The sequence below is a fragment of the Blautia sp. MSK.18.38 genome (assembly GCF_024460535.1).
Lineage (GTDB): Bacteria > Bacillota > Clostridia > Lachnospirales > Lachnospiraceae > Blautia_A > Blautia_A fusiformis.
This window is the reverse complement of the sequence record NZ_JANFYP010000027.1, coordinates 1-45,050: the sequence shown is the minus strand read 5'-3', so window position 1 is coordinate 45,050 and position 45,050 is coordinate 1. Positions and strand designations below refer to the sequence as shown.

Sequence of the window (45,050 nt, the reverse complement as noted above, 5' to 3'; positions counted from 1 at the left end):
TTTATGAAATTCGCAGTGTAGTTTTGTGCAATTTTTCAAATTTGCTCATTTATAGCTAGAAATATAAATTTATTTATAAGCTCATAAAAAGCAGCTTATACATTTGTTGTTATGTTCTCTCAGAAATGGGAGAACAATTACTTTTTTACAGTTCTCTTCTTCGAAGTATAGTGATTACTTTTGCTTTCACATTCTCTATGGAGATGGGGCCGAATTCACGGCTGTCTTTTGCATGGGTTCGGTAGTCTCCCAGAATAAATACACTGCCTTCCGGAACTGTGTAGGGATATGTGATCCCTTCCTTTGCATATGTAGGAAATGCAATTTCTCCTGTCTGGGCTGTTCCGTTTACAAGAAGCGTTCCTGTGTCATCCATTGTGATCACGTCGGTTTCGCATCCCAGGATACGCCCTACATGAGTTTTGCCGCCGGCTTCATACACGACAACATCTTCTTTTTCAAGATTCTGTTCCAGCCGATAACCGATAAGAAGATCTCCGGCTTCCACTGCCGGGAACATTTCATTATCCGGTGCCTGGCCTATAAGAAAGACCTGTGTAAACAGCAGCCAGCCAACGGCCACGATCAACACGACCCGCCACAAAAGGCGGATGTAGCCTTCCTTTATTTCTGTAGAATATCTTCTTTTCCGGATTGTCTGAGAACAGGTTTGATCTTTTTCAGCACGCATCACCTCCGCACCTCTTCTCTGGAACTATATCCTGTGAACAGATCAGACATTTGTATCCTGTCCGGTAGTCCCTCTTTCAGCAAGTTCCTTATATTTGCGAATCATGGCATCACAGCTTTTCTGATGGTCAGCGATCAGTGCATCGTACCGTGCACGTTCTGCACTTAAGGATGTTTCATAAATCTGATTCAGCTCTTCCAGCTTTTTCCAGAGATGAATTTCATCCACTCCGCCAAACAGCACTTTCCGAAACCTGACCGTCCGGAACCACTCCTTCAGCTTTTCGTGCTCATGATTTAACGCCTCTGTTTGTGGAAACCGCTCTGCTCCAGCATTGCGGCTTCCTTTCTTCCCTGACTGTTTCTTCTTCATCATAACCGCCTTCAATTCCAACGCTTCCTGCGCCTGAATAACAGCACACCTGCTCCGGCAGCTACGATACCTAACGCCAGAATGTATGGTGTTGTATTGAGATCCAGCCCAGTGTCCGGGATTGCGTCTTTGTTGTTGGTAAAGGTAACTTCGTGAGAAACATCATTATCCCTTCTTGAAATAGATGTTATTTTCGCCTCTCTATTATTCGAAACAGAAGGGTTATCGTCTATTGTATAGGAAGGCGTATATCTATCGTTGCTATAATAATCATCTTCTGTGATCGTTACGGTTGCTCCAACTGGAACCTGTGTCAGTCTTGTTGTCTGCTTATCTGACAGTGTAATTGTCGTTGAACCTGTATACTGTGTCTCACCGATTTTAAATGGAAGATTAGTATTTCCATTTACTACAGAAATTATAAAGTTGAACTTTTTACTCTTATCTCCCATATTTCCAGTTACATTTTTTTTGATATCTACTGACGTATAAAGCGGTGCGTAGTGAGCATAAAAATTTACGGTACCATCTGCTAATTCTGTTTCATTTGGAGAATATGGCCACTTTTCATTTGAAATTTTTGAGTTGTTATCATTCCCGTTGGGATCTTTTTCCGGATACCAGCCATCCAGAATATACGTTATTCCATCAATTTCTCGAGTGGAACCAATTTGAACTATACTTGTCTTATTAACTGAACTATCCTTTTTATAATTTGCTGCATCAACTAATTTATAATCATTGCTTTCCGGTTCCTTCACCCAAAATTTAGCCGCAAAAACTTTTGAGCACTTAATGTTGATTGTACAGTCAATGTGATAATATTGATTTTCTGTAGTACTGTTATCCCGAGAGATTTTAAATGGTACTAAAGTAATTTCTGTTACATCATCTTCCGTTAAATCAGTTACTTGTAATTTCTCTCTTACATTCTTTTTATACGCCTCCCAAATAGAATCCAAAATGTAATTAAAATATGTTTTATTATCTACCTTTATTTCATTATCTGTTCTTCTAACTGTCCATGATGAACTCGTTGTCCCATCTGGCCATTTAGTAATATAATTACTCACATTACTTACAACATTTTTATTATTTTTCCAGGTTGCATTAGTTACATCGATTTCTCCCAATAGCTTACTCTGATCGGATTCCGGACTCCAATAATCTGTATCATTACTTCCCGGCACGCCATCCGGTGAAGACAAATAATAAATTGCTGCTTTCGTTTCCGTTGGTACTGTTGTTGGTTTTGGTGCCGTTGTTGGCCATAGCCATTTAGCCGACTGCACTTCCATCTCCACATCCTGGACCTCGTCTGCTGATGCATCTGCATCTTCCGCCGGTGTTGCAGCTGGTTCTTCGGGCTGTTCGGTGACTGTCGGCTCCTCCGGCTGTTCTGTCACGGTTGGATCTGCGGGCTGTTCGTTATCTTCGCCAGGCTCTACGGATGGCTCTTCCGGCTGCTCCGGATCATCAGATGGAGCTTCTATAACATCTGTCGGTTCCTCTGTATTTTCATCTCCGGTTGTCACCACAGGTTCTTCTAGTTGCGATCCATCCACCGACTGATCATTTTCCGCTTCTGCGGCTGTCAGCTCTTCTGCTTCCTCTGCGGATCCGGACTGTACTGTTTCAGTATTTTCATTGGCTGTTTCACTGCTAGCCTCTACCGCAAATGCTGAGATGGAAACACTGCAGATCATTGCGAACGCAATACAGACTGCGAGGATCTTCCTCCACAGACGGTGTTTTCCAGATGAATGATTATGTATCATACTTCAAACCTCCTTCTTGTATGCTATGGCAGTCAAAAACAGGCACTGCTCATTACATGTCCATGCCGGTATTTCTGCTCTTTCGCAGAGCACAATACTCTGTGAAAGATTCCCTGCGATCCGTGTAAATTCAACGGTTCTTTCTTCTCTGACGGCGGTTTTTGACGGTTTATTAAAAAACTCAGGCTCCCGGAAATTCTTTTTCCACGGTATCTGCGATCTTCAGTTTTTCCATATTTTTACGCTTCAGGTTCATAGATGAATGTACATAACATTCCAGTGTGATCCGTGTGCTGGAGTGCCCCAGGATCTCCGAAAGACTGCGGATCTCAAATCCGGCCTCCACACACCGTGTCGCAAAACTATGCCGCAAAGTATGGAAATGAACATTTTTCAGGTTACAATCTTTCGTATATTGCCTCATGCGATACTGCAGGGTTCTGGGTTCCAGGAAATACCCTGCTTTTCCGGTCAGAACATATGCTTCCAGATCATCTGCTCTCCATTTGTTACAGAGCTTTTCAATATCCTGGTTCATGGGAATCATCCTTACCGACCTTCCACTTTTAGGAACCCCGGTTATGATCCGGGTCCTTTCTTCACTTGCAGGATTGAGATTTTTCAGGCGCTGCATGGTATGACGTACAAAGATGACTTTGTTTTCCAGAGAAATATCTTCCCATTTCAAAGCACATACTTCTCCGATCCGCAATCCTGTCAACAATGCCAGCAAAACCCCAAATTTACACGGATCCATGTCCTGTAAAAGATATTCCGTAAACCTTTTCTGTTCTTCACAGGTCAGCACACGCATTTCTTTTCGATCCTGCCTGGGGTATACGATATCCACCGGTTTTGCCAGTGGATTCTGCTTTGTTGTATAATTCAGAATGGAATGCAGCACGGAAAGGATATCCCGCACTGTTTTTGGTGACAATCCTCTTTCATGGATAAGCCTGTAGCTGAATTGTTCTACAAGTATTTCTGAAACAGCCTCGGAAAAATACTGCCCGAGATCAGGCTTGATATATTTTTCCAGGATCGTTGTATATTTTACAAAAGTGGATGGTTTCACGCTGCTTCGTTTCAGATACAGCCATTCATTACAGTAATCTGCAAAGCGATTCCGTTTTCCTCTCACGGGCAGAAGCTGAGCATTCATCAGCGCATAGCGTGCCTGATTGACCTTATCTCTGGCTTCATGATATGTTTTTCCGTAACAATAGCCATAGTGTATCCTTCCGTTTATCCGATGCTCCTTGATATATCTGGCTTCCCATCGTCCATCTTTTCTTTTGTAAATGTTTTCTCCTTTTCTGCTCATTGATCTTTCCTCCTGCTATGCCGAATCTTATAGTCTGTTCACAAATAAGAGTTTTTATCCGCCGGTCTTTTATCCTCTGACGATGACACTGACGGCGAATAGTGTCCTTTTTCGGACACCACAATATTTGCGCCCTATATTATCCGTAAAATATGGCGAAAAACCACGATAAAAAAGCCGGTTTTCAGGAACTTGCACCTTGAATTTCCGAAAAATTTATGGTATTTTTATAGAAACAGAGTATTGTGCTCTGTGAAATTTACCAACTATAATCTAAATAAATAAGCCGTTTTTTAAGCAAAAAAACTCCCTCACATATCAGTTTTTTCTGATACATGAGGGAGTTTCTGATTTATGACTGATCTATGATCTATTTTGCTTTATAACGGTAAACGGTTTTTACTGCTGTGCTGTCTTTACCGGTTGTCCAATCACTTTCGGAGGTTGTGGTCTGAGTCTGGATTTTTTTGTTCTGGTACTGGTTCATACGGTACCAGGCCTGGCCTCTGGCTCCGTGGCTTCCGTAGGCGCCGTTACAGGTAGTTCCGCTGGAGCACCACACCCGGTTGCCGTTCCCGTTCCAGTTCAGCAGATAATAGGTAATGCTCGGGTCATCTCCATCTGCGCCGGAAGCAGCTACGGTTACCTGACTGGCTACCACACTGTCAAAATGTACATAAGAGCCCGTCTGCGCAAAGTTTACATTCTGTCCGGTATTCGGTCCACAGAAATGATAGTAATAATAGCCCACCAGCTGTCTGGAAGCAGATGTCTCCAGTGGTCTTACAGACTCATAAACACCACCATCGTTGACATAGCTGGAGGTTGTTTTCTGATAGGTGTGTTTATACTGGATCGTATATTTATCGGAAGTGATATTCTTTGGAAGCGTATCCACATAAACCCAGTTTTTAGGTTTCGCCTTGATCTTAAAGGTCTTTGTTACGGTTCCGCTGTAATTCCCCTTAAACTTCACCGTTACCTTATAAGTACCAACATTTTTTCTTCCACGGGAATATGACACCTTATAATTGCCGGAACTGATGGTTTTTTTATTCGCACCGGTTACTTTTACCTTCGGTGTTTTTACTTTTCCGTCATATGTATAGCTTGTGGCAGAAAGCTTTATTGTCTTCGGATAATAGATGGTTTTCTTTCCGGTCACTGCACCGCAGGAGCAAAGATACTGCACATATCCGTTCCTGGATGTAGTTGCTTTCTTCACCTGTTTTTTGTAGCTGTGTTTATGAGCTTTTCCGGTGATCTTAAAGGTTTTTATAACGGTTCCCGAGTAATTGCCTTTAAACCGAACTGTTACCCGATAAGTTCCAACATATTTTCTTCCGGCAGAATAGGTAACTGTATAGTTGTCTGCACTGATCACCCTGTTGTTGCTGTCTGTAACCTTTACCGTTGGCTTTTTTACTTTTCCATTATAAGTATAGCTTGTTCTGGAAAGCTGTATTTTTTTCGGATAATAGATGATCTGTTTATTCTGTATACTTCCGCAGCTGCACTGCTCCTGTGTATATCCGTTGGCAGTGGTGGTTGCCTTTACTGTTACTCTCTGATAGTTATGTGTATGTGTGACCGGAGCTGCCTGGACAGTGAAATTCACAGAATCCGAAAATGTATATGCATACTGTGCATGATTCACAGATGCCACCGCTACCCTGTAATTCCCCGCCGGCAATGTGCAGGACCAGCTTGTTCCATTCACTCCATACTGAAATTGCGTCGGATTGGATTCTCCTGCTTTATACACATATACATCATAATATCTGGCATAGCTTGTTGCATTCCAGGAAAACGTTGTGGTCTGATTCGCTTTTCCCGGATTCACGCTCACATATGGCTTGCCCGGTACACGAACGCCCGGATAGATAAAGCCAAGCAGCACCTTGTTAGAATCATAAGGGCGCCTTCCTCCGACTGCATTGGTCAGTGTATATCCATATGCAACTCCATGAGAGGATGTCTGATCTTTGTCCGTTCTTCCTCCCTCATCTACCGTAAATCTGTTGTTTCCAAGATTAGCTGTTACATAAGCAGCATGTCCGTAATAATCTCCGCTCCATACAGCAATAGAACCGGGAACAGGCTCATTTCCTACTGCATAGCCCTGATTGATAGCATTTTGCCACCAGCTTACCGCATTTCCCCACGAAGGCAATGCGATTCCCTGTCTGTCATACACGCACTGCCATGCAAAGCGTGTGCAGGGGATCTCGTATAAGCCATCTCGATCCACATCCTGTGTTGTAGGATAAGGATTACCTGCTGCTGTTACCGTTGCCACCGGTACCGCACTGAAAGCAGTTACTGCAGACAGCGCAAGGACCATTAATTTTTTCAGAAGCTTCTTTTTCATAGTGTTCTCCTTTCCTGCGGTTTCATCCTTCTTACCGGATGATCCTGATCTGGCACGCCTCCATGGCTTTCAGTGCATTCTCATGACTCTCCGGTGTTACACCTGCGCAGCATGTGGCATCAACACAGATCGGCACTTCCGGAAGGGATGCCTTGATCAGAAGGGCATTGGAGATCACACAGATATCTGTGCAAAGTCCCACAAGAGTAATGCTTCCGATTTCTTCATCCTCATTGAGTGCAACCAGTTCTCCCGCCAGATCGGTGGAGCCGAAGGTTTCTTTATCAATGGGTTCTGTTTTCCTTAAGGCGTCCAGCTCTTCCCGGATCTGCCATCCATCTGTGCCCCGGATACAGTGAGGAACCGGAAGGTTTTTCCCTTCCTGTGTCTCCAAATAATACGTTTCATGGGTATCCCTTGTGAAAAATACCTTTCCTTCAAAATTCCGGATCTTCTCCTCAACCTTCGGAACAATGGCAGCTGCCTCCTTCGTGCCAAGTGCACCGTCGATGAAATCATTTTGCATGTCTACTACAATGAGAATGTTCTGCATGTTTGTCACCCCTTGTTTCATAATTTATTTCTGTACGACAAGTTTATGATACTCTTATTGTGCATACTCTCACGGAAGATGTCAAGGTAAAGAAAAGTCTCTCAGACTTCAACGATCCATACATCCCACGCAGGAATGATCAGCTGTGACTCCGCTTTGATCGTCTCACCGGTAAGTACGTCTTCTCCATCACTGTATTTATACGCAACAGACTGCTCCTTTGCAGAATAATTCAGAAAATACCAGACAGTTTTTCCAAGATCATTCGTTCCTTCACGAACGATCACCGGATATCCGTAACCGGATAACTTTACCCCTGCATCGCCAAGAGCAGCTTTTATCACATTCTGAAGTGTGGCATTATCTGTCATGCATCCCAGATAGTATGCCATACCTTTTCCATACTGGTTTCTGGTTATTGCAGCATATCCTTTCCAGTTATAATGTTCATATTCTGCAAGCACCTCTGCGCCTTCCGGTTTGAGAAGTTCCATAAAAAACCGCCCTTTTCTTCCATGCCAAAACATGAGAAAAGGGCGGTTCCTGTTTCATTTTTTACAAAAACTGTTTTATTTACCTTCAGCAATGTCCTTAGTGATCTTCAGGAATTTATCGATATCATCTGTTCCATGGCAATGGAGCGGAGAAACACGAAGTGCACCCTCAAGACCAAGAGTCTCAACAATACGTTTGGAATACGGGCTGCTCTTTACACGCTCGAACAGAGTAACTCCATGCTCAAGATATCTTCTTGCACACTCTGCAAATTCAATACCCTCGATACCCATGGCAACGATCAGATCCTTATAAGTAAGATCCTCCATATCCACATAAACCTGAACCCCCGGAATATGACGAAGCCCCGGAACCTTATCGGTACCTTCCAGCATACGGTACAGAAGCGCTCTCTCCTGAAGATGAATGTGATTCATACCCTCAACAAAAAGCTCACGCTTATTATATTTCTGTGCGGAATCACCCAGGAAATGCTTACCGATACTGCAAACATAATCAATAACCGCCATCATAGCCGCAAAGTTAGCCGGAGCTGGAGTACCAAGAGCCCATACATTATCATCCTTGCAGGTCAGCTTGATATGCGGCATCACAGCAACACGGTCAGAAACATAAGCATAACCGCAGCCACGTACACCAAAGAACTTATACGGTGCAAAGTTGCAGACATCCACATCCCAGTCCTCAACATCGATCACTGCATGAGGAGCATGCTGAACTGCATCACTTACAATGTAGATATCCGGATTGATCTCTTTTGCACGACGTGCGATCTCCTTGATATCCATGATATTACCGGAAATATTGGAAGCAGCCATAATACTGAGAAGAACCGTATCCTTATCTACATACTTCATGATCTCATCCGGATCAAGGCCACCAGTCACCTTATTAGCCGGAACCTCACGAAACTCTCTGCCGGTCTTTTTACAGTAATACTCAACCGCATCATGAGCAGACGGATGCTCCAGAGCAGAAGTAACTGCGTTCTTACCCCAGTCAACACCTTCCATGATCGTACCAACCGCATGGAACATGGTCTGAGAAGCAGTCAGCTCAGTGATAAGTGCACCACTCTTTGCACCAAAAATAACCTCAAGGATCTCCTGCGTACCATTCTTCACATAATCCGCCAGATCAAAGCCCCTGCCGCGGGCACGCTCCGGACAATCCGGAAATTCCTCAATCGCAGCCTTAGCCTCAACAGCCTTCTTAAGTCTCAGAGAACCACCGGAGTTCTCAAAGAAAAGTCTCGCGCCATACTGTGGATCCTTATCTGCATAATAAAACTGAGACTTCAGCTTCTTCTGATATGTATCTGAAAACAAAACGCCATGATTAAATTCCATAATAATATCCTCTCCTTCATCACATAAGCCCCGGCAACCCGGACAGCCAGCTATTCATGAACACTCTTATTTCATACGACTGTGTTCAGTATATATCTCTCATCAGAAGATAGCATAACACATTTACAAATAGTTATAAAATGAATAATGTAACTGTATTATATTAACATTGTTTATATTTTAACACAGCGTAGCACTGATAGCTCATCCAACTCCCGAGCAGCCACACTACCCTACCGCCCTGAAAAGCCAGCCCGTGAGGCGTGTGCTGCCTGTCGCCGGACTCTGCAGGAGGGGAGCTGATTCTTGGCTGGCGGAAATCTGCGTTGTTTTACAAAAGTCCGCTGTCTGAGCGGCTGCAAGACGCGAGTTCGAACTTTTGTAAAACGCTTTTAGCAGATTCCCGGCAGCCTAGAAGCCAGCCCACGACGAAGCCCCGGCGGCAGGCAGCACACGCCTCACGGGCGTCCCTTTTCACCAAAAAAAGCCGAACCAGCCACATCCCGCAGCCAGTTCAGCTCAACCCATACAACTACAAACTCACTCACCATCAACCCAGGCAAGCAGCTTCCCGGTAAAAACCCTATTAAAGAAATGGATCACCGGTCCCAGCCCAAAAGCCGTCACCAGTGTACCAATACCCACAACACCACCAGTCAGATAACAGATCAGCGCACAAAGCACATCATTAGACATCCTGTGCCAGAAATAAGGAATCTTCGGCCATCTCTCTGTCATGATCAGCGAAAGACTATCATAAGGCGCAACCCCCTCATCCGGCATCTGATACATCGACAGTCCCAGACAGCAGATCACAACACCCACACACAGTGCCACCAAACGTACCGGCAGCGCCACAAGCTCCAATCCAAAAACACCAGTATAAATATTATAAAAGAAAGTAGTAATATAAGCCAGACAAACCGCATTCACAACCGTACCGATCCCCAGGAACCTTCTGCCAAAAGCAATCTCAATGATCAGCAGCACAATATTTACAATCAGCTGGAAATTACCATACGCCATACCAATCATATCCGCAACCGCCATATTCATTCCACTGAACGGATCCGTTCCAAGCCCGGCAAGCTTGAAAATTCCAATCCCCATACCTGCAAAAACATTTCCGATACACATGATCAGAACATGCTTCCAGTTAATGTTCTTCAAAAAATCCCCCATAAACCTTCTACCTCATCCTCTCTGAAAATATTGTCAGGCAGATATCCACGATCCACCTTCACTGCGCAAGATCCATACCAGATAATACCTTAATAACCAGCCTGCTGCAACGCTTATATTCTATCACACCCCCTCACCCCTGTAAAACACAAAAGCCCCAAGAAACAACAAAAAGCAACAAAAAAAGACATCCTGCAGACCACATTATATGATCTGCCGGACATCTCTCTTTTTCATATCACGCTGTTAATTCAATTTCACAATCACCAGTCAATCCCGAAGCTCTCATGGCAGAGCCTCGTTATTTCAGATATCCCGAAAAATTTTTCCAATATCCAATATTATTTAATGAACTTAACCTCAGGATAAATTGCCTGCTTGGCAGCCTCTTTACGCTCATTAAATACAACCTTGTTCTCCTCAAACAGGTTACGTCCCTGTGCATCGATAGATACGATCAGCGGCCCAAATTCTTTAACCTTGTTGCACCATAAAGTCTCAGGCATTCCAAGCTCATCCCAGTGATGCTCAGCAATCTTCTCAACCTCTGTAGCAGCTACAACTGCACAGCCGGCCGGGAAAACACAGTGGATCGCACCGAACTCTTTGCAGGCACGCTCCGTATTCGGGCCCATACCACCTTTACCAACGATCACTCTGACACCAGTAAGCTTGGTAAACTCATACTCGAATTTCTCCATACGCATAGAGGTTGTCGGTCCTACAGAAACCATTTCATAATCATCCTCTGTACCCTCGATCTTGCGAACGATCGGGCCGGCATGGAAAATAGCTTTGTTGCGGATATCATAAGGAAGCTCTCTTCCATACTCAACCAGACGACGGTGAGCAACGTCACGACAGGTCATCAGATCTCCGTCCAGCCATACAATATCACCGATTTTGATATCAGCCAGGTCTTCTGCGCTTACAGGTGTAATAAGAACTTTTTTATCTCCTCTGATTTCGATCATGATTTTTCCCTCCGTTTATATTATGCATTAAATTTCCATGTGGAATGAGTATCACAGGTTACTGTAAGATCCGGATTTACAACCAGATGTCCACGACGGTGGGACCAGCATCCAACATTTACTGCAACACCGATGGTAGATGGATGTCGTGCAGTATTCTCAATGTTAACACCCATTACAGAATACTTTCCGCCCATACCCTGCGGTCCAAGGCCGATGGCATTGATACCATCCTCGAGAAGCTTCTCCATTTTTGCTGCGTTTGCGTTATCGTTGTGAGAACCGATCGGACGCATCAGCGCTTTCTTGGAGTTCAGAGCAGCTGTCTCTACAGATGTTCCTACACCAACACCAACAAGAAGTGGAGGACACGCATTCAGTCCGTAGGTTGTCATCTGATCAAGAACGAAATCTGTAATACCTTCATATCCTGCCCCCGGCATCAGAACCATTGCTTTTCCCGGAAGGGTACATCCGCCGCCTGCCATGTATGCGTAGATCTCACATTTATCGCTGTTAGGAACAATATCCCACCATACAGTCGGGGTTCCTTTACCAACATTTTTCTTTGTATTGTACTCATCAAAAGTCTGAACTGAGTTATGTCTTAACGGTGCTGCAAAAGTAGCCTGGACAACGGCATCTTTCAGAAGTGCTTCCAGCTCATTGATATACGGGAAATTTGTTCCGCATTTCAGCCAGAACTGAAGAACTCCTGTATCCTGACAGCTTGGGCGGTTCAGCTCTACAGCAAGTCCCTGGTTCTTTGTCATTGTTTCATAAAGAACCTTTGGAAGTGCAGCTGTTTCCTGTGAACCAAGCTCTTCAAGTTTATTAACTACGTCATCCGGTAATTTTTTTCCAATATGGGCAACAAAATCTGCTACCATGTCTGTTAATACTTTAACTCCATTTTCCTTAGTCATGATTTACCTCCTGATATGGTTCGATGGTTTAATGTTTTTTAGTTACATAGGTTTTTGTTGGTTGTTTCATCATTAATTTTGGCTGATTAATGGTTAAGATGGCTTTTTTGGCTTATTTATCATTTCTCCTTCACTGTATGGTCAGTGCAGAAGGGAATGAACTTAATTAAAAGTGTTGCTGTCACAAAGTGAACAGTAACTCAAAAGTTTCTCTCCTTACGGATAGAACGGAAACAGGATCGGCAACAGAATCATACAGATCACAAAGGATACCAGGATCAGCGGCAGACCGGATTTCACATAGTCCTTGAATTTGTATCCTCCAAGACCGACTACCATGGTGTTTGCCGGCATACCGATCGGTGTTGCATATGCACAGGAACCTGCGATAACAGTTGCGATAACAACGGCTCTCGGATCTGCTCCGAGGTTGTTTGCAAGAGATACCGCAATTGGAATCATCAGTGCTGTGGTTGCTGTATTTGACATAAAGTTTGTCAGCACACAGGTTACAATAAAAATCACCAGAAGAAGAAGGATCGGACTCGGATCTGCTCCAAGAAGTCCTACGATCTTATCTGCGATCAGTTCTCCGGCTCCGGTTGTATCCAATGCTTTTGCAAGTGTCAGAGAACCGCCGAAAAGAAATACAACCTTCAGGTCAATGGACTTCAGTGCGTCTTTCTCGGAAATAACTCCTGTCAGAACCAGGAGGATCGCTCCGATACATGCGGAAACCTCAATGCTGATGCCGATCTCTTTCTCAAAGATCATTGCAAGGATCACAAGGATCAGTACTACCAGGGAAACAGTCTGTTTCCACTTCGGTACATGGCTGAAATCCTGCTGATCTTCAAGAGCTGCACCGGATGCATTCTTTCCATCCGGAAGGAATTTATATCCGATAAGGACAAAGTAAAGGATTCCGATCAGAAGCATCGGAACTCCAACCGGCGCATACATAAAGAAGCTTGTGGAAAGCCCCATCTCCTGAAGTGCATTCACACCCATCAGGTTTCCGGGTGCACCGATAATAGAAAGGTTTCCGCCAAGTGCTGCGGCAAATACCAGCGGCATCAGAAGACGGCTTCTGGAATAACCGGACTCATCGGCGATTCCACAAACTACCGGAATCAGCACTGCTGCAGTACCTGTATTGGATAAGAATCCAGACATTACACCTACGATCACCATAATCGCAATGATCAGTGTTTTTTCTGTTCTGGCAAATTTCGTGACCAGTCCTCCGATCTTATTTGCCATTCCTGTTTCGAACAATGCCTGGCCCACTACAAACATGCCAACGCAAAGGATTACGTTACTGTTTACATACTGTGAAAATGTTGTTGTTGCATCCACAACTCCTGTGAGTGTCAGACCGATGGCACAGATTGAAGCAGTCAGTCCAAGAGGAATTTTTTCAAGGATGAAACTAATAATGGTGAACACAAGAAACAGCAATGTTATAGTTGTCTGAGACATTTCTGTACTCTCCTTCCATTTGGTTTTTTCCTGAAAAGTATAGGCCGTACACGTTTCTTTTGATGATTTTATTATAGCTTGTGTACATACAAAAAAACAAATTAATGAAACATATATCCGCATAAAAAATATTTATAGTATCAGTTTTTAATGATAATTTTTGTGTACTACTAACACAAAAGCAGCATCTTAACAAATGAATCTGGCAAATATTATATTTCTATGCTATTTTTATGTAGACACCCAAATACTCTGTCACATCATTTCCGGACGGAAATGAAAAACTTTACTAAAAAATTTAATCTGACAATACATCGAGAGAAGGTTTATCATGACACTGAATCAACTACGCTATTTCTGCACAGCCAGCCGCTGCCACAGCATCACAAAGGCAGCCGAAGAATTATATGTGACCCAGCCCACCATTTCCATGGCTATCCGCGATCTGGAGATTGAATTCGGGATCAGTCTTTTTTCCAGAAAAGGAAATCAGCTGAGTCTGACCCAGGAGGGAGAGTCCTTCTACAAAAAAGCTACCTATATCCTTCAATATTGTAATGAGCTTCAGGCCGATTACTCCAGCATGTCCAGGATAAAACCGCCTCTTCGCATCGGGATCCCTCCCATGCTGAGTACCGTATTTTTTCCGGAGCTGCTTACGGCGTTTCACGAAAAGCACCCGGAAATTGCCGTAGTACTGGAAGAATACGGATCTGTCCGTGCCTGCAATCTGGTACAGGATGACACCCTGGATGTAGCTTTGGTCAATATGGAACAGTATAATATAGATAAATTTCATAACACCGTCCTGGCCAACGACCAGGTGGTTTTCTGTGTGAGCAACGACCACAGGCTGGCAGAAAAAAAATCAGTCACAACAAAAGATATGGCGAAAGAGCAGCTGATCTTTTTCAATGCTGACTCCGTCCAGAATCAGATCCTGAAAATGCGTTTTGAGATGGATGGCCACACACCCAATATCGTTATGCGGAGCAGCCAGATCTACACCACCCTACAATTTGTAAAAACCGGAAAATATGGCTGCTTTCTCTACTCCAGCATGACCGATAACTTTTCCACTTCCAATGTTACCGGTATCCCGCTCAATCCACCTGTCCGCATAAAAATCGGCATGGTATGGAAAAAAAGCAAATATATCAGCGGCGATATGCTGACATTTCTGCATTTCACCCGCATGTATTACAAAGAACATCCGCTGATAGAAAAGTAAATCCCCAAAACTCCCAATTATATGCCGATTAATTTTTCTAATAAATGCAATTTTTTTTAAAAAACCATTGAAATCCATCAATTCATGTGATACTCTGTGTTACAGTGTTTTTCTACACAGAACGAATGACCGCCACCACCGTACACAAAAAAAAGGATCCTGGCATCATTCAAAAATAAAAAAACTCAGGAGAGTCTCTTCAAATCAAAAGGGAAGAGCGCCGAAGGTGTACGCAGCACACAAAATGCTGTAAATCTCTCAGGCAAAAGGATGGAGGAAAGAGTAATGTTTACACAAATCAACAACTTTATCACATGGTTTGACGGAGTCGTTTGGGGACTTCCGCTGATCATTCTGATCCTGTTCACAGGAATTCTGTTAACCACTCGGTTAGGTCTTTTACAGGTAAGGCACCTCGGAAAGGCACTGAAATTCATGGTAAAAAATGAAGAAGGCGGCGATGGTGAGGTCACAAGCTTCGGAGCTCTGTGTACTGCGCTTTCAGCAACCATCGGAACCGGAAATATCGTAGGTGTCGCAACTGCTATCGCAGCCGGCGGACCAGGAGCACTTTTCTGGATGATCGTAGCCGCATTCTTCGGAATGGCAACCAAATACGCAGAAGGACTTCTGGCGATCAAGTACCGTACCATTGACAAAGAAGGCCACGTTCTCGGCGGACCTTTCTACTACATCGAAAACGGTATGGGAAAACAGTGGAGATGGCTTGCCAAGATCTTCGCATTTTTCGGAGCAGGTGTGGGACTTTTCGGTATCGGAACCTTTACACAGGTAAACGGTATCTCATCTGCAGTTACCAATTTCTTTGACCCGGATAAAGCACACACAGTAGCACTTTTCGGAAATACATATTCCTGGGCAACTGTAGTTGCATGTCTGATACTTACCGTATGTGTAGGACTTGTCGTTCTCGGCGGAATCCAGAGAATCGCAAAGGTATCCCAGGTCGTTGTACCGTTTATGGCAGTTCTCTATGTTGCACTGGCACTGATCATCGTGATCACAAACATCACTGCAGTACCTGCAGCGATCGTAACTATCGTAAAATCTGCTTTCACAGGAAGCGCACTTGCAGGTGGCGCAATGGGAACCATGGTCGTAGCTATGCAGAAGGGTATCGCCCGCGGTATCTTCTCCAATGAGTCCGGTCTTGGTAGTGCCCCGATCGCAGCCGCTGCAGCTCAGACAAAGGAGCCGGTACGTCAGGGTCTTGTATCCATGACAGGTACATTCATTGATACTATCGTTATCTGTACCATGACAGGTCTTTCCATCGTCATCACAGAGACATGGAACACAGGTCTTGAGGGTGTTGCCATCACAACAGCTGCTTTCCAGAAAGGTCTTCCTTTCCCGCCGTTTGTAGCATCCTTCTCACTGATGCTGTGCCTGGTATTCTTCGCATTCACAACGATCCTTGGATGGGATTACTACGGTGAAAGATGTCTGGAATACCTGTTCAACAGAAACAAAGCCGCAGTTACAACATACCGCTGGCTGTACATCATCTGCGTATTCATCGGACCATATATGACTGTAGCAGCTGTATGGAACATCGCAGATATCTTCAATGCCCTGATGGCATTCCCGAACCTGATCGCTCTTCTTGCCCTGAGCGGTGTGGTTGTAAAGGAAACTAAGGATTTCTTCAAAAGACATAAAAATTACGAATTCTGATCCCAAATATCGTAATCAAATGTAAACACACGCAAACCCATGATGATCCCCTAATATCATATAAAAAAAGACGCGAACCTTTTTATCCTCCGATAAAAGGCCGCGTCTTTTTTATTTAAAAGCTTTCTATGCCAGCGTCAGGATCTCCATCTGCTGGGTCAGATCCGCTGCATCCAGAATCTCTCCATTTCGGATATCTTTCTTATCAAGCCGGACACACATTTCCTCTCCATCTGTCATATGGAAAAAATTATCCTCCAGAGTAACATCCGCATCAGTAAATCCAATAGCTGTAAACGGGCTGAAGCAGCTGCTTTTTAAATGGATCACAAATGCATCACCTTGCTCCTCCACCTCGGCAGTGATCTCCGGTTTATCCAGCTCCAGATATTTATACGGAACAAGGGTCTCCACATCACAGAGCACACCTCCGTCAGCAAGTGTCACTTCCGCCTCAAGAAAGATCTCATACTTCTTGTCTTCCCATCCGGAAACATCCACCGCCAGGATCGGAGCGGACTCCTGCACACCCACAGTGCCCGTTCCGGTAAGCTTCTCAAGAATCTCGCATTCCACATTTTTCACATAAAAGGCAACCTGATATGACTGTGCGTCCATACTTTCATTTGCCAGATACACCTGCATGATATCCCCATCCATGCACATACTCACCGCCTGTGGCCCATAGAATTTTTTTGCCATATAATGAAGTGCCTTCCAACGGCCAAAGTAGTCGATACTTGCCCAGGATGCCACCGGCCAGTTGTCATTGATCTGCCAGTAAAGGGTACCCATACAGCGGCCTCTGTGACGTCTCCAGTGGTCTACTCCATACTTCATGGCCATTCCCTGAAGGATCTGGCTCACATAGAGAAGCTTGCGGAAATTCTCCGGATAACGGAAATTCTCGGAAAGATAATACAGGATCTTTCCGTTAGCTGCAGGATTTTTCTGGTGGTTCTCCATCACCCTGGAAAAAATATTCCTGTCTTTCTCTTCCGTAAAGCTCTCCACAGTTTTCAGGCACGGAAAAGACTGGAAGCCAAACTCCGAGCAAAAACGAAAATAATGCTTCTGATAATCTGTAAAAGGCTTCTGACCATGCCATACATCCCAGTAGTGACAGTCTCCTCTGTTCTCATCGTCCGGATCATCAAAGCAGCCTCCGGAGCTTGGGGAAGACTGCCAGAAAAAGGTCTCGCTGTCTGCCGCCCTCACTGCTTTCGGAACTATGTACTCAAACATTTTTATGTAGTCCGCACGGAGATATTTCGACTCACTCTGTACCTCCGGCCAGTGATCCCAGGCAGACTCCATCTCATTGTTTCCGCACCACAGGCCAAGGGATGCATGATGACGGAGACGTTTTACATTTTCCGTGATCTCCTTCGTGATATTATCTTCAAATTCTTCTGTAAGATCATAAACATTACATGCGAACATCAGATCCTGCCATACGATCAGTCCCATCTCATCACAAAGATCATAGAAATGATCCGAAGGATAATAACCGCCGCCCCACACACGGACACAGTTAAAATTGGCACGTTTGCAGGATTCCAGAATATACTTCTGGACCTCCGGTGTGATCCTGGAATAGATGCAATCCTCCGGAATATAATTTCCCCCCATGGCAAAAATTTTCACGCCGTTGACACAGAACGCGAACTCTTTTCCCCAGAGATCTTTTTCCTGGCTGATGGTAAGGGTACGGAGACCGATGCGCTTCGTTATGGTTTCCAGAACTGTGCCATACTCGTCCAGAAGTTCCACCTGAACTTTATATAACGGCTGATCGCCGTAGCCGTTTGGCCACCAGAGCTTCGGGTTGTGGATCGAGGATGTCAGCACTGCTGGATTATTATTCGCTGATACAGTCTCCCCCACTTTGCATACATGGGCTTCCGTTTTTCGGTCGTTAGCACCTGTTCTATGTCCACAGACGCTCTCTGCATCCTCCTGGATCGTCACCCTCACCTGACACTTATCCACAGCATCTCCGCTTACAGCCACAGTTGTACACACATCCACAGCATTATCCCCATGCACCTGTATGATCTTCACATCCTCAATTCTCGGATGACTGTATGCTTCCAGATAAATATCCCGAAAAATCCCGGCATCAATGGTCTGGGGGCCCCAGTCCCATCCAAACATACAATGAGCCTTCCGGATCAGCTGGTTTCCTTTCATTCCACCGCAGGGAACATAGTGGATCTCTTTATTATCTTCATACTCATAAGCTTCGATATACTTGAATACCGACCGGAATACGATCCGGATCTGATTCTCCCCGGAATGAAGAAATTCTTTCACATCCAGCTTCCAGGTACGATGCATGTTATCTGCAGATCCGGCTTTTTGCCCATTGATATAAATATCTGCAAGAGTATCCAGCCCCTCACAGACCAGTATTATTTTTTCTTCTTTCAGGATATCCTCTGCAGCCACAAATGTTCTGCTGAATTCATAATCCTTCCGGAACAGTTCCCTTGTCACATCCTCATTTGTCCGGTAAAAAGGATCTTCGATCTTCCCGGCACCATAGAGCCCGGAAAGCACAGATCCCGGAACCTGTACCTCACATAATCTGTCATTTCCTGCTTCTGCCAGCTCCCACTGGCCATTTAACATTATTTTCCTCATAAAATATATCTTCTCCTGTAAAAATCCCCTTCGCACGATCTTATATACAGGGCTGTTGTATTAGCCGTACTGTATTTTATTTATAGCCTTCCCCCATAATTCCGGTAATTCTCAATATAATCCAGGATCTCCTCCGGGTCTTTCATGAACCGGCACATACCCACAACATCTCTGGACATAAATTTTTCCCCTGCTGTGTATTCCAGGAGTGCCTGCATGCTGTCGTAATATCCCTGAATATTATAAAGAACGATCGGCCTGTCGATCCGTCCCAGACTCTTCAATGTCAGAATCTCAAAAAACTCCTCATAAGTACCAATTCCCCCAGGTACCACGATAGTCGCATCCGAGCGGCTTTCCAGCAGGTGCTTCCTCTCACGCATATTTTCAGTAAAAATGAACTCTGTACAATGCTCATACAACACTCCCGGCTGGTCAAAAAATCTCGGTGCGATACCTAGGATATAACCTTTTTCTCTGTCAACACCCCGGGCTGCCGCCCCCATCAGCCCCTCTTTTCCACCTCCGAAAACAAGGCCGTGGCCACGTTTCCCCATCAGCTGTCCCAGCTCTTCCGTTTTCTCATAATAGATCTTTTTCAGCTCTGCGCTGGACGCTCCATAGATACAAATATTCATGCTTCCGTCTCCTTCCCTGCTGCCTCCGCAAATGCCCGGAGAAGCTTCAGCTGTTCTGAAGAATCATACATCATCTCCGGATGCCACTGCACAGCTACTGCAAATGGATGATCGTTTATCTCTGAATATAACTTTTGCCGGCCTCTGCACATGATACTGGCAAAGACCGGCTTTCCGTCATTTCCGATACATCTGGAATGCATCCGGAAATGCCTGTTATTTTATTATAATCTGACATACACATGGGGTCAAGCAATTGCCGCTGCCTAAAGCTCCCGTTTTATTATACGAGAACTTTTTCTACTGCGTTTTTCCATCCGCTGTATTTCTGGTTTCTTTCCTGCGGATTCATGGAGGGGATGAACTGATTGCGGTTCTTCACCTCGAAAATGCTCTCCATCTATAATTTAGGACTGATCAGTCATACAAGCCATTCTGCTCAAAATCTCTGAACAGGCTGGCTTCTCCATCATCAGCAAATGCATCTGCATCCCCCTGATCGGAATCATCCTGTCCTCCCTGGATATCTGGGATATCTGCATCCTGGGAATCCTGGGACGTGCTATCCTCAGAGCTGTCCTTGCTATCCTTGCTGGAACTGTCATCTTTACCAAGTTTTACAGTGAGTGTCTTCTCCTTATATTCATTACCATCCAGAACTGCAACCGTCACATCGATCTTTTCCTTCGGCTCATAATACTGAAGCAGCTCAACCAGCTGATCGATACTGGTGATCGTTTTACCATCAAACTCTGTAATGACCATATTCTTGGTAATACCTGCATCATCGGCAGGGCCGCCCTCGGTTACCTTCGAAACAAATACACCCTGCGGGATACCATAAATCTGTACTGCCTCCGTACTTACTGTACTGCCTATGATACCAAGGATACCATGATTATCCACTTTATCTCTTGCCTTGGCATTCATCATGTTCTCAAGAGAATCCGCAACATCAGAAATTGCAATGGCATACCCCATACCTTCAACCTCAGTAGAAGCAAGCTTGGAAGAGTTAATACCAACAACCTCACCATCCATATTCAGAAGCGCACCGCCACTGTTACCGGGATTGATAGCCGCATCTGTCTGGATCAGGTTCACGCCTTTGTTGATACTGCTGCTGTTATCTGTAGAATCACCCTCGATCTGTCCTGATGCATCTGTCTTACGGTTCTTAGCACTGACAATACCAGTAGTAACGGACTGGCCATAGCCAAGTGCATTACCGATGGCAACAACCTGCTCACCGATCTTCAGATCATCAGAGCTTCCGATCTTTGCAACAGAAATTGCATCCATTGTATCATCCGAAACATCCTTCGTTGCAACAGAAACAACTGCAAGATCCTCGCTTTCATCAAAGCCCTTTACCGTAGCCTCATAAGCATTACCATCTGCAAAGGCAACTGACAAGGTATCGGCACCATCCACAACATGATAGTTTGTGGCGATCAGTAGCTCAGAATCTGTTTTTCCGATGATAATACCGGAACCGCTTCCTTCAACTTCCTGCTCCTGGCTCGGCGCATACTGGGAACCAAACATGCTGTAATAATCCTGAACCTCCTGAACGGACTTGGTTGTGATGGCAACTACAGAAGGCATTGCCTTCTCAGCAACATCTGATACATCCAGACTGCCCTTTGTATCGGAGGATTTTGTATCCTCTGTATCTTCGCTGTCTTTATTTGATTTTTTATCAGACTTCATAAGAGTCAGATTCTCGGAGCTGTCGGTTGCCGCCTGTACGGACTGTGCACCGGAGAAATAATTTATACCTTCATATGCACCAACTCCAATGCCGCCAGCAAGTACTGCACACAGGCTGATGGTTGCACCTTTTTTCATCATTTTCTTTATTTTTAATTTTCTGTTATTGTTCATGGTTAAATCCTCCCTGGGAAAAAATTCTTCTCTGTTTCCTTTTGATGCTTCAAAGTATATGGGTTAATTGTGTTTACTTTGTGGGAAAAATGTGTTTTATTTGTTAAAACTTTTCACTGTCATCACAACTACAAACCACGCAACCTCAAGAAGAACGATCATTCCACCTGGTTTCAGTCCGGCATAATAGGAAAGAAACAGTCCGGCAATGGTGGTACATACCGCCACGATAATGGCACAGATCAGTGTACCCTTATAGCTTTTTGCCATCTGCATCCCACACGCCACCGGAACTACCAGCATGGAGGAAACGATCAGGGTCCCTACTGTACGGGACGCAATGGAAACTGTCAGAGCCGTCAGAATAGTAAAAAGAAAATTAATATTCCGCACGGAAACACCGGAGATCCTTGCCGCATTTTCATCAAAGCCGATATAAAACAGTTCCCTGTAAAAAAACAGCACTGCTGCCAGTACCAGCACACTGATCACAACTACCAGCGCCAGCTCTCCTTCACTGATGGACACAATACTTCCGAACAAAAAGCTGTTCAGACTGGCACCGTTTTCCACAAAGCCGGACAGCACACCGGCCAGTCCGATCCCGGCAGACATGACGATGGAGATCGCCACCTCCGAATAACGCGGGATTTTTTTGCGGATAGCCTCAATTCCAAGAGCAGCTACGATGCACATCACTACTGCACCGGCTACCGGATTCACTCCAAGTATCAGTCCCAGCACAACACCGGCCAGTGAAGAATGGGAAAGCGCATCTCCGATCATGGACATCCGTTTCAGAACAATGGTGATCCCGATGCAGGGCGTGATCACAGCCAGAAGGATTCCCACCAGAAAAGCCCTCTGCATAAATCCATACTGTAAAATACTCATACTTCGTCGATCCTCCCCTCTTCCGCTTTAAAGAACCGGTTTGCTCCTTTAAACTCACCGGAATTTCCATGAGTAACCATAAGGATCGTCAGCCCCTGTTCCTCATTCCGCTTCCTCAGAACTTCTGCAAGTGTTTTCACAGAAACCATATCCATTCCTGTGGTAGGCTCATCCAGGATCAAGATCTTCGGTTTTCCTGCCAGTGCACGTGCCAGCATAACCCTCTGCTGCTGTCCTCCGGAAAGATCTCCGATCCTTCTTTTCCAGAACTCTTCCATTTCCATTTCCGCAAGTGCGGCTTTCAAACGCGGGATCTCTTTTTTTGCCCGGAAACGTGCCTTCCAGGAAGAGGAATACACGCCTGTCATCATGATCTCTTCCACAGTCGCCGGAAAATTCTGGTTTCTGCTGATACTGTTCTGTGGAACATATCCCAGATCTCCCTTTCCGAATGTGGCAGAAATATCTTTTCCATTTACAGTGATACTTCCCTCCTGCGCCTTCAGTTCGCCCAGAAGAAGCTTCAGAAATGTACTTTTTCCACTTCCGTTTTCACCGGTAAGGATGGCATAATCGCCATCCTTCACCTCCAGGTTCACCTGATCCAGCACAGGTGTCCCTGTATAGTGAAACGAAAGATTTTCTATCAAAATTCCCATAATTCCTCCTTTTTTGTTACAGCTGCTATCCTGCACCTTCAGTTCAATGCCTTCCTGAGTGCCTCCAGATTCTTCCTCATCACAGAAAAATAATCCTCTCCGGCCTCGATATCCTCCTCACTTAATCCCTCGATCGGATTCAGCACAGCAGTCACCGCATCCACTTCCTTCGCCACTGTCTTCGCCACCTTGGGACTTGCCAGCTCCTCAAAAAATATGGTATGGATGTCGTATTTTTTCGCATACTCGATCACTTCCTGCATCTTGGCAGGATCAGGCTCTGAATCCGGTGTCAGCCCTTCGATAGCCAGCTGCTTCAGATCATAGGCATTGCACAGATATCCAAAAGCCTCATGCGCCACTATGATATCCCGGCTCTTCGTACCTTTCAGACCATCTCTGAACTCCTGATCCAGCTCATCAAATTCACCGGCATATTTCTCATAATTTGCTTCATAATAATCACCGTTCCCAGGATCAGCCTTTACCAAAGCATCCCTGATATTCTTCATTTCCTGCTTTGCACGCATAGGATCAAGCCAGACATGAGGATCTTTTCCTTCATCACCATGAGCATGATCATGTCCTCCATCCAGAAGCTCCACACCATCCGATGCCTCAGACACAACCAGATCCTGATTCTCCAGAGTATCCAGTACATCCTCCGCCCAGTGCTCCAGATCTGCACCATTATAGACAAATACATCTGCATCCTCAAGATTCCGGATATCCGTTGCCGCCGGCTCCCAGTCATGAGGCTCCGTTCCCGCCGGAACCATATCCTTTACCTGAATCCTGTCGCCCCCTACCTTCCGGGCAAAATCATACATGGGATAAAAGCTGGCCATCACCTTCAGTCGGCCATCCTCCACAAATGGCTGTCCCACCGTTCCGGCCCTGTGCAAACCATATCCGGTCACACCGCCCACAACAAGAAGCGTCACCGCCAGAACTGCTGCCGCTGTCATCTTCCCTCTGTTAACATTCATTTTTTAAGCCTCCTGCAGCTGTCACAATATCCATAAAAGATCGTCCGGCTCTGATCGATCTCAAATCCGTGTTCATCCAGCACATGTCCCACAAAATGATCGATACATCCACACTGCAGAGGAATCGTATGCCCACATTCCAGACACACAAGCTTACCGTAATTCTTCCGCTCCTCATCACGTATAAAACGATACTGGGCAGGCGCTCCCTCCACAGACGGAACCTTCAGCACCGCTCCCTCCTTCTGCAGCCGCTCCAGTCCTCTGTATACCGTTGTCCTTCCGATCTGGATCTCTTTTCCACGAAGGAGCTCCATAAACTGATCTATGGTATAAAATGTATCTCCATATTCCTGCAGGCATTCCAGAATTATTTTCTGCTGCCTGGTGCTGTATTTCATTTTTTCTTCCATTATATTTCCTACTCTCTTCTATCAACTGCACCTTACATGGCAGATTTGAATTTGAAAACCGTTTTCATATTACATTCAAATAAGAATTTCGTCAAGATATTTTTGAAGGGAAATAATTTTTGGTATGTTCTTATAAAAGCACTTTATCTCTACCTTCTTTTATGATAAAATATAACCAAGACTTAACCAATAGAAAGAAGGTAGACCTCTATGAAATCACAGCGACTGGACATGATCGAAGAATATGTGCTGGAGCATAAGAACGCTTCTCTCGATACATTATGTGAGAAATTCAACGTATCCAAAAACACCATCAGAAGAGATGTCGATATCCTTCTGAAACGTGGCAGTATCATGAAAGTATATGGCGGTGTCGCAGCACTCGAAACTCCACAGACTCTTCCCCTTCTGTCTTACGAAGAGCGTGGCGGACGTTTTCCTGACGAAAAGAAAGAAATCTGCCGCCGTGCCGCAGAGCTTGTGGCAGAAGACGATACCATCTATATCGATACAGGTACAACCTGCCTGAACCTGGTTGATTTTATTGCAGATAAGCACTGTACTATCCTGACCAACAGCCTGCTTATCTTCAACAAGGCAGCATCCTATCCGAATCTGGATATCATTTCCGTTCCCGGAAAGCTGAACCGCAAGACCCTGTCCTTCACAGGACCGGATATCAATGATTATCTGCAGACCTACAACATTTCCATGGCTTTTATGGCCTGCACAGGTGTAACCATGAAGAGCGGACTTACCAATGCCAGCGCAGAGGAATACATCACCAAAAAAGCCATTGCAGAGAATGCCAACAGCATGATCCTTCTTGCAGACCATTCCAAATTCGGCCGGATCTCTCTTATGACCTATTCTTCCATGGAAAAGCTGGACGCCATCGTAACCGACCAGTCACTTCCTGAAGAATACGACAGCTTCTGCCAGGAGCACGGTATCCGTGTTATGACGATCGATTAAATCGGATATTGACCCTAAAAAACGGTGCATCTGCCGGAAATCCAGCAGATGCACCGTTTTTGAATATGCTCATTTCATTAGAGGATTTTATCTGAAAAGCAGATCTTACCCGATCTGCCTTACAGTGTCATAAATTTATTTATGAAGCTTTCTTAAGCCTCAGTACTTCCTTCCCATGTGCCGACCTTTCTCTTTCCGGCAGCTTCATCGAACCAGTGTGTTGTAACTGTTTTTGCTCTTGTGAAGAAACGATAGCCATCTTTTCCGAGAACGTGCAGATCACCGAAAAAGGAATCCTTGTTTCCGGAGAATGGGAAGTATGCTGTCGGAACCGGGATACCTACATTGATTCCTACCATACCGCCATCTGTCTCCATAGCGAATTTACGGCTGTAATATCCGCTCTGTGTAAAGATACAGGAACCATTTGCAAATGGATTGGCATTCATGACTGCGATGCCTTCCTCGTAATCCTTTACTCGTTTGATACAGGTTACCGGTCCGAAGATCTCACGGTTTCCAACTGTCATCTCCGGTGTTACATGATCAAGAATTGTCGGTCCTACGAAGAATCCGTTCTCATATCCCGGAACTACTACATTACGTCCGTCAAGTACAAGCTCCGCACCCTCATCGATACCCTTCTGGATCCAGTTGCAGATCTTCTCCTTATGGCCTGCATTTACAACCGGGCCGAGATCGGTATCTTCATCATATGCACAGCCAAGCTTCATAGCCTCTGCTTTTTTCTTAAGAAGTGAAACAAATTCGTCTGCGATACTATCCTGTACGCATACAACCGGAAGAGCCATACATCTCATACCTGCGCATCCGTATGTAGAGTTGATGATCGCATTAACAGTAGCCTCAAGGTTGCAGTCCTCAAGTACAAGTGCATGGTTCTTTGCCTCACACTGTGCCTGAACTCGTTTGCCATGAGCTGCTGCTTTGGAATATACCTGTTTACCAACACCTGTTGTTCCTACGAATGTAACAGCCTTTACTCTCTCATCTGTAAGAAGGATATCAGCCTCTACACGGCTGCAGGTCACAAGGTTTACAACACCCTTCGGGAATCCGCCCTCTGTATAGAAGAGCTCCATGATCCTCATAGCTGTAAGTGGTGTCTGGGAGCTTGCTTTCAGTACTACTGTATTTCCACATGCAATAGAAAGTGGAACCATCCAGCCCCATGGGATCATTGCCGGGAAGTTCATCGGAACAATACCAGCAGTTACTCCAAGTGGTTTGCGATATGTAGCTGTATCATATCCTGTAGTTACCTGCATTGCAGCATCGCCCTGGATCATTGTCGGAAGTGCACATGCCTCTTCTGTAGGCTCAATTGCTTTCTGAACATCTCCGCTTGCCTCTTTGATGTTCTTTCCGAGCTCTTTTGCACAAAGTACGGAAAGCTCTTCCTTATGAGCATAAAGAACATCTCTCCATCTGAACATATACTGCTGTCTCTTTGCAAGAGAAAGTGAGGACCATTCCGGGAATGCAGCCTGTGCGGAAGCGATCGCCTCTTCTACCTCATCCGGTGTACAGCAGGGAACCTGCGCGATCACCTCACCTGTACTGGAATCTGTAACATCCATGTATTTCTCTGCCTTTGACTCTTTCCACTCACCGTTTACACAGTAACCCATTTTTTTGATCTCAGCCATTTTAGGATACTCCTTTCGTGCTTACCTTTTTATTCTTAACTTCATAAAAATTTTAGTCATTCTCGTTTTGTTCTGGTCACAGATTATCATTTATTTTTAATTTTGTCAATATAGTATGGTTATATTTTGAGTATATTTTTCAAAATTATGTGTTAATTTATTCACATTTCATGGTATTCCATGTTCCCTGTATAAACTCTTGAAACTCATGCATTTACAGCCATAAAGCCGCATCGTGTCTTGTCGTTTTTTATTCCATTGTGAGAGCAAAAGTTACTCATTTTTGTTATTTTCATAACACACCATTCCACACACACTATTTATTGCTTCCAGCTACGCTGAGGCTTTTAGACCTGTGCAATCGGATTCACAGACAAGTAAGGGGTATCGTTGTTCTGTTACAATTACAGATTCCTCTGATCCCAGCATATTTTCTCTGTATTTTCCAGGAACAAGGAAATACATCTGTGCGTCCCTTGCGGACGTGCTCATTTTCACGACCGCTCGCTTCTTTTCACGGCTTATTGCACCTTTACATACAATCCTGCGCCTGCTTATCTGATCTACAGCATTTTCATAAATTACTGCAGCAATCAAAAAACAGGATACGGTTATCGTATCCTGCCTTAGCTTTTCATTTTCTGTTTTTCGCATATTTCTGACTAACCAAATATGGTCTGCACCAGCACCATATAAAACACCGTTCCCCCTCCTATGCTGAGCAATGTACTCTTCTTCCATTTATGTAATACCACAATGAACAGTATTGCGATCAGCTCTGGCAGTCCGTAATGCGTACTTTCCGGCACATCCTTCAGACAAAATACCACCAGCAATCCGATCACTGCACAGGGCAGCACTTTTCCCAGATAGGTGATCACAGCCGGCGGTTCCTTTACTTCCGGGAATATGATAAACGGCAAAAATCGCGTTGTCATAGTCCCCAGGACCACTACCACAACCGTTATGATCTGCTGTGTTATTGTCATAGTCATTCCTTATCCCTCCTGTCCGGCTATATATATCCCAACTGTCATGCCTGATATTCTCCTGACTTCTGTATACGTTCTTTTTTTCTCTTCTCCTCATGCTTCTTCATTCCCAGAAAGCATAAAACGATCGATGCCATTGACGGAAGGATAAACTTCCCTCTTCCAAAGATCACCAGGCAGATTACAGAGCATACAATTCCGACCAGCGCCGGCTTATGATCTTGTGCATCTTCCCACTGATCAATGAACATAACCACAAACAGTGCGGTCATGACAAAATCCAATGATGTACGTCCCTTTCTGTTTTACAATTTCCACAGCTGATGCTGCCCGTCCATGGTAACAAGATCTCCCTCATTGATATCTCTTTCATACAGAAGTCCGTCATCATGTCGCAGACTTGTTTCATTTCCATTCTCATCTTCCACCAGCACTACTGACATAAGTGCTTCACCCGGCTGCCGCTCTTCACAGCCGAAATCCATGTCTTCTTCTATCTTCAGAACCTTGTACTGCATGATCAGATTTCCTCCAGCAGCACATCGTTAACGGCCTCATAAGCGTCCTCAAGCGCATCCAGTGCCTCTGTCAGCGTGTCCATCTTCCGGCTGTCCGCATTTTCTTCCTCATAGGCTTCTATCACTTCAGCCATTACATCCTTCAGCTCTTCCAGTGAATTTGCAATGTCCTGCAACTTCTGATCTTTATCCTCTTTTGATGTGATATTTACGATCTTACTCATGATCCTTCCTCCTGTCGCTTTACTCTCATTCTTTATTCTGATCCTTTATCCTGCATATATCATGCTTTACATGTCATACTCCACATTTACCCATTGTACCATATCCTGCACGCAGATGCATCGGATATGTTTTCTATCTGCTTTATATAATACCACCAAAATCATAAAAAATTTGGTAAAATCTTACCAAATTACCCGTCTTAGTCTGTTTATACTGATTTTTCCACTCCGGTCTGGTATAATCGATCTAAAGGAGTTTTTCAATTTACAAACCACTCCTTTCCCATTACAAGGAGGCATATTGCCATGAAAGAAAAAACCGAAACCTTTAACCAGGGAAAAAGATATTTCTTTTATATTCTGATGTTCGCCATCCTTGGCTGGTTCATTTTTATGCAGATCTTTGGTGCGGATGAACGTTCTTCCGACACCTCAGCAGCCTCTGTGATCTATTCCGGTACCGTTACCTGGCAGAAACCGGATGGAACCACCCAGGAAATCTCCGTTCCGGGCACCTACAAGGTTCCCGTCGGTGACACGATGGTCCTCACCATCCAGCTTCCCGATGATCTTACAGATACCTGCTTTGCCATCCGTTCTTCCCTGCAGGATGTGGATTTTTATGTAGGGGACAACCTCAGGACCAGCTACTCCACGCATAAAACAAGGCTTGTGGGCAAAAACTCCGCCAGCCGTTATGTTTTCTGCCCGGTTTATGCTTCCGATGCCGGCAAAGAGCTCCGTATTGAACTGACCACCTACACCTCCAATTACACCGGAGTTGTCAATCCTGTTTACTGCGGAAACAAGGCGGATATCTGGATATATATTTTCAGCAGATACGGACTGGAAACCTACATTGCTTTTTTTATCCTGTTTGCCGGAATCGTCACGATCCTGTTCAGTTTCGCTCTGGGATTGGTCTATCATACACGATTTGACATGGAATATCTTGGATGGTGCATGGTTATGGGCGCCGTCTGGATGCTGGGTGAATCCAAGCTCCGTCAGTTCCTGGTCCCCAACGCTTCCGCTCTCGGATCTCTGTGCTTCGTTATGATCCTTTTGTGTCCGCTCCCGATCCTGTTTTTTGCGGACAGTCTCCAGAAAGGGCTGCATCACAGATTTTATGTCTGTCTTGGAAGCATCGCAATGATAAACTTTGCAGTCTGTACGATCCTCACTGCTGCAGGTATCGCAGATTATATCGAAACCATGCCTGTAAGTCACGGAATCCTGGCGATCACCGTTGCCACAATATTTGTACACCTTTTCCAATATATACGCACCGAAAAAAACAAGGCCGACCGGCTTTTGCTCATTGGTCTGCTGGTAGCGATCCTGTGTATTGCCGTTGAAGCAACCTCCGTATACTTTGTCACATCGATGTCCGGACTGTTTGTGGGCGCCGGCATGCTGATCCTGCTCTTTGTCAATATTGTAAGAGCCATCAAAAATGTCCAGGATATGGAACTGAAACGCCAGCAAAGCGAAATCCGCAAAAACCAGGAACAGAATGAAAAAATGTCTCTGCAGATGATACAGACCCTTTCCACCACCATTGAGGCAAAGGATGCGTACACCCGCGGTCATTCCTACCGGGTTGCACAATATGCGGCCCTGATCGCAGAGGAGCTGGGCTGGACACCGAAGGAGATCCTGAATCTGAAACGGGCTACTCACCTTCACGACATCGGTAAGATCGGTATCCCGGATCCGTTCCTGAACAAACCGGCACAGCTGACCGATGATGAATACAACCTTATAAAAAAACACACCGTCATCGGTGCTGAGATCCTGAAGGATATAACCCTGATCCCGCATGCGGCAGAAATCGCAAGAAGTCACCATGAGCGTTATGACGGAAAAGGCTATCCGGACGGACTGGCCGGAGCAGAAATCCCCATCCATGCCCGGATCGTGGCTGTTGCCGACTGCTACGATGCCATGAACTCCCGCCGAATCTACCGTAATGCGCTTCCACCGGAGGTTGTTTACGAAGAATTCCGCAAAAACCGTGGTACACAGTTCGATCCGGAGATCACAGACATTTTTCTGAAACTGCTCAATGAAAAACGGCTGCCTCAGTGGGATCCTTCCCAGGAAGAACCGGACACCTATAACCTTCCGGATATGCAGCTTACCGTCAGCAAATTCATCTCGGACATAATGGCCACCATAAAAAGTCAGGAAGACGCAAAAAGCTATGATTTTCTTACCGGTCTTCCCATGCGTAACCTGGGCGAACGTCTTACCGCGGAATTTATGCAGACACATGATGGATGTCTGGTATTCCTTGATATGGACAACCTGAAAAAGATCAACGACATCTATGGCCACAAAGCCGGCGACCGTGCACTGAAATGTCTTGGAAAGCTGCTCCAGAAACGGGCAGATCAGGGAATTTCCTGCAGACTTGGCGGAGATGAATTCCTGATGTTCCTTCCGGACACAGATCCTGATTCCCTGTCTCTGCAGATGGACGATCTGTTCCAGAAATTTCACACCATCACTACCGATGATCCGGAACTCCGGTTTGCCACACTGTCCGCAGGCCTGTGTCTGTGCAGCACCGATGATTCCTTTGAGGACTGCTATTCCAAAGCAGATAAAGCTCTGTATTACGTAAAACAAAACGGCAAAAACCAGTTCTTTTTCTACCAGCAGATCGACCGTAGCACTCTTGCGGCATCCGGTTCCGGAAAGGATCTGGCGCTTGTGGCAGAGTCCCTTCAGAAAAGCGGCATCTATGTAGGTGCTCTTGATCTGAATTACCGGGATTTCGCACGCCAGTATGAATACATGAGTCAGCTTGTCACACGCAGCCAGTGCAGATGTTATCTGGCGATGATCACCATCGAGACACTTGTGGATACAGTTCCTGATATCGACTCCATTGAGCAGGCTCTGGAGTATATGGAACAGGCCATCCGGCAGAATATCCGCCGTGTGGATATCTGTACACGCTACAGTTCCCTGCAGTATCTCATCATACTGTTTGAACCTGATGAAACGCATATCCCTGATATCATAGAACGTATTTTTACCCAATATTACCGTCAGTGTGACAACCATGATTTCCAGCCATCCTATGAATACCTGGAAATATCTCCACAGGAGTTATAAATACTCCCATGACATGATAAAGCCATAACGAAAAAGAGGCCGTACTTGACGGCCTCTTTTTCGTTAGAATTTTGCAAAATATCATCAAGACGTGGCTCTGGAATTTTCCTGCATGAAACTTTTTCCGTATGTTCGATACAGATAAACCGCCATGAAAATAGTCACGGCTTCTGCCAGCGGCATCGTCATCCAGATGCCTGCAACCCCTATAAGCTTTGGCAGGATCAATATGAACACAGCCACCAGGATCAAAGAACGCATTGATGAGATCAATGCCGAAATAAAACCATTTCCCAGCGCAGTAAAATATCCGGAAAGAAATACATTTAAACCAATAAACAGGAAAACCAGACTAAACAGCTTCAAGCCATCCCATGTCAATGTAAATACATTTCCCTCCCCAACGAATAAATGGATGATCTGTTTTCCAAATACAAGTGATACCGTGAGGATCAATACTGAACTGATGGCAATCGTAATAAAACTATATCGTGTTATCTCTCTGATCTTGTCATGATTTTCAGAGCCGTAATTATAGCTTATGATTGGAGCCGCTGCAACGGCAATTCCCATATAAAAAGCGATGAAAAAATAGTAAATATACATAATGATCGTCACAGCCGCAACTCCATCTTCACCAAAATATTGCATGATAATAAGATTAAATAAAAATGTAGTGATCCCGGTAGACATCTCCGTCAGCATTTCACTGCTTCCATTGGTGCAGGATTTCAGAAGAACACTCATGTCGGTCTTCGGTCTGCAAAACCTTATATGGCTGTATTTCAGAAAATAGATAAAGCCGATCAACATGCTTACTGTAATGGAGAGAAATGTTCCCCATGCAGCTCCAAGCGTTCCCAGTCTGAATACAGCCACAAAAATATAGTCGAAAACAATATTAAAAGCCAGACCTGTCAGAGACATGATCATTCCGATGTACGATCTCCCATCCGTCCTCACAAGATATTCGAAAAATAGCTTGAATGACATCGAAACCGATCCTAAAAATGTGACAAATGCGTATGGCACCACATGCTCCATCAGGCGCTCACTGCTTCCTAAAAAAATACAGATCGGTTTCAGAAAAAGGATTCCCACAGCTGTAAAAGCAACTGAAAGTACGAACAGCACGATCGTGATAAAAGTAAATATCTCATTTGCTTCCTGTTCTCTTTTTTGTCCCATCCTCTCTCCTATGATGGCACCTGATCCCGTTGCAAGCATGACAGATGTTCCGAAAATAACACAGGTGATCGGAATAACAATATTAATTCCTGCAAGCGCGTCAGAGCCTGCATACCGTGATACAAAAAATCCATCTATCGTTGTATAAAATGATAAAAAGATCATGGTCAGCACTGATGGAACCAGATATTTTAAAAATTGAGGATAAGACATTTTTGCCTCAAAGTATTTCATTTCTATAAAAACCTCCTGCTTAGTTACATAATCAGTCAAAATCTCTGGTAATGTTCGTAAGCCATTTATTTCTGAAATAGTGGATGAACACCACAGGCATTTTTTCGAACTCATCCAGGGTCATTATAAAATATACCCAGACAGGCGGCAGTTTTAAAACATATGCTGCAAGGAAGGTGAGAGGAACTGCAACAAGCCACATAAATATGGAATCTACGATCATTCCGAACCTGGAATCGCCACCTCCTCTGAAGCATCCGCATATAAGACAGGTATTGATACCCTCTCCTACAAAACGCCAGGTTGTCATGATTATAAAAATACCAAGATAATAAATGGCTGTCTCTGTCAGTTTATCCCGGTAGAAGTCCAGTATCATAGGGCGGACTGCCAGAATAATGGCACATCCGATGAGACTTACGATAATTGTTATTCTCAGCATACGTTTCCCATATTCTCTGGCTGTATCCTTGTGATCTTTACCAAGCTCCTGGCTGATAATGATGGTAGTAGCGTTGGCAAAACCGCGACAGGCGATGGCACCAATGTTTACCACCATAACAGCAACTGCATTTGCGGCAACCATATCATCGCCAATGTGGCCAAGGATCGCTGCGAACGCTGAACTGGCAAAGCTCCAGACAACATCATTTATCACAGCCGGAGAAGCAATTTTCATAAAGTCCCTGAACAGAATACCGGATTTCGCACAGAAATATTTTATCCGAAATCTGACATCGGAGCTGTTTAATGAATAGATGAGACAGATCAATACCTCTGCGATCCTGGCAATAACAGTACCAAGGGCAACACCGGTAACACCAAGCTTTGGAAGTCCAAACAGGCCAAAGATAAAGGTGGCATTACAAAATACATTGACACAAAGCGATACAATGTATGTAACAGAAGGCAGCATTATTTTTCCGACACTTCGAAGGGCACTCATGAAAACCTGAGAGAATCCCATAAACATAAAGGAAAATGAGATCACCTTCAAATACTCGCTGCCGGCAGCAATCGTATCCGGACTGTTTGTAAAAATCTTCATGATCGTAGTCGGCATGGAAAAGGAGATAACGAAAAATACAAGAGAAACGATCAGTGAGATCCGCTCCGCCAGGCCGAGAATCTTTTCTACTGTCTTTTTATCACCCTTTCCCCAGTACTGGGCACATAAAACCGAAGTACCTGTAGCCATACCATAATACAAACAGAAAAGAATAAATGTGTACTGGTTGGCAAGAGATGAAGCTGACATGGCAGTCTGGCTTACATATCCCAGCATTACAGTATCCGCAACATTTACTAATGTTCCGATCAGATTTTGGATCATGATCGGAAATGCTAATTTTGATGCATATTTAAAAAAATCTTTTTTATTCAGCATCGGTCAGATCCTCCGTGAATTCCGATAAGATATTTACTTATAAAGAACAGTATATCATATACCCTACAAAACCGCGAGGTTTTTTCAGTATTCTTTCCAATATAATCCTCAATTGTATACTATATTTCACCCTCTGGTCATATTTCCATTGTACATAAAAAAACAATATCACTTTAACACAAAAAATCATTCTATTTTTTTACTTCTATGATATAATATTTTATTGTGAAACTAATAAAACGAGGTGAACCAGGTGAAGAAAAAAACAATTGTACCTCTTATCGTTTTTTTACTGGGCATATGCCTTGTTGGTTTAATTGTATACAAAATAGACTCACATGAAACTGAACAACGACACATAACAGCACAATTAAATGCAACAACCTACGGCGAACGTATAAAAAATGAAATTACAAATGGAATTGCGATCACAGATACGCTAAAGCAGGTCCTGATCAGTGAAAACGGAAAGATCAGTCAGTTTGACACAATTGCGGAAAATATTATGTCTGACGTTATTGAAAGCATACAGCTTGCTCCGGATGGTAATGTAACAGATATTTATCCTTCTGAGGGAACGGAAGCGAGTAAGATCGATCTGCTCCAGGATAAAGATTGCAGCAAAATTTCCTGTTACGCAAGAGACAATCACGTGATCATTACACAAGGTCCTTTCGATTTAAAACAGGACGGCTGTGGAATTGCTGTCCGCAATCCAGTCTACCTGAAAGATGAAAACAACCAGGAATATTTCTGGGGATTTACCATTGTTATCCTGCGTGTTCCTGACATTTTTTCAGATGCGATCAGTGCACTTTCGGATTTCGGATATGAATACAGACTCTCAAAAACCGACGCTCCCTGGAGCGATACTTATAAAGTTGTTTATCAGTCAGACGACCAATTAACTCATGCTGTTTCTTATGGTTTTACGATAGGGGAAGAGAACTGGACATTAGAAGTAGCTCCTGAAAGCGGATGGAGAGACCTTAGATTACTGGTAATCGTCGGCGGAATGTTTACTACTGTCGTTTTACTTTTCTCAGGTCTTACCCGGGTATGGTTAGTATCGAAAGAAAATAAAAACAAATTTCAAATACTGGCACACACAGATTCTCTCACCGATATTTACAACCGCTATGGATTTGATGAATTAGCCGAAAGGATGATCACTAAAAATCCAAAAACGCATTTTGTGGCCGCACTCCTTGATATTGATGACTTTAAGTTTATTAATGATATTTACGGACATGTCTATGGAGACAGGGCACTAAAGAGTCTTACAGATAGCATGAAGGCTTTTTTCCCAAAAAACACATTACTGGGAAGAAACGGTGGCGATGAGTTCTGCATTCTTCTGCCGGATCATACCTATAAAGAAGCGGGAGAACTGCTGCTGCAATTTACCAAGCTTCCAAAGACATTTTCATGCAAGGGAAAAGAATATCCGTTTTTTATTTCTCTCGGATATGCAGAATATCCAACCTTTGCATCCAGCCGCTCACAGCTCATGCGCTGTGCAGATGCAGCACTTTATGAAATAAAGCTTCACGGAAAAAACGGATGTATGGCTTACAGGGAGGGGCTCCGGTCAGGAGTCCGCAAACAGCTCGGATTTGCATTCAAGGATATCTCTGAACACCTTCCGGGTGCATTTATCATATACAGAGCGGACAAAGATGATGATGAACTCCTGTATGCAAACCATGAGTTCCTTCAAATGACCGGATATAAAACTATAGATGAACTCTTCAGCCTTACAAATAAAAGCTTCCACAACCTGATCCGTGAGGATGAACAGCAGCAGATAGAAGCAAGCATCTGGAAACAGATCGATGCCGGCAATAAGAATGATTACATCCACTTTCATCTTCGAAAAGCTGACGGCACTTACCTTTCTGTTCTTGATCACGGAAGGATTGTAGACAGCCAGCAATACGGAAGAGTATTTTATGTATTGTTTATGGACTGGGAAGCCATGCATGTTCATTACAGTGATAAATTTTCCGGCTAAGGTACAGACATCTCAGTCTGTATCTTAGCCGGCTGTTTTTTTCCTGAACAATTCAACATCTTATAATATGTATTCCATCTGCCTTTCTTTTGTCCGCATTCCCATTTTTTCATAAAATTTTTCTGCTGAAGTATTTCCTGCCCACACATTCAATGTCACTTCATAGCATCCCAGCTGCTTTGCTTCTTTTTTTACATATTCAAACAGGCTTTCCCCAATATGCTGACCTCGTGTCTCCTGATCGACACACAGGTCATCTATAAAAAGAGATTTAAACGGTACCATATTGTTTGAAAAAGGCTGCTCCTTTAATTGACAAAATGCATACCCCACGCAAACATCAGCCTCATCCGCTGCAACATATACTGGCTTTTCTTCATTTTTCAAAAGCTCTGTCAATTCGTCTGTCGTATATTTTGTTGTGCCCGGAATAAAAATATCAGGCCTTATATCTGCATGGATCTGCAGCACCTGTCCTAACAATTCCAGGATCCTCGGAATATCTTTTTCTTCTGCTTTTCTGATGAGCATTTTTTTCCTCCTGTTTTTCAATAACTGATTTCATAGATTCTTTATACATACACCATAATACCATCGTGTGAACGCTTATAACAATAGAATCACTTTAAGCAGTCTCACTTTCCTTTTGCATTATAATGAAAAAGTTTATCGTTTTCCGTGATGTATATCACATTTTTATTCCTGAATCCGTATCATTACAGACAGTCAGCTCAAAATGGTTTCTGTTTGTTTTTATAAGTCCTTCTTTTTGCAGCTTTGATATCTCCGAAGACATTGCCGCACGGTCAATGCAAAGATAATCTGCCAGCTGCTGCCGGTCAAAAGGAATATCAAAGGATAACGATGCCTGTCTGATAGATACCGACGACAGATAGGACAACAGCTTATCCCTTGTCGTTCGCTTGCCCACATGTGTGATCTTATCGTTGAGGATCAGGATCTTATTTGCCAGGACACCGACCAGGTTACGGATCAGCTTCTGATGATGCTCACATACTATTGGGCAGGAAACCAGAAGCCTTTGAACATTTAATAAAATAATCTCACAATCTTCGTCTGCTACCACACTGACATTCAGAACAGCTCCCGGACTTGCCGCATATGGTTCACCAAAAAAATCTCCCGCATGACATTTTGACAGAATATTCCGATGTCCCCACAGGTCTTCCTGAATAACAAGAACACAGCCTGCCACCACAAGTCCCATTACTTCGGTAGAGTCTCCGGCTCTGAAAATATAAGAATCCCGTTTTCTGGAGATTGTTGCTGCATTTACACAATGCAGTATGGATAATATCTCATTATCAGTAAGACCTTTAAAGAAAGGGCTCGTTCTTAGAATGGGTAAATATTTTTTCAAAATTAATCCTCCTGTTGGAAATCAAACATACACGTTGTAATTATTATACTATACTCCTAACAGAAACCAAGGATAAATACTACTAGTCGAGGATAAAATAATAAGAAAGATCCTTCGAAAAAATCACAGAATAAAAGGAGAATACAATAATGGATAAAAAAATGTTTTGTTTTCAGTGTGAACAGACAGTCGGATGTACCGGCTGTACCGGAAATGCCGGTGTCTGCGGAAAAAAAGCAGATACAGCGAAATTACAGGATGAGCTGACAGGTGCATTGATCAGTCTGGCTAAAGCTGCCGACAGCACGGAAACTATTTCAAAAAGGACCGGACAGATCATAATCGAAGGATTGTTTACTACAGTTACAAATGTAAGTTTTGACAATGCAGCAATCGAAAATATGATACAAAAAGTCAGAGCTGAAAAAGAAAGACTGGCTCCTGACTGCAGAACAAAGGAATATGATCTTCAGCAGCTGTGGAATGCCAATGAAGATATCCGCTCCTTGAAATCTCTTATTCTCTTTGGTATCCGCGGAATGGCTGCCTATGCCTATCATGCAAGTGTTCTGAATTATGAAGATGCCGAAGTGAATCAGTTCTTCTGCGAGGCATTATCTAAGATCGGTTATGAAGAAAGCACAGAAGCACTGCTTTCCACAGTACTCAAAACAGGAGAGATCAATCTGAAGTGCATGGCACTTCTTGATAAGGCAAATACAGAAACCTATGGAACACCAGAGCCAACTGATGTTACACTTACGGTAGAAAAAGGGCCTTTTATTGTCGTGACCGGACATGATCTGAAAGATCTGCAGCTTTTGCTTGAACAGACTGAGGGAAAAGGAATCAATATCTATACACATGGTGAAATGCTCCCTGCCCATGCCTATCCATTCTTAAAGAAATACGCTCACCTGAAAGGCAATTTCGGAACTGCATGGCAGAATCAGCAGAAAGAATTTGACCATCTTCCGGCCCCGATCCTCTACACTACCAACTGTCTGATGCCTCCAAAAAGCAGCTACGCTGACAGAGTATTTACAACAGAAGTGGTTGCCTTCCCGGGAGCTGTCCATATTGACGAGAAGAAAGATTTCACACCGCTTATTGAAAAAGCACTGGAGCTGGGCGGTTACAAAGAAGATCGTATGTTCTCCGGTATCAACGGCGGAAAAAAAGTGACAACCGGTTTTGGTCATGCAGCCATCCTGTCCCATGCAGGTACTGTAGTAGAGGCTGTAAAATCAGGTGCGATCCGCCATTTCTTCCTGGTTGCCGGCTGTGATGGTGCCAAACCAGGTCGAAACTATTATACGGAATTTGTAAAGCAGACACCTTCTGACAGTATCGTTCTCACCCTGGCATGTGGAAAATTCCGTTTCAATGATCTCGATCTGGGAGAGATCGGTGGTCTTCCACGACTGATGGATATGGGTCAGTGTAATGATGCTTATGGTGCGATCCAGGTTGCTGTGGCACTTGCAGATGCATTTGGATGTTCTGTAAATGAGCTTCCGCTTTCCTTCGTACTCTCCTGGTATGAACAGAAAGCAGTCTGTATCCTGTTAACCCTCCTGCATCTGGGTATCAAAAATATCCGTCTTGGTCCTTCTCTTCCGGCGTTCCTTTCTCCTAATATTCTGAACTTTCTGGTTGAAAATTATGGTATTGCACCTATCACCACACCGGAAGAAGATATCAAAGCACTGATGAACCAGTAAAAGTAAATTTTTCAAAGCCTTTACAAAATCAACAAAGCCGATACAGGATTCCAAAAGTCCTGCATCGGCTTTATTTACAGGTCTGAAGACTCGGATCAGCCGACAACACTTTTAAACATGTGCAGCGATATTCTGATGGAGTTAAATGATAACGTTTTTTAAACAATCTGCAAAAATAATCAACGTTATGAAATCCGCTTTCATAAGCGATCGTTTTTACTTTTTTATTCGTATTTTTCAATAACCAGGAAGCTGCCTGAAGTCGATATCCTATCAGATAATTAACCGGTGTAGTATGTAAAAAACGGTGGAACAAATTAAGTGCAGTACTTTTGCTGATTCCTATATGCGAAGCAATTTCATCCAGAGACAAATTGCGATTATAGTTTTCATGTATATATTGCATGATCAACTGCACTCTTTTCTGTGCAACTTCATCCACTGTCTGTACATCTCCTTTATCAGATAACTTTACATTTTCATAAAAAGTCAGCCATAAATCCTGCAGCAATGCCAAAGTAGCAAGTTCTCTTATTTTCTCATTCCTCTGTATTTCCATTATTTTTATCATAGTTTGTATAATCTTTGTTTGCCATAGTTCATCAGGCTGAAAACGCTGGAAATATATATTCGATGAAATGATTGGCAAAATATATTTCTTATAGATCAGGCTGTTCTCCGGTGCAATAAATTCCGGCATACATACAAAGTTAGGAATGATACCACCTGATGATGCGTAAAAGCGGTGCAATATTTTAGAATTAATAAAAATTGCTTCTCCTTCTGACAATATAATCTGTTTTTCTCCTATTCCGCATGTAACTTGTCCGGACTCGACATATAAAAACTCAAATTCTCTGTGCCAGTGCCACTCAATACAATGAAAATCAAACAATTCCAGATTATCATAATAATACTGGAACGGATAATCACTGCTTCCATGCTGTTTAATTTCCATGAACTCCTCGTCTGTAAGTATTTTATTATAATCCATCCCATATCACGTTCTTTCTTTTTTACGATATTATACAGTATTTCTATAATTTAATTCAATGTATATATCTGATATTTGCTATATAATCAAGTAAAAAAAGAAAAGAGGTATTCTTATGATTTTTAAATGGATGAATGAAAGTGAGATCAACATTGAGGGCGACAAAATTGAAATAACCGCACCACCCAGAACAGACTTTTTTGTGAAAGTATTGATGAATGTGAAGATTGAACATAAAACTGTTAAAAACATTCGGAGAGGAAAATAAAAAATGAATGCTGTAAAAAAAACTAACTACCATAAGACAAAAATAGCCTGTTATATGGGATTTATCACACAGGCTATTGCGGCAAACTTCGCACCGCTTCTTTTTTTGAAATTTCATAGTGACTACCATATTTCTCTCGGTAACATTGCTCTGATATCCACTTTCTTCTTTTTCACACAGCTTCTGGTTGATCTGTTCTGTGCCAAATTCGTAGATCATATCGGATATCGTGTGTGCATTGTTGCATCAGAAATATTTGCTGCATTGGGTCTGCTTGGACTGGCATTTTTACCTGATTTTTTACCTGATCCTTTTATTGGAATTATATGTAGTGTTATTGTTTATGCCATCGGAAGCGGTTTAATAGAAGTACTTTGCAGTCCTATTATCGAGGCCTGTCCGTTTGAAAACAAAGAAGCAACTATGAGTCTGCTCCATTCGTTTTACTGTTGGGGAGCTGTTGGGACAATTTTGATTTCCAGCTTATTTTTCCTGATATTTGGAATAGACAGTTGGAAGTGGCTCGCCGTAATATGGGCAATCATTCCTGCAATTAATACTTATAACTTCATGACCTGTCCCATTGAATCTCTGGTTGACAATGGTTCTGGAATGGAAATTAAAGATCTGTTTTCCAAGCCATTTTTCTGGGTTGCAATATGTCTGATGATCTGTTCCGGAGCTTCTGAACTTGCAATGGCTCAATGGGCATCTGCTTATGCAGAATCAGCTCTGGGATTATCAAAAGCTCTGGGAGATCTAACAGGTCCATGTATGTTTGCAGTAACAATGGGAATCAGCCGTATAATTTTTGGTAAATATGGAGAGCAGTTAGATTTAATGAAGTTTATGAGTGGTTCAGGCATATTATGCGTTGTCTGTTATCTGCTTACTGCTTTGTCATCCAACCCGATCATCGGACTGATCGGTTGTATTGCATGTGGATTTTCAGTTGGAATCATGTGGCCTGGAACCATCAGTATTTCCTCAAAAACTTTTCCAACAGGTGGAACGGCTATGTTCTCTCTTCTTGCCATGGCAGGAGATTTAGGTGGCAGCATTGGACCTGGAATTGTTGGTCGTATCACTCAGAATGCTGGAAATAATATTAAGATCGGCATGGGATTCGGACTTATTTTTCCAGTAATTCTATTGTTTATGTTATTCCTGCTGTATCGGAAGAAGATATCAAAGCACTGACTTATTGATTGTAATTATATTTTTTCACTCTGCAAACCCGGAAGCTGTATCATCACTTTGTTGCCAGATACTATAGACCTGATACAACATTGATCGGATCCTCTTCCATAAACTTCTTTATATTATCCGCCAGAATAGAAACCAGCCGCTGTCTTGTTTCAAGTCCTTTCCATCCCATATGCGGCGTCAAAAGGACATGATCCATAGTATAAAGAGGGTTGGTTTCTTCAGGTGGTTCGGTTTCCTGAACATCAAGTCCGGCTCCTGCAATCGTACCATTTTCCAATGCTTCTATAAGAGCAGCCTCATCAATAAGTGCACCTCTTGAGGTATTAATGATAAACGCTGAGGGCTTCATAAGTGATAAAGTCTCTTTGTTGATCATATGTTTTGTACTTTCCGTCAATGGACAGTGCATGGAAACATAATCACTATTCCTGAGTAATTCCTCAAGCGATACATAGCGGATACCTTTCTCATCCTCTCTCGGTGTCCTGGTATATACAAGTATGTTCATATCCAACGCCTGTGCGATCTGGATAACTTTCCTGCCAATATGTCCTGCACCTATAACACCAAGTGTTTTACCATTTACCTCAACATGCGGAACCTGAAGATTTCTGGTAAAATTGTCATGATTTCCGCATGCCAGCATCTTCATCTGTACCTGCATTGCAGAACTCAGATTTAATATCATCATAATCGCAGTATGTGCCACACGTTCTGTGCTGTATGCCGGGATATTGCAGACTGTAATCCCCTTCTTCCGTGCTGCTTCAAGATCAATATTATTATATCCTGTACCTGCCTCGCAGATCAGTTTAACAGATTCCGGGAATTTCTGTATCATTTCTGCACTCACAGACATCTCCTTTGTTACAATGATATCTGCACCCTGAATACGCTCTGACAGCTGCTGTTCTGTTGTATCATCATATACTGTAACATCAGAAGATAAAACGGAAAAATCCAGCTTCCCATCAAAATTCATCTTCTTTGCATTCAATACCACACATTTATCGTTCATACTATAAATTCCTCCTTAAATTACTTTAGGCTATCGGGATTATACCTCTTTATCAGTCGGCCATGATCTCCGAAGATCCACATAGGATATTAAAAAGTTTGCAAACCAACCGGCTGGTACAGCAAGCCAGACAAATACAATGCCAAAACGCGGTGCACAGATCAAAGCAACAGACAGGCGGATCGCCAGGTTCACCATATTTGCAATGAGGAACGGGCGCATGATCCCAAGACCACGAAGAACCCCATCGGTTGCCATTTTGATTCCCATAAAGATGAAGAAGTAACCAAGCCATCTCATATAACCCTCGGATACCTGATAGGCCAGGGCAGTTCCATCTTTACCAAGGAATAGCGAGGAAATCTGCGTGTGCAGTGTTTCAATGACTATAAAAGCAAGAACTGCAAAACATACATCTAACACCAGTGCAGCGTGATATCCTTTTTTGATCCGTTCAATTTTCTTTGCGCCAAGATTCTGGGAAACATATGGGGAAACCGCATTGCCAATGGATACAAAAATCAATGAAAAAACATTCTCTACCCGCATCGTCGCCGCATACCCCGCAAGTGCCTGTGTACCGAAGGGATTTACAACAGCCTGTACGATCATCATACCAATGGACACTGTAGACTGCTGAAGAACCGAAGGTACAGCAATTTGAAGCATGGAATGTAACTCCTGCCTGTCAAACCAGTCAAAACGACTTTTATATCGACGCATCCGGCTAAGGAAAAGCAAAAGTGAAAACACCGCAGAAATTCCCTGTGCTATAAGAGTCGCAAGGGCTGCACCAAACACACCGAGACCAAGTCCGGCCACCATCCAGAGATCCATAAAAATATTTAAGATTGACGAAAATATCAGGAGCCCCAGCGGGATTTTTGATTCGCCTATGGAAGTAAACATATTGGAAAGAATGTTATACATAAACAGAAACGGAAATCCCACAAAATAGACCCGCAGATATAACACTGCATCATCCAGTATATCGCCAGGGGTTTGTAACACACTCATCATCCAGTGGGAAAAGCAAAATCCAAAAACCCCAAGGACTATACTTAGAATTAAAAAGCTAAACAAGGATGTTGACACGATGGTCTTCATTTTTCCATACTCCCTGGCACCGAAATAGCGGCTCACCAGCACACCGGCACCGACACCTGCCCCCAGTGCCACACAAATAAAAACATTGGTCAGCGCTGCACAGGCCCCGACAGCTGCAAGTGCGGAGGAACCAACAAATTGGCCGACGATGATAGAGTCAGCCATATTGTATATTTGCTGAAAAAAGCTGCCCAAAATCATTGGCATTGCAAAAACCGTCAGCGCTTTAAGAGGCGCATCTGTGATCAAATATTCATCTTTTGACATTATCATATTCCTCCACAGGTTTCATAATTTCACTTATTGCTACACTGCCCGGCGTTATCAGCTGCAGCTGCAATACGATCTTATCACGTAGTGACATGCTCCCACCACTTAAATCTTACGATTTTAAAGTGGGGGCTTCCTGCTCGATTACCCTTTAGGGCAAAGCTAAAACAGGCTATCC

At 43.7% G+C, this 45,050-nt stretch carries 40 protein-coding genes and 1 riboswitch; of the genes, 7 read left to right on the top strand and 33 right to left on the bottom strand.

Features of this window, described 5'->3' with window-relative positions:
- Positions 1-145: 145 nt before the first annotated feature.
- From lepB to NE638_RS14725, 12 genes are all read right to left on the bottom strand, one after another.
- Complete coding sequence (gene lepB, locus NE638_RS14780; protein WP_118368648.1) at positions 146-691, bottom strand: signal peptidase I; 546 nt, start codon at positions 689-691, stop codon at positions 146-148.
- Between the two features lie 42 nt (positions 692-733).
- On the bottom strand, positions 734-1,066 hold the full coding sequence (locus tag NE638_RS14775; RefSeq protein WP_147417229.1) for a hypothetical protein: 333 nt from the start codon (positions 1,064-1,066) through the stop codon (positions 734-736).
- An 8-nt stretch (positions 1,067-1,074) separates the two neighbouring features.
- Positions 1,075-2,841 carry a DUF7601 domain-containing protein gene (locus NE638_RS14770; RefSeq protein WP_173746533.1) on the bottom strand — a complete coding sequence of 589 codons (1,767 nt, stop codon included), beginning with the start codon at positions 2,839-2,841 and terminating at the stop codon, positions 1,075-1,077.
- Between the two features lie 181 nt (positions 2,842-3,022).
- Positions 3,023-4,165, bottom strand: coding sequence for a tyrosine-type recombinase/integrase (locus NE638_RS14765; protein WP_173746532.1), 1,143 nt, complete (start codon positions 4,163-4,165; stop codon positions 3,023-3,025).
- Between the two features lie 370 nt (positions 4,166-4,535).
- Positions 4,536-6,536: a CHAP domain-containing protein gene (locus tag NE638_RS14760; RefSeq protein ID WP_173746531.1), complete on the bottom strand. Its 2,001-nt coding sequence runs from the start codon at positions 6,534-6,536 to the stop codon at positions 4,536-4,538.
- A gap of 31 nt (positions 6,537-6,567) precedes the next feature.
- The gene (locus NE638_RS14755; RefSeq protein WP_129975211.1) at positions 6,568-7,089 is read right to left on the bottom strand and encodes a cysteine hydrolase family protein; all 522 of its coding nucleotides are present in this window, start codon (positions 7,087-7,089) and stop codon (positions 6,568-6,570) included.
- A gap of 101 nt (positions 7,090-7,190) precedes the next feature.
- Complete coding sequence (locus tag NE638_RS14750) at positions 7,191-7,583, bottom strand: beta-galactosidase trimerization domain-containing protein (RefSeq protein ID WP_044960345.1); 393 nt, start codon at positions 7,581-7,583, stop codon at positions 7,191-7,193.
- 75 nt (positions 7,584-7,658) lie between these two features.
- Complete coding sequence (locus NE638_RS14745; RefSeq protein ID WP_021650073.1) at positions 7,659-8,954, bottom strand: aminotransferase class V-fold PLP-dependent enzyme; 1,296 nt, start codon at positions 8,952-8,954, stop codon at positions 7,659-7,661.
- Positions 8,955-9,494: 540 nt separating this feature from the next.
- Positions 9,495-10,136 carry a YczE/YyaS/YitT family protein gene (locus tag NE638_RS14740; protein WP_015526420.1) on the bottom strand — a complete coding sequence of 214 codons (642 nt, stop codon included), beginning with the start codon at positions 10,134-10,136 and terminating at the stop codon, positions 9,495-9,497.
- A gap of 341 nt (positions 10,137-10,477) precedes the next feature.
- Positions 10,478-11,110 (bottom strand): L(+)-tartrate dehydratase subunit beta, encoded by a 633-nt coding sequence (gene ttdB / locus NE638_RS14735; RefSeq protein ID WP_015526421.1) that lies wholly within the window; start codon positions 11,108-11,110, stop codon positions 10,478-10,480.
- Between the two features lie 20 nt (positions 11,111-11,130).
- Entirely contained in the window at positions 11,131-12,036 is a 906-nt protein-coding gene (ttdA, locus tag NE638_RS14730; RefSeq protein WP_173746530.1) for a L(+)-tartrate dehydratase subunit alpha, read from the bottom strand.
- Positions 12,037-12,252: 216 nt separating this feature from the next.
- Positions 12,253-13,518 carry an SLC13 family permease gene (locus NE638_RS14725; RefSeq protein ID WP_118368653.1) on the bottom strand — a complete coding sequence of 422 codons (1,266 nt, stop codon included), beginning with the start codon at positions 13,516-13,518 and terminating at the stop codon, positions 12,253-12,255.
- A 331-nt stretch (positions 13,519-13,849) separates the two neighbouring features.
- Between NE638_RS14725 and NE638_RS14720 the strand changes: the two genes are divergently transcribed.
- Together NE638_RS14720 and NE638_RS14715 are read left to right on the top strand one after the other, a co-directional pair.
- Positions 13,850-14,749 (top strand): LysR family transcriptional regulator, encoded by a 900-nt coding sequence (locus NE638_RS14720; protein ID WP_022427019.1) that lies wholly within the window; start codon positions 13,850-13,852, stop codon positions 14,747-14,749.
- A gap of 176 nt (positions 14,750-14,925) precedes the next feature.
- A riboswitch (glycine riboswitch) is annotated at positions 14,926-15,033 on the top strand.
- A 1-nt stretch (position 15,034) separates the two neighbouring features.
- A complete protein-coding gene (locus NE638_RS14715) occupies positions 15,035-16,447 on the top strand; it encodes an alanine/glycine:cation symporter family protein (RefSeq protein ID WP_173746529.1) in 1,413 nt (470 codons plus the stop codon).
- Positions 16,448-16,573: 126 nt separating this feature from the next.
- Here NE638_RS14715 and NE638_RS14710 read toward each other — a convergent pair whose 3' ends face one another.
- The 8 genes from NE638_RS14710 to NE638_RS14675 all read right to left on the bottom strand — a co-directional run bounded on the left by NE638_RS14710 (position 16,574) and on the right by NE638_RS14675 (position 24,573).
- On the bottom strand, positions 16,574-19,093 hold the full coding sequence (locus NE638_RS14710) for a beta-mannosidase (RefSeq protein ID WP_173746527.1): 2,520 nt from the start codon (positions 19,091-19,093) through the stop codon (positions 16,574-16,576).
- An 80-nt stretch (positions 19,094-19,173) separates the two neighbouring features.
- The gene (locus NE638_RS14705; protein ID WP_015526428.1) at positions 19,174-19,731 is read right to left on the bottom strand and encodes a TIGR00730 family Rossman fold protein; all 558 of its coding nucleotides are present in this window, start codon (positions 19,729-19,731) and stop codon (positions 19,174-19,176) included.
- Positions 19,728-19,934, bottom strand: coding sequence for a hypothetical protein (locus NE638_RS14700; protein WP_202031308.1), 207 nt, complete (start codon positions 19,932-19,934; stop codon positions 19,728-19,730). Before NE638_RS14700 ends, NE638_RS14705 begins: the two co-directional genes overlap by 4 nt.
- Positions 19,935-20,148: 214 nt before the next feature.
- Positions 20,149-21,618 (bottom strand): S1C family serine protease, encoded by a 1,470-nt coding sequence (locus NE638_RS14695; RefSeq protein WP_173746525.1) that lies wholly within the window; start codon positions 21,616-21,618, stop codon positions 20,149-20,151.
- Between the two features lie 96 nt (positions 21,619-21,714).
- The gene (locus NE638_RS14690) at positions 21,715-22,512 is read right to left on the bottom strand and encodes a metal ABC transporter permease (protein ID WP_015526431.1); all 798 of its coding nucleotides are present in this window, start codon (positions 22,510-22,512) and stop codon (positions 21,715-21,717) included.
- Complete coding sequence (locus NE638_RS14685) at positions 22,509-23,171, bottom strand: metal ABC transporter ATP-binding protein (RefSeq protein ID WP_015526432.1); 663 nt, start codon at positions 23,169-23,171, stop codon at positions 22,509-22,511. Before NE638_RS14685 ends, NE638_RS14690 begins: the two co-directional genes overlap by 4 nt.
- Before the next feature lie 38 nt (positions 23,172-23,209).
- Positions 23,210-24,139: a metal ABC transporter substrate-binding protein gene (locus tag NE638_RS14680; protein ID WP_370816956.1), complete on the bottom strand. Its 930-nt coding sequence runs from the start codon at positions 24,137-24,139 to the stop codon at positions 23,210-23,212.
- Between the two features lie 17 nt (positions 24,140-24,156).
- Entirely contained in the window at positions 24,157-24,573 is a 417-nt protein-coding gene (locus NE638_RS14675) for a Fur family transcriptional regulator (protein WP_015526434.1), read from the bottom strand.
- A 210-nt stretch (positions 24,574-24,783) separates the two neighbouring features.
- On the opposite strand from NE638_RS14675, the gene NE638_RS14670 reads away from it, so the two are divergent.
- Positions 24,784-25,548, top strand: a complete 765-nt coding sequence (locus NE638_RS14670) for a DeoR/GlpR family DNA-binding transcription regulator (RefSeq protein ID WP_173746523.1) — start codon at positions 24,784-24,786, stop codon at positions 25,546-25,548.
- Positions 25,549-25,700: 152 nt separating this feature from the next.
- Here NE638_RS14670 and NE638_RS14665 read toward each other — a convergent pair whose 3' ends face one another.
- From NE638_RS14665 to NE638_RS14640, 6 genes are all read right to left on the bottom strand, one after another.
- Positions 25,701-27,218, bottom strand: a complete 1,518-nt coding sequence (locus NE638_RS14665; protein ID WP_173746521.1) for a CoA-acylating methylmalonate-semialdehyde dehydrogenase — start codon at positions 27,216-27,218, stop codon at positions 25,701-25,703.
- 333 nt (positions 27,219-27,551) lie between these two features.
- Positions 27,552-27,959 carry a hypothetical protein gene (locus NE638_RS14660; protein ID WP_173746519.1) on the bottom strand — a complete coding sequence of 136 codons (408 nt, stop codon included), beginning with the start codon at positions 27,957-27,959 and terminating at the stop codon, positions 27,552-27,554.
- Complete coding sequence (locus NE638_RS14655) at positions 27,881-28,207, bottom strand: branched-chain amino acid transporter permease (protein ID WP_147602804.1); 327 nt, start codon at positions 28,205-28,207, stop codon at positions 27,881-27,883. Before NE638_RS14655 ends, NE638_RS14660 begins: the two co-directional genes overlap by 79 nt.
- Positions 28,208-28,251: 44 nt before the next feature.
- Positions 28,252-28,494, bottom strand: a complete 243-nt coding sequence (locus tag NE638_RS14650) for a hypothetical protein (protein WP_110103053.1) — start codon at positions 28,492-28,494, stop codon at positions 28,252-28,254.
- 21 nt (positions 28,495-28,515) lie between these two features.
- Positions 28,516-28,728, bottom strand: a complete 213-nt coding sequence (locus tag NE638_RS14645) for a hypothetical protein (protein WP_118608993.1) — start codon at positions 28,726-28,728, stop codon at positions 28,516-28,518.
- Positions 28,729-28,730: 2 nt separating this feature from the next.
- Entirely contained in the window at positions 28,731-28,952 is a 222-nt protein-coding gene (locus NE638_RS14640; RefSeq protein ID WP_015526439.1) for a hypothetical protein, read from the bottom strand.
- A gap of 306 nt (positions 28,953-29,258) precedes the next feature.
- Between NE638_RS14640 and NE638_RS14635 the strand changes: the two genes are divergently transcribed.
- Positions 29,259-32,078, top strand: coding sequence for an HD domain-containing phosphohydrolase (locus tag NE638_RS14635; RefSeq protein WP_173746515.1), 2,820 nt, complete (start codon positions 29,259-29,261; stop codon positions 32,076-32,078).
- Between the two features lie 84 nt (positions 32,079-32,162).
- Here the strand turns inward: NE638_RS14635 and NE638_RS14630 are convergent, their stop codons facing one another.
- Positions 32,163-33,500: an MATE family efflux transporter gene (locus NE638_RS14630; protein WP_173740894.1), complete on the bottom strand. Its 1,338-nt coding sequence runs from the start codon at positions 33,498-33,500 to the stop codon at positions 32,163-32,165.
- A gap of 31 nt (positions 33,501-33,531) precedes the next feature.
- Positions 33,532-34,887 carry an MATE family efflux transporter gene (locus NE638_RS14625; RefSeq protein WP_173746513.1) on the bottom strand — a complete coding sequence of 452 codons (1,356 nt, stop codon included), beginning with the start codon at positions 34,885-34,887 and terminating at the stop codon, positions 33,532-33,534.
- A gap of 253 nt (positions 34,888-35,140) precedes the next feature.
- On the opposite strand from NE638_RS14625, the gene NE638_RS14620 reads away from it, so the two are divergent.
- A complete protein-coding gene (locus tag NE638_RS14620) occupies positions 35,141-36,901 on the top strand; it encodes a diguanylate cyclase domain-containing protein (RefSeq protein ID WP_173746511.1) in 1,761 nt (586 codons plus the stop codon).
- A gap of 60 nt (positions 36,902-36,961) precedes the next feature.
- On the opposite strand, the gene NE638_RS14615 is transcribed toward NE638_RS14620, so the two are convergent.
- On the bottom strand, positions 36,962-37,432 hold the full coding sequence (locus NE638_RS14615; RefSeq protein WP_021651228.1) for a GNAT family N-acetyltransferase: 471 nt from the start codon (positions 37,430-37,432) through the stop codon (positions 36,962-36,964).
- A gap of 157 nt (positions 37,433-37,589) precedes the next feature.
- A complete protein-coding gene (locus NE638_RS14610; RefSeq protein WP_022427006.1) occupies positions 37,590-38,282 on the bottom strand; it encodes a Crp/Fnr family transcriptional regulator in 693 nt (230 codons plus the stop codon).
- 149 nt (positions 38,283-38,431) lie between these two features.
- Here NE638_RS14610 and hcp point away from each other — a divergent pair, with 149 nt between their 5' ends.
- Positions 38,432-40,006, top strand: coding sequence for a hydroxylamine reductase (hcp, locus tag NE638_RS14605; RefSeq protein ID WP_173746509.1), 1,575 nt, complete (start codon positions 38,432-38,434; stop codon positions 40,004-40,006).
- 70 nt (positions 40,007-40,076) lie between these two features.
- On the opposite strand, the gene NE638_RS14600 is transcribed toward hcp, so the two are convergent.
- Positions 40,077-40,964 (bottom strand): AraC family transcriptional regulator, encoded by an 888-nt coding sequence (locus NE638_RS14600; protein WP_022427004.1) that lies wholly within the window; start codon positions 40,962-40,964, stop codon positions 40,077-40,079.
- Between the two features lie 307 nt (positions 40,965-41,271).
- Here NE638_RS14600 and NE638_RS14595 point away from each other — a divergent pair, with 307 nt between their 5' ends.
- Entirely contained in the window at positions 41,272-42,468 is a 1,197-nt protein-coding gene (locus tag NE638_RS14595) for an MFS transporter (RefSeq protein ID WP_021651233.1), read from the top strand.
- 70 nt (positions 42,469-42,538) lie between these two features.
- Here NE638_RS14595 and NE638_RS14590 read toward each other — a convergent pair whose 3' ends face one another.
- A complete protein-coding gene (locus NE638_RS14590; RefSeq protein WP_059086572.1) occupies positions 42,539-43,495 on the bottom strand; it encodes a 2-hydroxyacid dehydrogenase in 957 nt (318 codons plus the stop codon).
- Between the two features lie 39 nt (positions 43,496-43,534).
- Positions 43,535-44,869 carry an MATE family efflux transporter gene (locus tag NE638_RS14585; protein ID WP_161209579.1) on the bottom strand — a complete coding sequence of 445 codons (1,335 nt, stop codon included), beginning with the start codon at positions 44,867-44,869 and terminating at the stop codon, positions 43,535-43,537.
- Between the last annotated feature and the right edge of the window lie 181 nt (positions 44,870-45,050).

What these genes read in the sequence shown, in the direction of transcription:
- NE638_RS14635 (WP_173746515.1), top strand. Translation starts at nt 29,259, where the DNA reads ATGAAAGAAAAAACCGAAACCTTTAACCAGGGAAAAAGATATTTCTTT.
- NE638_RS14770 (WP_173746533.1), bottom strand. Translation starts at nt 2,841, where the DNA reads ATGATACATAATCATTCATCTGGAAAACACCGTCTGTGGAGGAAGATC.
- NE638_RS14720 (WP_022427019.1), top strand. Translation starts at nt 13,850, where the DNA reads ATGACACTGAATCAACTACGCTATTTCTGCACAGCCAGCCGCTGCCAC.
- NE638_RS14655 (WP_147602804.1), bottom strand. Translation starts at nt 28,207, where the DNA reads ATGACAATAACACAGCAGATCATAACGGTTGTGGTAGTGGTCCTGGGG.
- NE638_RS14680 (WP_370816956.1), bottom strand. Translation starts at nt 24,139, where the DNA reads ATGACAGCGGCAGCAGTTCTGGCGGTGACGCTTCTTGTTGTGGGCGGT.
- NE638_RS14585 (WP_161209579.1), bottom strand. Translation starts at nt 44,869, where the DNA reads ATGTCAAAAGATGAATATTTGATCACAGATGCGCCTCTTAAAGCGCTG.
- NE638_RS14715 (WP_173746529.1), top strand. Translation starts at nt 15,035, where the DNA reads ATGTTTACACAAATCAACAACTTTATCACATGGTTTGACGGAGTCGTT.
- NE638_RS14660 (WP_173746519.1), bottom strand. Translation starts at nt 27,959, where the DNA reads ATGGAAGAAGAGTACATTGCTCAGCATAGGAGGGGGAACGGTGTTTTA.
- NE638_RS14645 (WP_118608993.1), bottom strand. Translation starts at nt 28,728, where the DNA reads ATGCAGTACAAGGTTCTGAAGATAGAAGAAGACATGGATTTCGGCTGT.
- NE638_RS14665 (WP_173746521.1), bottom strand. Translation starts at nt 27,218, where the DNA reads ATGGCTGAGATCAAAAAAATGGGTTACTGTGTAAACGGTGAGTGGAAA.
- NE638_RS14615 (WP_021651228.1), bottom strand. Translation starts at nt 37,432, where the DNA reads ATGCTCATCAGAAAAGCAGAAGAAAAAGATATTCCGAGGATCCTGGAA.
- ttdB (WP_015526421.1), bottom strand. Translation starts at nt 11,110, where the DNA reads ATGATCGAAATCAGAGGAGATAAAAAAGTTCTTATTACACCTGTAAGC.
- NE638_RS14670 (WP_173746523.1), top strand. Translation starts at nt 24,784, where the DNA reads ATGAAATCACAGCGACTGGACATGATCGAAGAATATGTGCTGGAGCAT.
- ttdA (WP_173746530.1), bottom strand. Translation starts at nt 12,036, where the DNA reads ATGACTAAGGAAAATGGAGTTAAAGTATTAACAGACATGGTAGCAGAT.
- NE638_RS14750 (WP_044960345.1), bottom strand. Translation starts at nt 7,583, where the DNA reads ATGGAACTTCTCAAACCGGAAGGCGCAGAGGTGCTTGCAGAATATGAA.
- NE638_RS14695 (WP_173746525.1), bottom strand. Translation starts at nt 21,618, where the DNA reads ATGAACAATAACAGAAAATTAAAAATAAAGAAAATGATGAAAAAAGGT.
- NE638_RS14630 (WP_173740894.1), bottom strand. Translation starts at nt 33,500, where the DNA reads ATGAAATACTTTGAGGCAAAAATGTCTTATCCTCAATTTTTAAAATAT.
- NE638_RS14690 (WP_015526431.1), bottom strand. Translation starts at nt 22,512, where the DNA reads ATGAGTATTTTACAGTATGGATTTATGCAGAGGGCTTTTCTGGTGGGA.
- NE638_RS14590 (WP_059086572.1), bottom strand. Translation starts at nt 43,495, where the DNA reads ATGAACGATAAATGTGTGGTATTGAATGCAAAGAAGATGAATTTTGAT.
- NE638_RS14640 (WP_015526439.1), bottom strand. Translation starts at nt 28,952, where the DNA reads ATGAGTAAGATCGTAAATATCACATCAAAAGAGGATAAAGATCAGAAG.
- NE638_RS14675 (WP_015526434.1), bottom strand. Translation starts at nt 24,573, where the DNA reads ATGGAAGAAAAAATGAAATACAGCACCAGGCAGCAGAAAATAATTCTG.
- lepB (WP_118368648.1), bottom strand. Translation starts at nt 691, where the DNA reads ATGCGTGCTGAAAAAGATCAAACCTGTTCTCAGACAATCCGGAAAAGA.
- NE638_RS14685 (WP_015526432.1), bottom strand. Translation starts at nt 23,171, where the DNA reads ATGGGAATTTTGATAGAAAATCTTTCGTTTCACTATACAGGGACACCT.
- NE638_RS14625 (WP_173746513.1), bottom strand. Translation starts at nt 34,887, where the DNA reads ATGCTGAATAAAAAAGATTTTTTTAAATATGCATCAAAATTAGCATTT.
- NE638_RS14725 (WP_118368653.1), bottom strand. Translation starts at nt 13,518, where the DNA reads ATGTCTCAGACAACTATAACATTGCTGTTTCTTGTGTTCACCATTATT.
- NE638_RS14745 (WP_021650073.1), bottom strand. Translation starts at nt 8,954, where the DNA reads ATGGAATTTAATCATGGCGTTTTGTTTTCAGATACATATCAGAAGAAG.
- NE638_RS14595 (WP_021651233.1), top strand. Translation starts at nt 41,272, where the DNA reads ATGAATGCTGTAAAAAAAACTAACTACCATAAGACAAAAATAGCCTGT.
- NE638_RS14740 (WP_015526420.1), bottom strand. Translation starts at nt 10,136, where the DNA reads ATGGGGGATTTTTTGAAGAACATTAACTGGAAGCATGTTCTGATCATG.
- NE638_RS14600 (WP_022427004.1), bottom strand. Translation starts at nt 40,964, where the DNA reads ATGGAAATTAAACAGCATGGAAGCAGTGATTATCCGTTCCAGTATTAT.
- hcp (WP_173746509.1), top strand. Translation starts at nt 38,432, where the DNA reads ATGGATAAAAAAATGTTTTGTTTTCAGTGTGAACAGACAGTCGGATGT.
- NE638_RS14760 (WP_173746531.1), bottom strand. Translation starts at nt 6,536, where the DNA reads ATGAAAAAGAAGCTTCTGAAAAAATTAATGGTCCTTGCGCTGTCTGCA.
- NE638_RS14775 (WP_147417229.1), bottom strand. Translation starts at nt 1,066, where the DNA reads ATGATGAAGAAGAAACAGTCAGGGAAGAAAGGAAGCCGCAATGCTGGA.
- NE638_RS14710 (WP_173746527.1), bottom strand. Translation starts at nt 19,093, where the DNA reads ATGAGGAAAATAATGTTAAATGGCCAGTGGGAGCTGGCAGAAGCAGGA.
- NE638_RS14700 (WP_202031308.1), bottom strand. Translation starts at nt 19,934, where the DNA reads ATGCATTCCAGATGTATCGGAAATGACGGAAAGCCGGTCTTTGCCAGT.
- NE638_RS14765 (WP_173746532.1), bottom strand. Translation starts at nt 4,165, where the DNA reads ATGAGCAGAAAAGGAGAAAACATTTACAAAAGAAAAGATGGACGATGG.
- NE638_RS14755 (WP_129975211.1), bottom strand. Translation starts at nt 7,089, where the DNA reads ATGCAGAACATTCTCATTGTAGTAGACATGCAAAATGATTTCATCGAC.
- NE638_RS14705 (WP_015526428.1), bottom strand. Translation starts at nt 19,731, where the DNA reads ATGAATATTTGTATCTATGGAGCGTCCAGCGCAGAGCTGAAAAAGATC.